Raw genomic sequence first — 57,671 nt, forward strand, 5'->3', positions numbered from 1 at the left:
CCGAGGCTGTATTGACATCGACACCAACCGCATTCACACAGTCCTCAACAATGCCATCGAGTGAACGGGCCAGGCGAGCTTGGTTCACATCATGCTGATACTGACCAACACCTATTGCTTTCGGCTCAATTTTTACCAATTCAGCCAAAGGATCCTGCAATCGTCTGGCAATCGATACAGCACCTCGCAGGCTTACATCCAGATCAGGGAATTCTTTTGCTGCTAATTCAGAGGCTGAATAGACAGATGCTCCTGCTTCACTGACTGTGATTTTAGACAGCTTCAAATCAGGATACATTTTCATTAAATCAGTAACCAAACGCTCGGTATCACGCGAACCGGTGCCATTACCAATACTAAATAAATTGGCCTGGTGCTTAGCGGCTAATTTAGCCAATGAGGCGATCGCTTGATGCCAATCATTTTGCGGTGCGAAGGGAAATACTGTCGTATAGTCAAGCAGCTTACCTGTGATATCAACCACAACAGCCTTAACACCGGTACGAATCCCAGGATCAAGTCCGATAGTAATTTGTTGGCCGGCAGGCGCGGCTAAGAGTAAATCGCGCAGATTACGAGCAAATACATTGATAGCTTCTTCGTCTGCCGATTCACGCAGACGGGTTAATAATTCCAATTCAAGTTTGGTGAATAACTTAACCTTCCAGGTCATACGCACTGTCTCGAGTAGCCAGGAATCAGCTGCTCTCTTTTCATCAGTGATCTTGAAGTAGGAAGCAACTCGCTTCTCACCATAATCAGGCTCATTATCAAGTGTTAGGCTGAGTTGTAAAACATTTTCGCGGCGGCCGCGAAAGAGAGCTAAAGCACGGTGCGAAGGAATCTTTTTTATTGCTTCCGCATAGTCAAAATAATCAGCAAACTTGTTGGCAGCTTTTTTATCTGCACTGCCTGTTGATTTCAGGACCGCATTCTGCCAGAGATATTCACGTAGCTCATTGATAAGCTCAGCATCTTCAGCGAAGAGCTCCATCAAGATCTGGCGCGCACCTTCAAGTGCAGCCTTCTCATCTTCAACACCGGCTTCTGCATTGATAAACTGTTGAGCAAATTGAGCGGGTTCTTGGGTTGGATCCTGCCACAAACCTTGCGCCAAAGGCTCAAGTCCTGCCTCTTTGGCAATCTGTGCTTTGGTACGTCGTTTAGGTCTGTAAGGAAGGTATAAATCTTCCAAGCGGGTTTTGGTATCAGCTGCAAGAATTGCTTGTTCCAGTTCTGCTGTCAATTTCTCTTGCTCGCGGATCGATTGGAGCACAACTTCGCGGCGCTCATTCAATTCCCGTATATAATGCAAACGCTCGGCAAGTTGCCGTAATTGGGTATCATCAAGCCCGTTAGTTGCTTCTTTACGGTAGCGCGCGATAAATGGGACCGTTGCCCCGTCATCCAATAAGCGGATCGCGGTTTCAACCTGCGAAACCTTGACCTTCAGCTCCTGTGCAATAATTATCGCTGACGCCTGTATCTCTTGAGTCATTCACATCCCCGTAAAACATGATAAAAAAAAACGCGGTCATTATATACTGATCACTTTGTATTTTGCGAGCCTACCTTTACTCACACTGCCACTAGGTTAAGAACATTTGTCATTCCCGCGAAGGCGGGAATCTATCCCCCACATTGGTACTATGCTTAGAAATAGTTTCCCGCCTTCGCGGGAATGACAAAAGCCTTCTTAACTTAACAGCCTTAGCCTTTACTCACTCCACCGTGACCGATTTCGCCAGATTTCGTGGCTGATCAACATCAGTTCCCTTGGCAACAGCAACATGATAGGCCAGCAACTGCAGGGGGATGGTATAAATAATCGGGGCAATCCAATGACCACAAGCAGGCACATGGATTAATTGTGCACCGTTATCCGACCAAGCCTGTGAATCATCGACAAAAACGATCAGTTGTCCTTCACGTGCACTTACCTCATGCAGGTTTGACTTCAGTTTATCCAGCAGCTCATCGTTAGGCGCAATCGCCACGATAGGCATATTCTTATCAACCAAGGCGAGTGGGCCATGTTTAAGTTCACCAGCCGGATAAGCTTCCGCATGAATATAGGAAATTTCCTTTAGTTTTAAAGCACCTTCCAGGGCAACAGGATATTGCATACCGCGACCTAAAAAGAGGGCATGAGCCTTATTAACAAACTTAGCGGCCAGAACTTTGATTTCATCATTCATCGTTAGAACACGCTGGCAACTAGCTGGTAGCTCTTTTAATTCTGTTAGAACCTTCGTCGCACGCTCATCCTTACCTAAGGCTGCTGCGAGCATGAGGAAGGCCGCAAGTTGGGTGGTAAAGGCCTTTGTCGAAGCCACACCAATTTCCGTGCCGGCACGAGTTAAAAACACACAGTCTGCTTCGCGGACCAAGGTACTAGTGGCTACATTGCAGATTGCCAAACTTGCCAGATAATTCATGGTCTTCGCTTTACGCAAAGCGGCAAGGGTATCTGCCGTTTCACCAGACTGCGATACGGTAATAAATAAGGTACCTTCATTGACAACAACATCGCGATAACGATACTCACTGGCGATTTCTACAGAGGTAGGTATCGCTGTCAGAGATTCTAGCCAATAACGAGCAACCAAGCCTGCGTGGTAGCTGGTTCCACAAGCGATGATATGAATTTGCTTAACTTGGGGGAAGACTGCTGCAGCGCGTTCACCAAAACTAGCTCGCAAGACGTCTAGACTGGCAATTCGTCCCTCTAAGGTATCGGTCAGAACCTTAGTCTGCTCAAAAATCTCCTTGAGCATAAAATGGCGGTATGGACCTTTGCTAACAGCATGGTTTTCACCATTTAGCGGATGTAATTTACGTTCTACAGCGTGCCGGTTAGCGTCAAATAGGTAAATATCTCCTTCACTAAGAAGAACGCTATCACCTTCTTCGAGATAGATAATTGACTGAGCGAAAGAACGTAAGGCTAGGGCATCAGAGGCTATAAACTGCTCGTCAATTCCTAAGCCAACAACCAAGGGACTACCTTTACGAATAGCAACAACCTCACCTATCCGCTGCTGGTGGAGCACGCCTAAAGCAAAGGCGCCATGCATTTCTTGCGCAGCGTCCTGGACGGCAACTAGTAGATTTTCATGTTGCTGATAATGGTAATGGATCAAGTGGGCTGCAACTTCCGTATCAGTATCTGAAGTAAATTGATAACCCAAGTCAATTAATTTGCGCCTTAGAGCATCATGGTTCTCAATAATACCATTATGTACCAGAGCAATTTCGCCACGTGACATATGAGGATGAGCATTTTGCTCACAGGGTTTGCCATGCGTTGCCCAGCGAGTGTGCGCAATCCCAACCTGACCTGCAATAGCTGTTTCTTGCATCGCCTCAGCCAAAGCCTGAACCTTACCCTGTATTCTTACACGCTTTAAACGCCCTGCCTGGTCGATTACTGCTATACCAGCTGAATCATAGCCGCGGTATTCAAGACGTCTTAATCCCTCCAGTAAAACCTGGGAGATATCACGTCGCGATACAGCTCCGATAATCCCGCACATAATTTACTCCTTGAGTTATTCTTATCGAGTCTCTTATTCATAGTTTAGGATATAAGAGCTGATTTTCGTAAAAATGGCAAATTATGCCACAAGATTTTGCTGAAAATGAAATTTTGCCGATTCGCTGAACTTTGTACGGGAATTCGGGGTGATTAAAGAGAAAGAATTCAAATCAATTACGCTTTTTCATCAAACGCTCTTTATCACGTTGCCAGTCTCTATCCTTAACAGTATCGCGCTTATCATGGGTCTTTTTACCCTTGGCCAGGGCAATTTTTATTTTTACCTTATTGTTTTTCCAATAGAGTGATAAAGGCACTAAGGTATAGCCTTGGCGTTCGACACTGCCTATCAGTTGATTTAATTCGCGGCGATTTAACAATAACTTACGCGTGCGATTAGCTTCCGGGAACAGATGGGCTGCCGCCGTTGGCAAAGGTTGAATCTGTGCACCTAATAAAAAGGCTTCACCGTATTTAACGATCACATGCGCATCCGATATATTGATTTTACCAGCGCGCAAACTTTTCACTTCCCAACCTTGGAGGACTAAACCGGCCTCAAATTCGTTTTCAATGAAATAGTCAAAATGAGCTTTTCTATTGAGCGCGATACTAGCGCTGTGTTTGCTGGACATTAGACCCTGACAATTAGGTTAAAAAAACCTGGATTATACATGAAAGCACAAGCATTGGCGAAACACTCTTTTTTGCTCTAAGATAACTTTCCTTTTGCTCACAGGAAACCCCATGAAACTCGGCGAAAAACTAAGATCTATGGAATTTAGCGCAACAAATGGTTTGCAATCTAATCTTGATTCTTATCAGGGAAAATGGCTTGTTCTCTACTTTTACCCCAAAGACTCAACCCCAGGTTGTACCACTGAGGGTCAGGATTTTCGTGATGCTTATACCAGGATACAAGGGCTCAATGCTGAAGTCTTTGGTATTTCCCGCGACAGCCTGAAATCTCATGAAAACTTTAAGGCTAAACAGCAATTCCCTTTTGAGCTAATTAGCGACAAGGATGAGCAATTCTGCCAACTCTTCGATGTTATAAAAATGAAGTCTATGTATGGCAAGCAGGTACGCGGTATCGAACGCAGTACCTTTATCATCGATCCGCGGGGTGTATTAAAACATGAATGGCGCAAAGTCAGCGTCAAGGATCATGTTGCTGAGGTCATAAAAACCTTGCAAGAACTGCAGACGAATTAAGAAAACTTGACTGAGCACCTAAGCCTCAGCACAATGGGTGCTTTTTTAGCGAAGAGGTCGTGCAAGACATGGATAATGTAAAAGATGAGGTAAAATTGTTTGTATTGGATACAAATATCATGATGCACGATCCTACTGCAATTTACCGCTTTGAAGAGCATGATATTTATTTACCAATGGTCGTGCTGGAAGAGTTGGACAGCCATAAGACAGGGATCTCTGAGGTCGCCCGCAACGTCAGACAAACGAACCGGATGTTAGTCGAACTCATGAGCAATGCCAGTCATAAAGAAGTTGTCGCTGGCTTAGCCATCCCCAGTTTTTTAGCCTCCGATAAGGTAAAGAGTAGCGGGCGATTATTTTTTCAGACTGATGAATTCGAGCTGATTCACCCACATTCATTGCCAGGCCATAAGGCGGATAATACCCTCCTATCCACCGCTTTAGGTTTACAAAAGAAATATCCCGGGCGTCAGGTAGTTATTATTTCCAAAGACATTAATTTACGCATTAAAGCGGGCATCCTCGGTATTCCTGCAGAAGATTATTACAACGACAAGGTCTTGGATGACGTTAACCTTTTGCATAGCGGCTTACATGTTCTCGAAAACGACTTCTGGGATACTCACGCGAAAGATATAGAAGCCTGGAAAGAAAATGGCAAAACCTATTATCGGATTAAAGGCCCTTTAACCAGCGGCTGGAATTATAATGACTGTATCAGTACTAGTGATAACCAGTTCCAGGCAATAGTGAAAGAGCTTAACGAGGGCAGTGCTGTCGTACAGCTCGCTCGTGACTTCACTCAGACAAAACACGCGGTATGGGGAATCAGTGCTCGTAACCGCGAACAAAATTTTGCTTTAAATCTTCTGCTCGATCCTGATATTGATTTTGTTACCCTGCAAGGCTCTGCTGGAACAGGGAAAACCCTGTTAACCATTGCTGCGGGCTTAACCCAGGTTCTGGATCAAAATCGTTATACTGAAATCCTGATGACTCGAGTAACCATTCCGGTAGGGGAGGATATTGGTTTCCTGCCCGGAACTGAAGAAGAAAAAATGACCCCTTGGATGGGAGCCCTCATGGATAACCTCGAGGTACTCCATAGTTCCCAGGAGGGCGGACATTTTGGCCGCGGCGCTACCCAGGATCTTTTACAGAATAAGATTAAAATTCGCTCCCTGAACTTTATGCGCGGACGTACCTTTTTAAATCGCTTCATTATCATCGATGAAGCGCAAAACCTAACCTCCAAACAAATTAAAACCTTGGTGACCCGTGCTGGTCCTGGCTCTAAGATCATCTGCTTGGGGGATATTAAACAGATCGATACACCCTATTTAACTGAAACAACCTCAGGTTTAACCTTTGCTGTAGATCGCTTCAAACACTGGGAACACAGCGCACATATGACACTGACCCGTGGAGAGCGCTCAAGGCTTGCCTATTATGCGGCCGAACATTTGTAGTAAGAATTGGCAATCCCGGCATTATCAAGCTTGCTGGGCTTATCAGCCCAGCCTACGTTAAGGGGTTTTATAACCGTTCGCGCTGAGGAGTGGTACAAACACAGGTCTTGAAGCGCCACAGAGTGCAAGGCTTCGAGACGGCCTAAAGGCCTCCTCAGCCCGAACGGCTTTGACGTACTATCCTTAGCTTAACGCCAGTGCTGCTAAGCCTGAACAGCTCAAAACATCAAATAATGTTCCAGCAAAGGTGGATGTTTTAAACAAAAACTGTATAATACCTGTCCACTTAATAGGCTTTACAATGAGGATTAACAATGAATAACCAAGCCATCACTTTTGATGATGTTCTACTGGTTCCCGCTTACAACCATCATGAATCAAGGCGTGTCGTCAATATTGGCATGACTGACCGCCTCGGTAAGCTGCATCTTGAGTTACCTGTAATGAGTTCCAACATGGATACCATCACAGAAAGCAAGATGGCTAATTTCATGCATTCTAAAGGTGGCATTGGCGTCTTGCATCGCTTTTTAAGCATTGAAGATAACATCAAGGAATTTAAACACTGTGAAGGTCAGACCTTCGTTTCTGTTGGATGCACTGATAGCGAACTGCAACGTGCAGAAGCCTTGCGTGATGCAGGGGCTGATTTCTTCTGTGTTGATGTAGCGCATGCCCATGCAAAATACGTAGGCAAAACCTTAAAAAACCTCAGACAATTGCTTGGTAGCCGTTGCATTATGGCTGGAAACGTCGCGACCTATGCAGGCGCGGATTATCTGGCTTCCTGTGGCGCCGATATTATCAAAGCAGGTATTGGCGGTGGTTCTGTTTGCTCTACTCGGATTAAAACAGGCTTTGGTATTCCCATGCTCACCTGTATCCAGGAATGTGCACGAACCGATCGTTCCATTGTTGCCGATGGTGGAATTCGCACCTCTGGAGACATCGTTAAGGCTCTCGCCTTTGGCGCCGATTTTGTCATGATTGGCGGCATGTTAGCCGGAACAGAACCCACTCCAGGGAAAGTAATTACCAAAGAAGACGGTAAGCAAGTGAAGCGTTATAGAGGTATGGCTTCTCGCGAAGCACAAGAAGAATTCCTAGGCCAAATGCATGAATGGAAGACAGCTGAAGGCGTTGCAACAGAAGTAACCTACCGCAATACCCAAGATGCAATCCTCGCTGATATTATCGGCGGCCTTCGCTCTGGCCTGACCTACGCGGGTGCAGACACAATTAGCGAACTACAACGCAAACTCGACTATGTTATCGCCACCCCAGCCGGCCGCTTAGAAAGCCTGCCACATAAATTGATGGAAGACTAAACCTCAGTTTTATCTTACCCCCAAGCACTTGCTTGGGGGATTTTAACCATCAATTATCATCGTCATCCCTACCACCCGGTCTTGGACTGGTGGAACGGGATTGTCCTTGCTCAAGACCAGGACCTGTCGAGGGGCTAGTACCAGTACGCTGCATACTTTGCTCACGTGCCTGGGTATAAGCATTATCGTCATTGCGGGCATCGTCAAGTTCTCCACTAGGAACTCTACTTCGAGGTTGCACTGACTGCAAAGATTGCGTTGACCCTGTATTACTAGGCGAATCAGAATCGTCACGTGGTTGCTGCGTCGAACCTGGTCTTGGCTGAGGATTGGAACTCTGCTGCTGCTGTTGCTGTTGCTGTTGCTGTTGCTGTTGCTGTTGCTGTTGCTGTTGCTGTTGTCCGCCAGACTGATTTTGAGGCTGTTGCTTATTAGTAGGCGCGGGGTCATCTGACGTAAGCTCTTTGATCTTGTCTATCCCTTTCCCCATAAGTCTGAAGGGCGCCGTTACTGCAACCCACGCTATATCATTCACATGGTCTTGTATTTTTGCACAGGTATTAATTAACTCATCACCATAATCTGTTTTCTTCTTGTCATCCTCATCATCTTCCTTCTTTTTATTCTTATTTGCATTTTGATTAGAATCTTGTGTATTCCCTGACTTGCCCTTTTTAGCAACCTTTTTAGGCTTCGGCGCATCTGGTGACTCCTGTTGCTGATCTCCAGCTTGCTGATTTCCACTGGCCTGCTGCGGATTAGTGCCTCCTGAACCTGTGCTCGGATTCGGATTAGGGCTACCTCCAGAAACTGTTGTGCTCGGATTCGGATTAGGGCTACCTCCAGAAACTGTTGTGCCCGGATTCGGATTAGGGCTACCTCCAGAGACTGTTGTGCCCGGATTCGGATTAGGGCTACCTCCAGAGACTGTTGTGCCCGGATTCGGATCAGGACTGCCTCCAGAGACTGTTGTGCCCGGATTCGGATCAGGACTGCCTCCAGAAACTGTTGTGCCCGGATTCGGATTAGGGCTACCTCCAGAGACTGTTGTGCCCGGATTCGGATTAGGACTGCCTCCAGAGACTGTGGTGCCCGGATTCGGATTAGGACTGCCTCCAGAGACTGTGGTGCCCGGATTCGGATTAGGACTGCCTCCAGAGACTGTGGTGCCCGGATTTGAAGGAGTTGATGTTTGTGTTGATTCTCGATCGTCCATTCCGCTCATTGTTTTCACCTACTTAATCAATGCCTATAATCTTAGAATAGCATAGAGCTTATAACACTCTTGGTCTATATGCTGTATGTTAACTTTATGGCTATTCTATTGGCTAAGTTTCGTTGTATGCTCAGAGTAACAAATTATCTGGCCCAAGGATTCGTTTTCTTAGTTATTTACTTATTTTTTGCAAATTTTTTAACCAGAAGGGGATTAATGAATATTGACGCCTTTCGTTGCATGCGTAGTGGCATCCAACTAAATACCTTGAATCAGCAAGACGCTCCATTGCTAGCGGCAATTGAACAAAGAAATGGTAAAAAACAACGAGCCTTATTGTTAATACATGGTTTTTCTTCATCACCAGCCGTTTATCGCTTATTTCTTCCTATGCTTAGCCAAACCTATGATGCTGTTTTCTGCCCCGTATTAATTGGTCATGCAGAGAGCATTGATTCCTTTGCCAAAGCAACCGCTGATGCATGGCTCGAACAGGTTGAACAAACCTATCAACATTTGGCAACCCAATATACACGAGTAGAGGTCTTGGGACTCTCTCTCGGCGGACTTTTAGCCTGTCATTTAAGCCAACGCTTTGACCTGCCTCATCTTTATTTGCTAGCGCCAGCTATTGACCTCCAACTTTCCCTGAATAATTCAATAAAACTTGCAAAAACCTTAAACTGGCTTGGTTTTAGAAGGATACGTGCAAAGGCAGGTAATCTGTATACTACTGAACGCTGCGAAATTGCCTATCGGCAATTACCTATAACGACTATTATCGAAATGTTAACCCTTGCAAAGCAATTCGAATTTCGCCTTCCCTCATGCCCAACCGACTTATTTCTTGGGCGCTATGATAAGGTCGTTTCCTCCAAGAGAGTAGCAGACCGTTTTGCTGATCATGATCATATTAATATTCACTGGCTTGCCAACTCAGCCCATGTCTTACCGCTGGATGGTGATGTTGATTATATCCTCGAGTGCATAAAGCAGAAGTTGTAGCCATTCTCCCTTCACTTTCGTCATCCTTCGCTACGCTTCCAAAGACGTACGTCATGTCGAACGTAGAGAGACATCTCCTGAGTGTAGCACTGTGCTAATCCCGGAGATCCCTCACTATGTTCGGGATGACGACGTCTTTATTGATGTTTGCCCCAAAGGGGCTGGGGTGCTTAGGATGACGGGCTAATGTGGTTCTTTGTTATAACGATCATAATCCCTTAAATCATCCCGATTCCAATCGCGCATATCGAGAACTGCACCCTGGTAGGCCATGAAATCAGCCTTGGTATTCGGAATTTTGTAGTAATAGATATCACTGGCATCGGTTGCTAAAGTATGTTGATGTTTAATTGCTGTTAATTCGGCAACTGCCTTATCATGCGTTTTTACGAAGGCATTTTTTGCTCTTAGATAACGTCCATTGAAACGCGAATTGCCCCATAATTCAACATCCAGCTTATCAACCACCCCCGCCAATTGGACATTAACCTTGCCTTTCCCACAGAAGGTTAGCTGCGGTGAGTTGATCCAGTACATGCTGAGCATTCCCTCTCCCTTAAGATCCAACTTGGAGATGTTTATAACACCAGCTAGCAAAACCTTGGTTTTTCCAGAGATATCGAGCTGCAGGTATTGGCTTTTAACTCCACTCACTTGCACATTACCACCGCCACTAGCCTTAAGTTTTCGCAAAACAATCGAACCACCTAGCGTGGTTTCTCCTGAGTTATCTATATCAAGATCGAGCAGTCCCGAATGGATATTAGGGCCTCTAATTGTACCAGTACCATCATAGCTGAAGGCATTAAGGTAGTGGCCGCGAATTTCAACCGTTACAGCCCCATAATGCGGTGCCCCCTTGCTTGCAGATACGGTTAGAGTATCTTTATTCACCGCTGTAGTGATCAGAATCAGATCACGGGGATCCCCATGCAGAATAACGGAAGGATGGCGATAACCAGTATGTAAACTTACATTAACAGTCCCGCGCACAGCAACCTTATTAAATTCAGGCATAGGGCGACTTTGCACATTACTCTGCTGTCCGGGAGGAAGAGGTTTTGCGTGATAGCTTGAACAACCAATAAGTAGCAGTACGACAAAAATCAATGAGAAATACCGCGTTAACATAATTCTCGTTCCATATAAACTAATTCCACTACATTAGTGGAAGTTACTACGATTATCAATTAAAACTCAAGTTATTACTTTAAGCATGAATATCCTCTCAAAGACCTACGTCATCCTGAACGTAGTGCTGTATCTTAGTCACATCTTAGATGTCTTGGTGAAAAGTCAGATTTGAGTGCAGGTTGAGTGCACAAGAGACTGAACGTAGCGAGGGATCTCTGGGATTAGCACTATGCCACATTCAGGAGATGTCTCTCTACGTTCGACATGACGTACATATTGAAAGGATATTCAGTTGAAATACCGTTCAGGGGGCATATCAGAATCTCGGTGAAAGTTTGGATTTGAGTGCAGATTTTAAGAAAACGAGATAAAAAAGCGCAGCATACATCAGTATGTGAGCATTTTTTTATCTCGTTTTCTCGAAAGCTGCGCCAAATACAGACTTTCGGTGAATAGGGGTAGAAAGCCTAAACGACTTGGCCGGCCGCCCATCCTGAGGACCATGCCCATTGGAAGTTATAGCCACCCAACCATCCAGTAACATCAAGCACTTCTCCAATGAAATACAGACCGCAAAGGTCTTTAACTTCCATTGTTTGTGATGAAATGGCTGCTGTATCTACTCCGCCAAGAGTCACTTCTGCGGTACGATAACCCTCTGTGCCATTGGGCTTAAGACACCAGTTTTTGAAACTCCTACCAATGTCGGTCAAAACCTTATCGGACAGTTGCTGTAATTCCAGCTCCCAATAGTCCTCTTGCAGAAAGGTGCTTACTACCCGCTTGGGGAAAACTTCCTCCAAACAATGTTTAAGGCGAGTCTTTGGCTCTTTGCGCTTACGGTTGGCTAAGTCATTTGTCCATTCACTATTAGCGTCAAGATCAATAGTCAGGTTATCACCTGGGTGCCAATAGGAGGAAATTTGTAACATTGCAGGCCCACTGATACCCCGGTGGGTAAAAAGCATATCCAAAATGAAATCTTGACCATTACAAGCCACCTGACAGGGCAAGGAAATTCCAGATAGAGCACTAAAGCGTTCCTTATCCTCGGGTTGCAAAGTGAAGGGAACCAGGCCAGCACGTGTCGGCAGTACAGTCAAACCAAATTGGCTAGCGATTTGATAGCCATAGGGTGAAGCACCCATGGTTGGTATAGACAAACCTCCCGTAGCAATCACGAGAGATTGAGAAGATAGTTTTTCTCCAGATGCGAGACTAAGTCTAAAGCCCTTTTCTGTCTTGGCAATTTCCTTAATGCTAGTATTTAAACGGATGCTAACTTTTTCATTTTCACAGTTTGACACCAGCATTCCAACAATATCGGAGGCTTTGTTATCGCAAAATAATTGGCCATGTGACTTTTCATGAAAAGGAATATGGTGTTTTTTGACCAAAGCAATAAAATCGTAGGAGGTATAACGCTTTAGCGCTGATTTACAAAAATGCGGGTTTGCTGACAAATAATTATCAGCCTCAATAAAATAGTTGGTGAAATTACAACGGCCACCACCAGACATAAGGATCTTTTTGCCAACCTTGTTGGCATGGTCAAGAACCAATACACGGCGTCCGCGCTTGCCGGCTTCAATAGCACACATCAACCCGGCCGCGCCTGCGCCGATTACAATAACATCAATATTTTTCATAGAAGAAAAGATCGCCCCCCTTTAATGGCGAATAGAGACCGACAGCAAAGGGGGGAAGATTGGGAGAAACAGCAAGGGATTACACTGCAGTAACGTCTTCCGCTTGTAGGCCTTTAGGTCCTTTAGTAACCATAAATTCTACACGTTGTCCTTCAAGCAATGTTTTACGACCAGCTGTGCTATTGATCGAACGAAAATGAACAAACACATCGTCTTGACCGTTATCACGGCTGATGAAGCCATAACCTTTATCATCATTAAACCACTTAACGTGGCCGGTTTCTTTTGTACCAGACATTTCTACTTTCCAAATTAAATTAAAAACACACTTGTAGTAGTGTCTATTCCGAGATTGAAGCAGAAGTTACTGCGCGATAAATACGCTACTTTAGAAACAACAAAAAGAGGGATTTATACGAGAATAATGTTTCGACCGGAAGACATATGCCACAAGTTTTTCCATTATACCTCAGTGATTAGTAAATAGCGAGAATATCTTGTGAAATATTTATCAAGAATTAGTAGAGGCTTTCCCTAGCTCTAAAACTGGTTGGCTAAAATCATTTAATTTACTCTCTAACTGCAAAGCTAATTCAAAAAGTAATTTATCCTGATTTTTTGCTGCAGCAAATTGCACAGATATCGGTAAATGGCCTGCGTGCATTACCGGAATTGCCATAGCAGGCAAACCAGCCTGGTTAAAAAGGGAGGTAAATGGCGAGAAAGCCTGGTTTTTTCGAAGATATTGCTCAAAATTATCATCGGTTGGCAAACTACCAATCTCTAAGGGTAGTTGGGCTAAGGCCGGTGTCATGATCAGATCCACCTTAGTAAGCAAATCATGTACGGGACGGGTCAATTGGTACAACTTATTTTTCGCAAAGATCAGCTGGGACGCAAGTATTGTCTTGCCTCGCATCATAAAATCCCAGGTAATGGGCTCAAGTTCATTCTTTTGTACTTCGCGCCTGGCTAAACGTTGTTTCTCTTCAATTTCAGCATTGGTATTTGCAGCAATTAGGGTTGTAACAGCTCTACCAATAGCCTTGACATCTAAGGCCAACTTTGGCCGTAGAATTCGATGTCCAAGTGCTTCTAAGAGCTCTATCATTTGGTTCAACGCTTCAAGACAAGGCGGAGCGATTGCAACCTCTGCAAACGTATCTTCGGGGATAGCGATCGTCAACGATCTCAATTTATTACTAAACCTGCTTTGTTTTAAATTGCTCAAGCTTGTTGCCGTTAATAGATCAAACAAAAAAGCAGAATCTCGGACAGTGCGTGTTAAGACATAACCAGTCGCTAAACCAGACCAGGCCTCTCCGACCCAAGGGCCAGTAGAAATTAAACCTGGTGTTGGCTTAAATCCAAAAAGTCCACAGCAGGCGGCAGGAATGCGAATTGAGCCACCACCATCGGTTGCGGTGGCTAGTGGCGCTATGCCAGCAGCCACAGCCGCGGCAGACCCACCCGAAGAACCTCCCGGGGTGCGTGTCAAATCATAGGGGTTGCGACAGGGGCCAAAGAGTACAGATTCAGTCACATAGGACAACCCTAATTCAGGTACATTTGTTTTTGCAAAGGGTAACATGCCTAGAGCAAGCAAACGCTCAATAAAATCGCTGTTTAAAGACGGAATTGTATCCGCAAAAAAACGTGAGCCCGCGGTATAAGGAACGCCGGCCATAGTAAAGCCAAGATCTTTAACTAAGATCGGAACACCATAGAAGGGCTCTTTACCAGTCATTGTTTTAAGTCGAGTCAAAGCCCAATCACTACAATCTCTTACAACCGCATTGAGCAGCGGATTTACTTCATGCATCCGTCTTAAGGCGCAATCCAAAGCCTCTTCCGGGCTGAGTTGTTTCTCTTTGATAAGCTTTGCCAATCCATGTGCATCCTGTTGGCAGTAGTCCCTAAGTTGCACGATTTATATCCTGTGTAATGGTGGTAAAGGATTCGCTTTCTCTTCCGTTGTTCCAGCTGAAGGTTTAAAATCGGCGACGGCTTGCCATAAGTCGCTACCCTGCCATGCGTCTTTAGAGCCACCCTGATACAAGCCATGAGCCAAGTGATTAATCTGTTCTTTTAATGCTGACTCACCAGCCAACTGCTCCAAATCAAATAAATTCAACAAGGTCTCATCTGGCCACTGTAATTGCCCCCATTTGAGCAAGGCATTGCGAGCCTCCTTTGGCTGGTTGTTTGCACAGGCTAGCGACAGTTCCTTCATGATTTGCGCTTTTGACTGGCCAGGCTGAGTCTGCCCTACTCGCTGCCAACGCCAAGCCACAACGGTAAGCAGCCAAGCAAGTGCAAAGACCCCTGCAACCCACCAAGCTAGAGCTGACTGAGGCTTCACTTGCGGAGACGGATTATTAGCTGGACTTTTCTTCTGTGACGGCGGTTTGCTTTGCGATGGTGCTGCAGTTTGCACAACCGGGGCTGGTGTCTTATTCACTTTGCCAGTACCTGCAGCTGCGGTTACATCGATAGCAAATCCAGGCAATGAACTTATCTCTTCTTTACCGGTACTAGTATTAAACCAGGCCAGGCTAAGGGTAGGAATAGTCACCTTTCCTGACTTGTTAAATAAATAAGTTACCTTAACTGTTGATGTTCCAACCAAATCTTGCTGTCTGAATTGGTTGTTAGTTACAGGCTGTTCAGGATAAACACTGAATTGATCCGAATTAGCAAAATCAAGCGTTGGCAGCAGCTGAGCAGGTACAGCCGCGGCTTGTAAAACCACTGTTCTTACTAAAGTAGAGCCCTCCATTAAAGTGGCCGTACTCTTGTCATAACTTTCACTAAGCGTGACTTGTTTAGCAGGTAACCAATTTTTTCCCTTAAATTGTGGTGGAATAGGCTTCACATTAAGAGTCGTCGGTTGCGCTTCTACACTTATACGCTTGGGAGAGAAATCATAGATCAGGGCATTAAAGGAAGGGGGTTTAATCTTTAAATATCCCGTTTTTTGGGGGAATACTGCAAATTGTTGTTCTTCTACCGCGTACATTCGCCCATTCTCAGTAACCTGGTAACGGCGACCAGTTCCCATTGGTACAAACAGCGCATCCTCTACTTCAGGCGGTTGGTAATTAGCATCCAATAAACGACTGCTATTGAATAACCTTACGGTATAAATAATTTGCTGATTAACATAAGGGCTTGGGTTACTTACATCAGTAGTCAACATAATATCCTGTTGCTGCTGCTGTTGCATAACCCGCGGCTGAGCTGGATTCTGCTGAGATTGTGGCGTTGGTGTTGTCGCTGCAGGCGCCTCGTCAGTTACTTCAATTGTTAAAGGCGCTGTCTTTTCATTACCAACTTGTATTGAAGGGATAGACAGCAAACCAGTTCGTTTAGCTGTCATTACTAAGGTCCATTCGCTAATTGAACGAACCTGGCCATTAACAATACTGTAATTAATATTGCTCTCTGAACTATCAATCGAAAAATCTTTTTGCAAGGGCATTAGATCCGGCGCAGCATTAATTTGTGAACCCTCTATAGTGAGGGTTAAGGTAAACGGTTGCCCTAATTGGACTTGGGGTTTATCTACTCTTAATGAAACCTCTGCGAAAGCCAGGCCATAGCAGCAAAGTAAAATTAAACCTAATATAAATCGTTTCATTGATACCACCCCCCTTCTCTGCGTAAGTGATCACGCAAAAATTTCTCTCGCATCAAACCCCCTGGATCATCTGGGATTAAGCGTAGCCATTGATCCTTTGCTTGCTGCTTTTCAAGCTCCTCAGAATTTTTAGCTTCTTCTGCATCCTGACTCTGCTTATCTTGGTTTGTTTGCTCTTTATTCTGCTGGTTTTGATCCTGCTGATCCTTACCCTGTTGGTTTTGATCCTGCTGATCCTTACCCTGTTGGTTTTGATCTTGCTGATCCTTACCCTGTTGGTTTTGATCCTGCTGATCCTTGCCCTGTTGGTTTTGATCCTGCTGATCCTTACCCTGTTGGTTTTGATCCTGCTGATCCTTACCCTGTTGGTTTTGATCCTGCTGATCCTTGCCCTGTTGGTTTTGATCCTGCTGATCCTTACCCTGTTGGTTTTGATTCTGCTGATCCTTACCCTGTTGGTTTTGATTCTGCTGATCCTTACCCTGTTGGTTTTGATTCTGTTGATCCTTACTCTGTTGGTTTTGATCCTGCTGATCCTTGCCCTGTTGGTTTTGATTCTGTTGATCTTTGTCTTGCTGGTTTTGATTCTGCTGATCTTTATTTTGCTGATTTTTATTTAACAATTCTTCCAAGAGCTTACGATTATATAGGGCATCTTTGTTATTAGGATTGAGGGCCAAAGCTTTATTGTAAGCCTTAATTGCCTGCTCATATTGCCCTAAATGAGCCAATGCATTTCCCTGATTGTAATAGGCAGTCTCAGTACTCAAGGTCTGATATTGCGCTGCTGCCTGCTTATAATCACCCGCTCGATAAGCAGCAGCTGCTCGCCAATCAGGCTGCTGAAAGGTCGTTTCTGCCTGTTTAAATTGTCCATCCTTCATCAGTTCCTGTGCCTGTTGATTTTTTGTAAACCAAAGATCGCTCCAACTGAAAGCAAAAATACTGTGGGCAGAGCCTAATAGTAGTAAAAACAAGACTCTTTTCATGAACTAATCCTCTGCAACCATCCTCTCCTGAATACGGGTAATAAAAGGAGCAAAGCAGGGATTAAAAACCAGCGTCCTTCATCGCGCCAGAGGGGAATATCATCATCTTTGCTAAGGGCGAATTTTTCTTCATTGACCGAGGATCGCAGCCATTTATCCAAATCATCTGAGGTATCAGCAAAGGCTACCAATTGCCCTTGCCCAGCGGTTGCCAAATCCTGAAAGGAGGCACTCAATACTTTATTCGCTAGTATTGGCATCACCGAAGTATTAATTCCTTTCGCAGCAAGTGACCTGGCTGCTGAAATTGCTTCCAAACTGGGCGTGTCGCCGGTCATAACCAGGATTTGCCCGGCGTTGAATCCAGCGTTAGTAATTAATTTTCCTGCGTCTTCAAGTGCGCTATTCAACTGTTGACCTTCAACGGGCATGATATCCGGACTCAGCGATGATAAAAGCGCATCAATAGTCTGGGCATCATCAGTCAAGGGTGAAACGACAAAGGGTTCCCCGGTGTAGGCTATCAAGCCAAATTGGCCTACATCACGGCGTTTGAATAAATCATGTAATTTAAATTTTGCGCGGGTTAAGCGGTCAGGCGCAATGTCGTTTTCCAGCATAGCATCGGAAAGATCCAAAACTATGATTCTTGGTTGTATTTGCTTATAAGAGGGTACAGGCAATCGCGACCAGGTTGGACCTGCCAAGCTAATAATCATTGCTAAGGCACTGAAAAAAAGACAGATCAAAGCAAAATGACGCCTTCCCTGCCCCTTTTCTTGCATTAGCTGTTTAAGCAAATGCCCGTCGCAAACCGCAGCCCAGGCTTCTAAACGCGGATGCTGTCGCCAAAGCAACCAGAATAACCAGAGGGTCGGCAAGATGGTTAGTAACCACCAGGAACGGAGAAAGTGAAGATCTGTCATGCCTTGGCAACCTCCTGACGCAAAATATGAGGAAGCAAACCTGCTCTTTGACTGAACCAAAAAAGTAATAGTATGAATGCTGCTGCTAGAGGCCAGGGGTAATAATCATGCTGAGGACGAATGGTTGCCTGATCCTGGCTCACTGTTTCTAATTGGTTAATTGTTTCGTAAATTGCCTGCAGGGACTGGGTATCTGTTGCGCGGAAATAACGGCCACCAGTGATTTTGGCAACCTCTTGTAAGGTTTCTTCATCCAGATCAGAAGAGGGGCTAGGACTAAAAAAAGCACCGCCTAAAGCGCGAGGATCTGATTCTGCGCCTAATCCGATGGTATAGACCTTAATATTATCGAGCTTAGCCAATTCAGCAGCCTTTAGCGGCGGGAGAACGCCGGAGTTATTGGCGCCGTCAGTCAGTAAAATAATCATTCGTCCCTTAGCAGGCACGTCTTGAAGGCGTTTAACCGCTAAGCCAATAGCATCACCAATTGATGTTGTTTGGCCAGCCAAGCCAACAGTCGCATCATCCAGGCGCAATAGTACGGATTGTCGATCGTAGGTGAGTGGCGTTTGCAAATAGGCTCGGGTACCAAAGAGAATTAAACCGATTCGATCACCGACCCGCGCCTGTACAAATTGCTCAGCAGCGGCTTTTACTACAGCTAAGCGACTGACTGGACGGCCATTCATGAGCATATCGGCAAGCTCCATACTCCCAGACAGGTCGAGGGCGAGCATGATGTTGCGCCCTTCTCGTGTCAAAGGCCTTGGCTCACCAACCCAACGAGGCCCTGCCGCAGCGAAAACTAATAAGCACCAGATTAAAAACAGTAGGCCGATTTGCGCCTGTCCAGCCAGAGTGGGCTTCTTTTTATCGACAATCGCAAGCATGGCATTATAAAAAGGCACCTTGAGGGCCGAGGGTAATTGCAGCGCTACCCGTGGGGTTAAAAACCAGATCAACAAGGGTAGCAGCAAGCAGATTAAGGCCCAGGGTGTGGCTAATTCGAACATGGTACCCCTCGCTGTTTGATCCATCGCCTCGCATTATCGAAGAGAGGGCCTAAATCAACCGGCTTTGACGGTTGATAGGGCAGAGCTAATAAATAATTGCTTAGCGTATTAAAGTCTATTCCCTTGGAAGTCTTAGTCAGAAAGTTAAGCCAAGCCTCACCTTGCAAACTGGCAACCTCTTCCCGTGGATAGTAGGCTAAGGCAACTCGCCGTAACAATTCCGACACTTTCATAGAACTTTGCTGACTATTCGCTTCGTCTTGGTATTCCTGTTCATAACCTTGAAGCAAGACCAAAGCCTGCAGTTTAGCTCGTCGATGCTTGTGTGAACGATGTACCCAATAAATGATAAGTCCCAATACTAATAGAGCAATGAGCAGCAAAAGATACCAACCAGGAGCTAAAGGCCACCAGCCGATAAGCTCTGGTAAATGAATATCATGCAGTTTCGCCAATGCTTGTGTTTCAGCCACGCGACCTCCTTGGAAAAGTCTGTCGAACTAACTGCGCCAGATCAGCTTCTGCTGTCACTTGTACATACTGCATTTGCAAACGTTTGAACTGTGTCTGCAAATTTGCTATTCGCTGATCACAATAATTTTGATAGGCCTTAGACACCTGGTCAATTGTCGTATCGAATAGGAGCTCCTGCTTGCCATTGGTAATGGCATAGTGTTGTGGCTTAGGTGGACTAAGCTCTAGAGGATCACAAATGTGATAGGCTAAAACATCATTATTTGAACGTAAACGACTTAGATGTTGCTCACTATCTGCATCCATATTATAAAAATCACTAATCACTACCAGAATACTGCCCGGACGCACAACCCGTCTAACTCGAACCAAAACTTCACTTAAAGGTTTAGACGATTTCAGCTCATTGTTTTGCAGGCCAGCTCTTGTATATTGACTTAAAGAGGCCAGCATCGGTAGAACACCATTTTCACGCCCTCTTGGGGTAAATTCATCGTGACTTTCTGCTGAAAAAAAGACGCCACCAACTCTATCGTCTTGCTTTACGGTGGTCCAGGCTATCATCGCCGCCAAACGGGCGGCAACAACCGATTTAAAGGCTAAGCGCGTGCCGAAGTACATTGAGGGGTTAAAATCGTTAAGAATAATAACCGGGCGCTCGCGTTCTTCCTGATAGAGTTTGACATGCGGCCGTCCAGTACGAGCTGTTACTCGCCACTCCATATGACGTATCTCATCGCCCGCCTGATAATTGCGTACCTCGGCAAAGTCCATCCCGCGGCCACGCAACTTGGATAGATGATTACCAGCACGCACCGCACTGTATTCAGGCTTGTAATTTGTTCGGCGCGCATAGCGCTTAAGTGCGATTAGCTCATTCAGCTCAATACTTAAACCATCAGTCATAGCACACCCTTAGGGTACAGCCACTAAACGTAATAAGGCATCAATAAAATCATCCGAGCTCACGCCTTCTGCTTCAGCCTCAAAACTCAGCAAAATCCGGTGCCGAAGGACATCATGAGCAATAACATGAATGTCTTCTGGAGTCACATAATCACGCCCAGCCAACCAGGCATGTGCTTTAGAACAGCGATCTAGGGCAATAGTCGCTCGTGGGCTTGCACCAAAACGCAACCATCTTGCCAACTCATCGCTATATACAGCAGGATTCCTTGTCGCCACAACTAGTTGCACCAAATAGTTCTCCAGGGCCTCGCTCGTATGGACTTGTAAAACCTGACGTCTCGCATCAAACAAGGTAACTTGGCTTAGGGGCTTAACTGCAGTTCCTTTGCTCCCTTCGATGCCAAAGGCTTCTCGCCTGGCCAGCATAAGAATATCTTTTTCAACCTTGGTATCGGGATAGCCAATTTTGACATACATAAGAAAACGATCTAGCTGGGCCTCAGGCAAGGGATAGGTTCCCTCTTGCTCAATCGGGTTTTGCGTCGCCATAACCAGAAAGAGCTCTGGCAAGGGATAAGTCTTACCACCAATAGTAACCTGGCGTTCCGCCATTGCTTCTAAAAGAGCAGATTGTACCTTTGCTGGTGCTCGGTTAATTTCGTCCGCCAGGATCAAATGATGAAAAATGGGACCAGGTTGAAAAACAAAAGAACCTGTCTCAGGATGATAAACATCTGTCCCGGTTAAATCACCAGGTAAAAGGTCTGGAGTAAATTGAATACGGTGGAAACTACCCTCAACCCCGGAGGATAACTCTTTGACTGCACGAGTTTTTGCCAGACCAGGCGCACCTTCAACTAGCAGGTGTCCATCAGCAAGTAAGGCAATTAATAAACGCGAAACGAGTCCCTGTTGACCAATTATACGTCCATTCAGATAAGTACTTAATTCTACCAGTAGCTGTTGCACTGATTCTGTTGGTTCAAGATCGAGCTGCTCCATTCATCCTACCCTACGCAAAAAAATATTATCCTAGCGTGAAACTTGAGTATTGCCAAGTTACAAACATTTGTGCCCTATTCACCGAAAGTCTATATTTGGTGCATCTTGCAAGAAAAAAGACAAGAAACTACTCACATAGACAGCTATACTGCGCATTTTTTTGTCTTTTTTCTCGCAACCTGCGCTCAAATCCATACTTTTACCAAAATTCTGTATTGCCCCCAGAACGGGTACATATCTTTTAGAGATAGTCCTTATGCAACTCTAAGGGCATTAGCTGCTGCAAGCGCTCATAAAGATCAATAATCTCGGTACAAAAGACCTGTAATTGCTGCCTATCATCCCAAAGTTCATAATCGACGCCCTTACGAAATGCATACTGACGAGATAATTTTTTTAATAATTGAATATCTTGATTTGATAAACCCAGATCTGCACTTAGCTCTAGTAATTCAACTAAATTCTTATACTGATTGTTGGTTTTGAAACCATGGATAAGATAGGCTTTCAAAGTAAGTTCAAAGGCCGCATACATCAGGGAGATAAAGGGCGCTAAAGTATCTGCAACCCCGTGGCCTCTGATAGTGAGCTCCGCATTATCTTGCAATAAGTGTTCAGCGCAATAAGCATGATCTGTTGCTATTTTAATTAATTCTAAAGGTGTTAAGTATTTCTTATCCATCATTAAACCCAAGTGCAAAGATGACTCTTCGCTGTCTCAACAATTCCGGTATAATACAAATAATTTTCATTCTTTTCATCTTGTTTTAATTTTAGCCAAATGTATGACTTTATAAACAGCTCATTTTCCATCGGTTCGCTTGTTTTTGCCAACCGTCTAATCCAGGGTCCTTTGGCTGGCTTTAGCTGCGCCCCCTTTCGCGAGTTATTTTATCAATTCAGACCACCCGCCTATTGTGTCAGTGAAATGATTTCGGCACAGGATGTTGTCCACAAACATAAGCTCGACTCACGCTACTTACATCGTTCTATTACAGAGGACCTCCTTTGTTATCAAATTGCAGGCACTGATCCCGGCATCATGGCGGAAGCAGCTTTAAGACTTGAAAGCTTAGGGGCAGATTTAATTGACATTAATTGTGGCTGTCCTAAAACCAAGATTCGTAAAAAGGGGGCCGGCAGTGCCTTGCTTGAGAAACCAGAGCTATTACTGGCTATTATCGAGGCTGTTCGTAAAACAATTCGCATTCCTCTTAGCGTCAAACTTAGAATTCAAAATAATGATTCTGATATTCATCTAGCAAAAAATCTGGAAAATGCTGGTGCTGATGCACTTATCATACATGGTAGAGCTTGGACTGAAGATTATGATATTCCCACAAACCTCAGCCAAATAGGCAAAATCAAACAACAGGTCAGTATTCCAGTTATTGCTAATGGTGACATTTCTGAACAGAGCAGCTTAGAGGAGGCACTCAATAAAACGCAGTGTGATGCCTTTATGATTTCACGTTCAGGCACAGGCAAACCTTGGTTGTATCAAAGCTTATTGGATAAGCGCGAATTTAGAACCGATATGGAAGAGCAGAAAGCTCTTTTTCTACAACATTTACTTGGCTTAGCTAGTTTAGAAGGTGAATTCAAAGCAGTTTTGCAGTCAAAATCCTTAATACGCTATTATTTTCGCCAGCAGCTTGATAGTAAGCAGATGCAAGAGTTTTATAAGCTTGACCAGTTAAGCGCAATTGAATTTTTTTTAAATTCAATTTTATCTTTCTGATCAGATAGTTATGATTTAAGGCCTAGCCTTGTACAAATTAAGGTGCAGCCTCAATATGTAATAGATCACGTCCCTCCTTGTCTCAGCACTACGCCATCCAGAGTGCAGCGAAGGATCTCCTGAATGTGGCACAGTGCCTGTGTAGTGATAGATTCCCGCCCTCGCGGGAATGACAAATGTCCTTAACTTAAGGCAGTGTCTCTAACTCTCTCCCCAAGGGGAGAGAGGACATATCGTCTTCGAATGTGAGGAATTGCTCCTTGAGTTGGCGCCATTGACGGTTCACGCCCTATTCACAGAGCCTCTATTACGGGGGTCCTGTATTAACGGTTGTCTGTTGAGACGGTTTTGTTGGATTAGCAACCACAAACTGACTACACCAATTTGGATTAGAGGCCGGTGGGGTACAAGACGTAATATTCGCTGTCGATAATGGCGCAACAGAGTTCAGTGTGAATTTGTAAACTCTACTGGTCGAATCCTGTAGCGTGACTTGACAAGGATAATAGGATTGCGGGTATTGAAATGTAATTGCGCTTCCCACCGTGAATTGATTTGGCGCCGTTCCTGAACAATCAGGTGTTTGTCCTGATGATGGGCAGCAGATGCCGAAATTCGTGAAGAAGGGAGCTGTATCTGGCGTCCCAGGGCTAATTACTGTTACAGCACTGTTACTAAACTGTGCTGAGTTTGGCAAGCCCTGTGGTCCTCCGATAGATATATTGAGTCCATTACCTGTAGTGCTGATAAAAGCTACAGAATCATCCACTGAGAAAGCATATCCATTCGCTCCCAGAGTTTTATGTATCAATTGGGTATAGGGATTGAAATTTTGTAAGTAACCTGGGGACATAGTCAGATAATTATATTGCAGGTTAAGATAGGATTGGAAAATAGGATCGTCACTGCTAGGCAGTGTTTGGCCTGGGCAAGCGGACACATAACCATAGATATTTTTCAATGGTACTATGCCAGGGTTGCCACAAGTCGCCCAATTGTTCTGGAACAGGTTATTAACAATCACACAGTCCGGATCAAATGCAGCCAGACAGTTATTCCAATTAGCCGTAAGCAAGTTGGTTACGTCCGTATTGCTGGTTAGAAGCGAATTACCACTCAGAGCAATAAAGGCACCAGGGACCCTTGTATGAGGGGTATTAGTATACTTAGGCCAATTAGTCTCACTTACAAAGTTGTCAAGACTAGCCCTAAATTGTGTCAGAGGCTCCACTGACCCCATGTAACCGACTAGATTAGAACCGAAAGGTTCCATTGCCGCCGAAAAGTATATTTGATCAACATTAGAAATATTGAAATTAACTTCAACTAAATAAGTTGGATAGGGGGGAGTTTTGCTAGTAATTACTGATGCAAAAGTGTATTCCGCCAACTGATAAGGATCGGTATCTGGAATTCCTGTTGTTGCGCTAAAGTAAGATACAGGTGCCGCACAACCACTAAGGCAGGTTGGTCCAGTAGACTCTAAAGTAATAGGAATAGTTCCACCTGTAGACTGCGATGCCACTAAACTGGCTTGTATATCGTATAAATAGATACGCATTGACTTCCACCAATCTACATACTGATCAGGCACACCGCCACCAGATGGAGTAGCAACTAAATTACTATAGAACGGTACATAAACTAAAGTTGTCTGCCCAGGAGCTATTCCAGAGGTTCCATTTACATAAGCCCGGTGTAATAGAGTTGCTTTAAAAACATCGGTATTTATATTAGCACTGCCAACCTTAAATAAGCCTTGCATCCATGCATCAATATCCTGCTTTGGAGATTCAATAACCGGATAAATTGTCTCAGTCGTATTATTATGAAAAGCAATGACTTTAACTGGCACAGGAGAGACTTGAACATTAAATGGCGTCCCAGGAACTGGAGTCGCATCATCTGAGGTTGCTGTTATCTGGATTTGTGTAGTGCCATCCACACCAGCTAAGGTGAAATAGCCTGTTTGACTACCAACAATCACTCCTGGACCTGATAAGATCGCAAAGGTATAAATAACAGTATGCCCCGAACTATCCGTTGCATCCCCAACATATCCCCCAAAGCCATTAGCAGTTGCATCCGCTATTGCAAAGCTATTACCAGAACTAGGCCACGTAATGGTGGGGTTAGTCGGTGGAGGTGGAGTAGAACCTGCCCTTGCCACTACAGGCAATTGCTGAATAGTGTATAAACCAGCACCGACTACTATTTTCACATCCAAAATCGCTGCTTGTTGCAAACTAATGCCAAGTTGAAATTGGCAAAATCCGCCAGGTGCTAGGAGTTGATCAGCGCAACTACCAGTTACTTTCAGGGTTTGAACTGCACCACTTTGAATATTCGCTAATAATCCTAGTTTTACAGCAGGAAACCGTGGGTTATTTGGGTAAGTATTTACACAGGTATAGGTATTTGTATATTCCTTACCCGCCTGTACTTGCTCTCTGAAACTATCAACTGAGAGACTACAGATAATGTGATCGAATGCATAACCTGTCATTGATATCAACAATGAGGCGATAAAAATAAAATAGCGAAAATATTGTGTCACAGTAGATCCTTAATAGTCTTAATCAAAAAAACTCCGACTCCAATCGATACAAAGGGTTACCAGTCGAAGAAATATGTTCCCTGTAAAACTACCGCATTAGAATTAAGTTTGTTTTCTAGACGGTCAGCACTCAACACGCCCTCGCCCTTTCCTGTTCTGACCTTGCCATAATAAGCTAATTCATAACCAAGGCTGACTTGCGCTCTGTCATTGAACTCAAAGTCAAATCCAGCGCCAACAGAGCCTGCAAATTGGGTTCTATTTCCAGAAGTAAACCCATAATTTTTTTCCCAAGTGGTTTCGCCAGGGATAGGGTACTCGGAATAACCATGAACACGATTGATAGCAACACCTGCGCCTCCTGATACATAAGGCATTAACTGTCTCCAACGATAGAGATCCAGTTTAAGTTTCGCCATGATCAGTTGCTGCGAAATATCATACCTATATTTGAAGTTTCTAGTATCTGGCAAATCGTTAACATAAATAAAACCATCAATTCGAGCAGAATCAGTATAGGTATATTGTGCAGCTAAGCTATAAGCAGGTAGCCAGTCAGTAGCCCGGCGCCATTGATAACCAGCAAAGGCTGAATACTGTCCCGCGCTCTTTGAATGATCTGCAGAATAACGATCGTCAGGAAAATCAGGGATCCCAGAAGAAGCAAAACTCGATTCATCAGTTCCGAAGGGGAACATCCAACCCACACCTAGACCAACAAACCATCGATTGGTCGGACCAAGAGGAAAACCGTCCTTATCTTTGTAGACCTTTTGAACAGGTGCCTTTTGTATTGTTTTGCTGACCTGGGGACTATAAGTAGGAGGAGTATGTTTTAGGGCAACAGGCTGAGAATAAGGCGCTCTGCTGGCCGTTTTCAATTTTGTTGTTGCGACATGAGTAAGCGCTGAGCCTGCACCAAGCTTCGCAGCTGTTGTTCTCACCGCTGCTGCCGAATGAATTGGGCCTATTACAACTGTGTAGTAGCCGCTTCTTTCTCTAATCGCTATCGAGCTGTCTGATTTGCGTTGTAAAGCAGATTTTGCCCTCAGCGCATTGGATTTACTTTTAAAGCTAGCAACCTGAATATAAAAATCTCCAGATGAATTTGATCTAAGTTGACTTGCATTTTGTAAACCGTAGATGGTTTGGGCGGCAACAGAAGATAAACTTACCAGTGATAACCCTAGAGCAGTCAGAACTAATTTCGTACAAATTTGCCGCTTCATTTATCATCCTTAATGTGAGGAATTCCAAAATGCTCAGACTCTATCACTAATTTCAAATAGTAATCAAATTTTTTTGTAATCTCTCAATAACTTCCAGCTCGTCATCCTGAACAACGTGAAGGATCTCCTGAATGTGGCTTTGTGCCCGTTTTCGGAGATCTCTCACTACGTTCGAGATGACGGCACTTGAGGCTATTGAAAAATAGCATTAAGCGATAATCAAATACTTCGCCCCCCATCTACCCTCAATACCTGCCCAGTTATAAAAACATTCTCAACCAGCGCCAAAACTGCCTGGGCAATAAACTGAGGTTCTCCATGTCTTTTTAATGGGGTTTGGGCAATTATTTTTTCTTGAATCTGCTTATTCAGAGCATTGTCATTTTCCGGCCAGGCTATTGCCCCTGGCGCAACAGCGTTCACCCGCACTTCTGGTGCAAATTCTCGGGCTAAGGCCTTTGTTTGCATCGTTAAAGCCGCTTTAGTTTGACAGTATTCCGCATAATCCTTTAATGGTGTTTCACTATGAATATCGCTAATGTTAATAATCTGGCCTTGCTGTGCCGCAAGATAAGGACGAGCGGCTAGACTTAGCTCGAAAGGTGCTCTGACATTGGTTGCAAATAAGTTATCCCAATTCTGTTGGTTAAACTCTGCAAAATTTGTCTTTGTAAAAATCGAGGCATTATTGACTAGCAAATCCAAGCGCCCAGCAAAGGCAAGCGCTGCCGCAATAAGCTGCTTAGCCACCTTAGGGACACAGAGATCTTGCTGTAAAACATGTGCACTATCAGGACGTTGTTGATTCAGACTTTGTGCCAAACGCTGCGCCTCTGCAAGCGAATGATGGCAATGAATAACTACTTTAAAGCCGGCTTGATGAAGGTGTTTGGCGATTGCCGCGCCAATCCGCCTTGCTGCTCCGGTAATCAAAGCAACTCTTACAGCTTGTTTGTTCGCTTGATTCAAGGTATGTTCCCCGTTTTATAATTTTTAATCAGTTATGAATCTACAACAATCCATTCGCACTCAACTCGAAAAGCAAACCGATATGCCCTTCGTTGAATTTATGCAACAGGCGCTCTACGCTCCTGGCCTAGGCTATTACAGCGCTGGACTACAAAAATTCGGTGCCGAAGGTGATTTTATAACTGCTCCAGAATTAACGCCATTGTTTGGCCAAACACTTGCCAGCCAATGCCAACAAGTACTCACCTCCTTGTCTGAGCCCTGCCTATTTGAATTTGGTGCGGGTTCAGGCCGCTTATGTGTAGACCTTTTATTAGAACTAGAACAAAGGGCTTGCCTGCCAAAAAGCTATTATATTCTTGAAGTGAGTGCCAATCTTCGGCAAAGGCAGCAGCATTTATTTGAGCAAGAGATTCCTCATTTGCTAAATCGTATTCAATGGCTTGAACGATGGCCAGAACAACCTTTTAACGGCGTTGTTATCGCCAATGAAGTCCTCGATGCCATGCCCGTTCATCGCTTCCTACAAACTGAAGAAGGTCTATTGGAAAGTTTTATAAGTCTTGATGCCAATAAGGAATTTATCGAGATCTTTAAACCCTGTACCAATCCACGCCTGTTACAACAGGTACAACAATGCGTCGATAGTGAATTAAGTCCTTATCTCTCTGAAGTTAACTTATTCATTGAGGATTGGATACAACAATGTTTTGCGATGCTGGCAGAGGGCGCGATCTTTCTTATCGATTATGGCTTCCCAAGACATGAGTATTATCATCCAGATCGTAAGACAGGGACCTTGATGTGCCATTATCGCCATCATGCCCATACTAATCCCCTAGCTCATCCAGGTGAACAAGATATTACTGCCCATGTCGATTTTACCCAGGTCGCAGAAGCAGCACATGCTGCGGGCTTCCATGTTGCGGGTTACTGTAATCAAGCCTCTTTTTTGCTGGCAAACGGTTTGTTAAGCTTATTAGAAAATTCTGATAATGAACGCAGCCGGCTGCAGAAGCAGCAAGCTGTTAAGCAATTGGTTCAACCTAGCGAAATGGGTGAGCTTTTCAAAGTCATCGCTCTCACTAAAAACTGCGAGTTAGCACTGACTGGTTTTCAATTGCTAGATAAGCGAGCGAGTTTGTAATTATGAAAAAATATTTAACCACTGTAGAACTGCAAAAAGAGTCGATGAAGTTTTCTGCGGGACATACCACTATTTTCTCTTCGACCGAGCGGGAGCCGCTACACGGTCATATGTATGGGGTCTATCTGGCGCTGACAACCTGGGTTGAAGAAAATGGAATGACCTTTGATTATCGCTATTATAAAGAACGCATCCATAAACTATGCCGCCACCTCAATCAAACGTTTTTGATGCCGCAGTTTTCTCCTTTTTTGCAATTTGCAGAAGATGACAGTTATTACTATTTCACCTTTAACCATAAAAAAATACCTTTCCTAAAAGAGGATGTGACCCTCATGCCGTTAACCAATATTACTGTCGAAGAGTTATCGCGCTGGTTTGTGGAGGAATTAGTGAAGGATAAAGCTGAGTTAATTCGTCACAGACTTGAAAAAGTTGTAGTCAAGGTATTTTCAGCACCAGGACAATCAGCAAGCCATGAATGGCAACGGTCAGAGTGAATACGGTCTATAGAATCTGCATTCCGCACACTAGCCGCGATTATTTTGACTATCTGGGCGGAGACTTTAAACCCTGTATTGGTGCCCGGGTTTGGGTTCCTTTTCACTCAAAGACTCGCTTAGGTCTGGTTATTGCCAAAGACAGCTCTGAAATCGAGAAGGACAGATTAAAGTCGATCACGGCTGTACTGGATGAGCAGGCGTTATTAGATGAGTCGATGCTCGGTTTATGTCAATGGATCAGCTCCTATTACCAATCCCCTCTTTCAGAGGTCATTCCCCTAGCCTTACCGAAAAAATATCGCAGCGGCGAAGAGGTTTCTCTCCCTGTTGCCGATTTCTACGAATTAGCTCTTGATAAAACTAAGGCAGAAGAGCTGATCCCTGCCAGAGCGAAAAAACAGCGGGCACTCATTGATTTTTTAGCTGAGCAAAAAACAGCAAGCGCGAAGGCTGCGTTAATCGATGCGGGATTCAGTCGTCTACAGATAGAAACCTTGCTAGACCAAGGAATCATTGCTCTATCACAAAAAATACGTCTCCCCAGTTTAGGGCAGCAAGCAACAGATAGCCCCTTAACTTTAAATACTGAACAGGCTGAGGCTGTTAATACAATCTCTGAATCATTAAACCTCTATCAATGTTTTTTATTACATGGAGTAACCGGTAGTGGTAAGACAGAAGTTTATCTGCAGCTGATTGCTAAGGTTCTTGCACAAGGACGGCAAGTTTTGATTTTGGTTCCAGAAATTGGTTTGACTCCGCAGTTATTAGCTCGGTTCAGCGCGCGCTTTAGTGAGCCCATGGCGGTGATCCATTCTAATCTGAATGAAAGCGAGCGCCAGATAGCTTGGCAGCTAGCCAAGGATAAGCTAGTAAAATTAATCATTGGCACAAGAGCAGCTGTTTTCACGCCAATCCCTGATCTGGGGATGATTGTTATTGATGAAGAGCATGATAGTTCACTCAAGCAAATGGATGGGGTTCGCTATTCTGCCCGTGACACAGCGCTTATGCGAGCCTATTTGGCCAAGGTTCCTATCATTTTAGGCTCAGCGACACCTAGTCTTGAGAGCATGCATAATTGTGCACAAAATAAATACCATTTATTACGTCTCAATCAAAAAGCGATATCCAGAACGCCTCTATACTTTCAACTTGTAGATATCCGTAGCATTAATCTACAACAGGGTCTAGCGCCAATCACCTTAGATGCTATTGCTAAACATCTGAGCCAGGGGAATCAAGTATTAGTTTTTATTAATCGTCGCGGCTTTTCCCCCGTTTTACTTTGCCACCATTGCGGTTGGATATCCGATTGCTCAAGTTGTGATTCACATCTTACCTTGCATCGTAAATTGGGTCGTCTTGTTTGCCATCATTGTGGATTGAATAAAGCGATTCCTAGTCACTGTCCCTCTTGTACAAACCAGGAGTTATTGCCCATCGGCGCTGGCACCCAGCGAATCCACGAGTATTTACAAGAGCAATTTCCCAAGACCAGCCTCCTGCGCATCGATCGTGACGAAGTAAGAAAGAAAAATGCCCTTGATACCCAACTAGAGCGAATCAACAAAGGCGAAGCACAATTAATCGTTGGCACACAAATGTTGGCCAAGGGGCATCATTTTCCGCGCCTGACCTTGGTTGTCGTGCTCGATACGGATGCAGGCTTTTACAACCAGGATTTCCGTGCCCTTGAGCGCTTGGGACAATTATTAACCCAGGTTTCCGGCCGCGCTGGGCGGGCAGAACATTCTGGTCAAGTACTTATACAAACCCATCTACCCGATAATCCTTTACTGAATTTACTAATCCAGCATGGCTATGATGCCTTTGCCAAAGCCTTACTAATAATCCGGCAACAAGCCGAGCTGCCTCCTTTTCAATATCTCGCGGTAATCCGCGCCCAGCATAAAACGGCAAGCAAGGTACTGCATTTTTTGCATAAGTCTAAACAGCAATTAGAAAGTGAAGGAATTAGAGTGTTAGGGCCGGCGCCAGCCCCCCTTGCCCGCAAAGCCAACCAACATCGCATGCAATTATTAGTCAAATCCCCTTCGCGTAAAACCTTGCATCAGTCATTGACGAAGTTACGAAGCTGGTTAACAATCAATAAATTAACTAACAATGTCCGCTGGAATGTGGACGTCGACCCAGTAGACCTATCATGACAGACAAAAAAATAGCTGTTCATCAAAAAACCTTCGCCATTGAATGGGGTGATATGGATGCCCTAGGTCATGTCAACAATGGCCGTTATTTCGATTATTTCCAACAAGCGCGCATTGAGTGGCTGGAATCTATGAATTTCACCCTGCAGAAATCAACAGGCCCAGTGGTTATTCATGTTGCTTGTACTTTTCTGAAACCGATCGTTTACCCTGCGACTATCACGCTTAAGAATTCCTTGCATAGCATCGGACGTTCAAGCTTCATTATCGATCATGAGATTTATCAAGAAGAAACCTTGATGACCCAAGGCTTATCCAAGATAGTATGGATTGATTATAAAAAGATGATATCAATTCCTTTGCCAACGGGTATAACCGAGCTTTTTGAAGAGTCTTCAGAATAGCGTAACCCGTCATCCAAACATCGCTCGTCATCCCGAACATAGTGAGGGATCTCCGAGATTAGCACAGTGCTACACTCAGGAGATGTCTCTCTACGTTCGACATGACGTACGTATTTGTACTACGCTACATCATGCAGAGAAAACTTATTCTGATGTTTCTTTCTGTACATCAGCTTTACGAGATAAACCTAATTTTTCCTTCAATCGTGCTACTGCATTGGGATCAAATTGTCTCGTTGTCTTATGTTTAACTACCACGGCTGCGGCGGTTCGTGCAGAGGGAGCCATAACTGGGTTCTGTGCACTAAATGCGGGAGCACGCTCAGGGAATCCAGAGAAAGTATCCTGGGAATTGTGATAGCCTTGCTGAGCAGAAGGTTTAACGTTGTAATGGCTTGGAATCTTGCCGGCAAGGTTTTTACGGGCATTACGCGCGCTCTTCTCAACGCGTTTTCTGATTTTAGTGCTTGCTCGCTCTGCTTCTTCCTCAGTCACCTGAGCAACAGGTTCACCATTGAGATCAACACGAGTTTCTCGCGCCTTCAAACAGGTTAAATAATCGATTCGACGAGTAAAAACTACGACTGCTTCACGTAACTTACTACGTGAAATTCCAGCGTCCTCGGCTTTGTCAGCGTAGGCCAGGATATCATCCATAATACCTACTTTGAGAGGCCTGATTCGCGCTGTATTATCAAATACTTGCGGAAAAGCGGCTGCTAACCATGATAAAGCTTCATTGCGAGCTTTTTTGGATTTATTCTTTTGTGCTTTATTAATCACTGCTGTACGCGGATGAAGCTCTTGTCTTCTCATGCTACTACCCTATTTAGATAACTGATAACACTATAGCAAGGACAACGCCGCTGAAATGCATGGCTGGAAAAAAGTGCGGGATGTAGATTGCTATATTGGAAAATTAATTTCCATTTAAAAATGCGCATACAATGTACAATGATTAAATTGAATTTGCAAGTGTTCAACAGAGAGCTTAGGTCTCACTTCAAAGCCGCTCGGGCAGAGGAGGCCTTTAGGCCGTCTCGAAGCCTTTCACAGTGACGCTCTGAGACATGTGCTCGCACAGAGATATTCGCAAAATTAAAACTATTCGGTGTATACTCTTATTTAGGTTGAACAGAAGGTAATTAGCTTATGATAGTCCGTATGTTGATGTCACTTGTGGCAATCCTTTTTCCCTGGTTAATCTTGTTGCTCGAGGATAATCCTGGCGGTGCTGTTATTGCTTTGATCATGCAGGCCTCTGTGTTTGGCTGGCCTTTTGCAGCTGTCTGGGCACTACGTACACTTAGAGATGCACGTAAGGCTCGCAAAGCTGAGAAAGAAGCTGAGAAAGTTGAACAATATCGTGCTGAAGCAAGAGCGGAGCAACAAGCCCAAGCAAAAGCGCAACAAGAGGTTCAACAAGAAGCTCAGGTAAATCCTGAACAACAGCAAACCCAAATAAAATCTGAGCAATAAAAATACTATAGTCTTAGCCTCACTGCCATTAAGTTAGCGTCAGTTATGGATAGGAGGCTACATCAAAGCCGTTCGGGCTGAGGAGGCCTTTTGGCCGCCTCGAAGCCTTTCGCAGTGACGCTTTGAAAGCGAATATAAAAATCTTTAAGTACCCTGATTGGAGAATCTATGCAAATTCCTGTGATTGTTAATGGTGCTCACGGCAAAATGGGCTCCCTTGCTTGTGAAACCATTAAGAACCACCCTGATTTTTTACTTGTAGCAGGGTTAACAAGACAAGACAACCTAAGACAGGCAATTGCAGAGACCAAAGCAACTATAGTCATCGATCTCACACGAGCAGATTGTGTCTACGAGAATAGTCTAACTATCATCGACAGCGGAGCGCACCCTGTTATAGGTACCAGCGGTTTGCTTGATGATCAAATTAAAACCCTTAAACAATACTGCGACGCCCAAGAATTAGGGGGCATTATAGTTCCCAATTTTTCAATCGGCGCTGTCTTGATGATGCGTTTTGCAGCCCAAGCTGCTCGTTTTCTTACAGAAGTAGAGATAATAGAGACCCACCATCAACAAAAATTGGATGCGCCATCAGGTACTGCAATGAAAACTGCAGAAATGATCGCCAAAGCAAGAAACTCGAGCCCTAACCAATTAGCCTTGCGTGAACTAGTATCTGGCGCCCGAGGCGGCAGTCATCAGGGTGTACCGATTCACTCGCTGCGATTGCCCGGTTTTATCGCTAGCCAGCAAGTTATTTTCGGCTCCCATGGTGAATCCCTGACAATCTCACACAATAGTATCGATCGAGCGTCTTTCATGCCCGGGCTGATTCTTGCCTGCCAAGGTGTTCAAAAACTGAATACGCTTTATTATGGATTAGAGACGATATTGGATAGTTAATAGCATCCAGAACGTCTTTCGGAAAAGCAGTAAAAGTGAACTAGGCTTAGCCCTTCAAGCACCTTCTCCCTAGAAGGGAGAAGGATAAACCCAATGGCACAAACCATCAAACCGACGCAACCATAATGGCTGCACTCGATTCAAAGGCGGTTTTCTTAATCTGCTGAAGATTTTGTAACACATCATCGAACTTAGCCTCCGGATCTGGGGCTTGAAACAAGTCTAGAATCGCATCATAAACATCCTGGGTATGGCCGCTACGTTTAGTGGATGACTCGGGACGCAGCACGATATCACGAAAGATATGAGCCAAAACCGCCGTTGAATCAGTATTAATATCGCTATTTTGTATATGGCTTTTAATCTGGGAAATACCATCCGGTGCAGACTTATAAAAGCTCGCCCAGTAGGAAAGTGCATTCTGCCAAAATTTATCTTCGCCCATTAAAGCCTTAAGTTCAGCGAGCAAGATTAGACGATGTGGCTCCGATAACCTCAGCACTGGGAAAATATAGTTTGAAAAGCCAGGGTTTACCTGGGCAAGCGCATCACCAATTTCTTTCACCACATTATTGCTTGCCAGAATGTCATCATTTCTTAAAGCATTTGGATTGTTAAGCAAGGTTTTAATTGCTTCTGCAATATCCTTTGGCAAATACATATCTGGTGTTTTAATACCGTCCGAATCAGGTGCATTCTGGCCTGCGTAGCGATGGCCATGTTGTGAGATATAAAGCCTTGCAACAATATTGACAAAATTGGTTCTATCAGTTCCAGTATCGCTAAATTTAGGCCAGCGCTTGTAAATCAAACGATAGATATAGGCCGCATTGGTATGGCAGATTTGAATCCATTTTCGATCCTTGTTGGAAACACAGGAACCGCTACTTTGGCCGCCAGCTATGGATACCATTAGATCTTCTTGGGTACTTAAAAAAAGCTCTCTGCCATTGTAGTCAAAGACTGATGCTGAACCTATACCTGAATTCAGTACTGCACGATAATCCTGTGCTAGCTCCGATAGATCCTTTAAACAGGCTTTATGAGCCGAATATCTTTTTTGATTATGCTCTTCTTGATTCACAGTAAAAAGAGAATCAGCAACTGTCTTTTGCCCATTAGGCCATAGTTTCAAAAAATCGGGATTTTTTTTAAAGAAGATCAATAATTCTGTTTTTATTGCAATATTGGCCTCGCCAGCCCGCTCATCGTAATTCTCTAGCCCCCTATCCAAATCAGTAATAACAGCGCTAACCAAATCTTCAATTTGCGCTAACTCCCAGCTACCATGGACTTTAGGCAAACCTTCTAAAGCAGTAAAGGACTCCACTACCTTTAAAATTTCCAGACAATCTGCGTTGTTTGATGCTGTATAGTCAATAATTCGCGCGTAATTATAAGGATGATTGCTTGAAACAATCGTTGCTCCCAATGTTCTGCGAGCCCAGGCAACCGCCATTTTCCGTTGTAGATCCAGATAATAGTCAGGCATATCCGGCCTAAAATAACTAATGGTCGGCTCAGGGCTTATCAGCGTTTGTAATAACAACAGGCGCTGCCCTGTAAACTTAAGAATCCTTAGCAAATTCCTTCGGGTATGCAACTCCGCAATCTGCTCAGGCATTTTGATAACATCCCGCGAAGCCGGATGGCTGAAACGAAGCCTTGCGGCCATTTCATCGCTAATACTTCCTTGGGAATCAAGAACAAACAGTTGATTTTGGCCAAAATTGGATAAGGCCGGTACAGAGCGAAAACCACTAGGTAAAAAAGAAAAAACTTTAGCCAGGTCAGTCACACCTTTTTTACTTGCACGATTTAAATGCTCTTTCAACAAACGCTGATTATAATCGGGCAAGACTAAATACCAATAAGGTAATTGCCGCAATTGCACCGCCTCTGCAGGTAATTGATCTAATTTACGGAGAGCCAATTCCGTAAGTGTGCTTTCTAATTTTTTCATTCGCACTTCAAACTTAGATAAGCTTATATTCGGCGATACTAGGGCACGGATAGTATTTCGATGCACAACACTTAATTGTGTAAACCAACGAGGCAAGGGCTCAGCCCCTGTAGCAATAGCCTGCAGGTCTTGCTCCAGGGTAACCTGGCTATTAGTCTCTTTAATCCCTTGCCAGCTGAGTATCAGGTTATTGGTATCAAATTTGAGGTTAGCAAGAGAAATCTCTTCTTTCTCGATAGTAAGGAAGAACAACTGTTGATAGCTCGTCAGGTCACGAAACCATTGTGGTGTTGTTAGCAGAGAACTCTTGCTAATAACCTCCAGATCAGCAATTGTTTCTGGTGAACAAGGGGGTAATTGCTTATCCCAAAGCAAAACTAAGTCACCCACATTGTGCACATTCATTGGCACCAGCGTAGCAATATTATCGCGCCCCTGCTGCATAGTGAGATAGTGCTCCGCTTTATTTAAAATTTCTGCGGCAAGTTCTTTTCTCTTCTCTTGTTCAACTTGTATATTCTCTTCCGGGTTTGAGGCCTGCACTGGAGAGTTAAACGAAAGTTTTTTCTTTTTCCCTTGCCCTGTGATAGACCAATCACAATGGTCATAAAGCGCACCGATTAACAAGGCAGTATAACGAGATAATGATTTTTGATAGGTTTCGATATCTGCATCGGCAGCAAAAAAGCATTGTGCTCGACACCAGGCAAGATAGGTCTTCAGCTGCCCCTTCAAAACCTCTTTGTCTTGTTCAACTTTTCCCTGGGTTTTCATTGGAAGTGTGTCAATTACCGAGAGAAATGCTTGTTCAAGAGCATCCGCCCTACGCTGATAACTTTTTTGTATGTCAGCAGTATTCGAATAACGTTCAAGAATGAAATTATCTTCGCCCAAAATTTTTCGTAAACTTGCAATGAGCGTCTCATTTAACTCAAGACCCTCAGGTACACGTAAAATCGTTTTTTCTTGTCCCATGTTTACCGTCCTTTGTCCACTTTGGTTATTTATTATTAAATGATTTAGAGGGCGTTGACAATTCCACTTCCACTTAAAAACAATTTTCATTTGCGATTCTGTCAAAAGACCGGTTCGTGCTACACTGTTTTTCCCTTAGCTTCAATGGATGGTAAAAGGATGACTGGAATTACAAAAGGGGATTACACCGGCTACTCTGACCACAGTATCAACGGCGCATTAGAAAATGCCTTAGAACAAGCTGGCGAATATTCTCACTTCGAAATTATAGAAACCCGCGGTTCATCAAACCATGAGAGCAAGCCTCTTTACCAAATTTTAATTAGCGCTTATTTCGAATAGCCTTAAACACATCCCACAAGGAGTAAAGTGATGAGTTACATAGTTCCACACTATATTGCTGGTAAACCAATTAGTACGAGCACAACCCAAGCACATACCATTTATAACCCTGCTCTTGGCGAGGCCATCGGGCAAGTATTTTTTGCCGATAAGGCGCTTTGCGATAAAACGATTGCAACAGCCAAAGAGGCTTGGCCTGCCTGGGCGGAAACAGCTCCTGTTAAGCGAGCGCGCATTTTATTCAAATTCAGAGAGCTGCTGGAGAAATACCAGCTGGATTTAGCACAGATTGTAACCCGTGAGCATGGTAAAACCCTGGATGACGCCAAAGGCTCTGTCGCTCGTGCTATTGAAGTAGTCGAGTTTCATTGCGGTCTTGTCAATCAATTACAAGGCAATTTTTCAGCCGATGTGACCACTCACATTGACTGCCATACTATCCGCCAGCCTTTAGGGGTTTGTGCTGGTGTTTCACCCTTTAATTTCCCGGTTATGGTTCCTGTTTGGATGATGATTCCAGCCATTGCCTGTGGTAATACCTTCATTTTAAAACCATCCGAGCAAGACCCTTCCGCCCCCATTCGCTTACTTGAATTGTTGACTGAAGCAGGTTTGCCTGATGGGGTTGCCAATTGCCTGCAGGGTGATAAAGCAACCGTAGAATACCTCTTGGCTCATCCGGATATCAGTTCTTTTACAGCTGTTGCCTCAACACCTGTAGCGAAAGCAATTTACACGACTGCAACAGCCCATGGCAAACGCGCCCATACCTTCGGCGGCGCCAAGAATCATGCAGTGGTAATGCCCGATGCCGATTTAGATCAGGCAGCAAACGCCATAGTCGGTGCGGCTTTCGGCTCAGCCGGCGAGCGTTGTATGGCTATTTCAGCTCTAGTGACTGTCGGCAAGGATACAGGCGACCGGCTCATTGAAAAATTAAATCCTCTTATCCAAGCAATTCGCATCGATGCCGGCGATGCTGCTGCCTGCGATATGGGACCCTTAATTAGCAGTGCACACCGAGAGCGCGTCTTAAGTGCCATCAACAAGGGCGTAGAAGAAGGCGCGAAATTGCTTATTGATGGCCGTCATTTCAAACACCCCAAACATCCGCTTGGCTATTTTGTCGGCCCTTCCCTTTTTGATGGTGTGACTGAATCCATGTCCATTTATCAAAATGAAATTTTCGGACCTGTCTTGGTTATACTGCGTGTCGATAATTTCGAGCAAGCCTTGTCACTGGTTAACCGCCATCAATTTGGCAATGGCACAGCTATTTTTACCCGTGACGGTTATAGCGCACGTGAATACAGTCAACGAGTACAGGTTGGCATGGTCGGGGTTAATATTCCTATTCCTGTACCTATTGCCAATCATCCTTTTGGTGGTTGGAAAGATTCAGCCTTCGGGGATACGAATATGCATGGACCGGAGAGCATTAATTTTTATACGCGCCGAAAAACCATTACCAGCAAATGGCCGGTTACAGGGCTTGCTGAAAGTGCCTTTATAATGCCGACCCATGAGTAAGGAGATTAGGATGGCACGAATTGGATTTGTAGGCCTTGGGCATATGGGTTTGCCCATGGCAATTAACTTAGTCAAAGCAGGTCATATCGTAACTGGCTTTGACTTAGAGCAGCAGGCAGTTGTACACCTGGCAACAGCAGGCGGCTTAGCGGCCCAATCCTTGAAGGATGCAGCGGTTAATCAGGACGTTATCATTACAATGTTGCAAAGCGGGTCTCAGGTTCAGCAGGTTTGTTTGGACGACCAGGGTTTATTCGCTCATGCAGTTGCGAATAGCCTCTATATCGATTGCTCGTCAATTGATGTACCAAGCAGCCGGGAACTACATCAACAAGCAATGAACCACAATTTACTTGTAGTAGATGCCCCAGTTTCTGGTGGTGTTGCTGGCGCCGCTGCAGCAACTTTAACCTTTATGGTTGGGGGACAGGAGCAATCCTTTGACCAGGCAAAACCAATCCTGACAGCAATGGGTAAAAAAATTATTCATACAGGGCCCGCCGGAAGCGGCCAGGCAGCAAAAATTTGTAACAATATGATTCTGGGTATTTCTATGATTGCAATCTCAGAAGCCTTTATCCTAGCTGAAAACCTTGGCTTATCCGCGCAAAAACTCTTTGAAGTGGTAGGCAACTCTTCCGGCCAATGTTGGGCAATGAGTCAGTATGTCCCTGTTCCAGGAATCTTACCTAATGTGCCAGCCAATAGAGATTATCAACCTGGTTTTACCTCAGCGATGATGCTTAAAGATTTGAAACTGAGCCAAAGTTCTGCCTCTACGGTTGGCATAGAGACCCCCTTGGGTGCACAAGCCACCGCCATATACCAACAGTTTAACGACGAAGGACATAAGCTCTTAGATTTCTCTGCCATTATTAAAGCCCTAGCTCAAGGACAGTATCCCCATGAATAATCCCTTAGAGACTCTTGAACAGTTCTGGGCTAAGACAGCCCTGGACTATGTTGATTGGCTAGTCCCTTGGAAAACAGTTTTAGAAGGGAGTTTCGCTAGCGGCGATATACGCTGGTTTAGTGGGGGCAAACTCAATGTTAGCGCTAATTGCCTGGACAGACATTTACCGCATAAAGCCAACCAAACCGCTATCCTTTGGGAAGGGGACAATGCCAGTCAGCAACTGAGCCTCAGTTTTGCTGAATTACATGCGGAAGTCTGCCGCATGGCCAATGTGCTCAAATCCCTGGGAATTGGCAAGGGAACTAAGGTAGGGATTTATCTACCCATGATTCCTGAAGCAGCGATCGCAATGCTTGCCTGTGCTCGTATCGGCGCAATACACGCCGTCGTTTTTGCTGGCTTTTCCGCCTCTGCATTACGCCAACGCTTACAAGCTGCTGATTGTAAATTACTCATAACTGCTGACGGGTATTACCGTAGCGGGCATTATTTTGCACAAAAACAGCAAGCTGACGAAGCCAGAGAAGGACTTAACATTTCTTGTCTGGTTGTTAAAAACAGTGATAAAGAGGTTGTTTTTGATTCTAAGTACGATCATTGGTGGCATGAATTAAAAGAAGGCGCCAGCGCTGAATGTAAACCCGAACCGATGGACGCAGAAGATCCTCTGTTTATTCTTTATACTTCAGGAAGTACGGGGCAACCAAAAGGCATTGTGCATACAACAGGCGGTTATCTGGTTCAGGCTGCCTTCAGTCATCATCATATTTTTAATTGCGATGAAACCGATGTTTTCTGGTGTACTGCAGACGTCGGTTGGATTACCGGTCACAGTTATATTGTCTATGGACCCTTGTGTAATGGCATTACCACTGTAGTGTTTGCTGGTGTACCAACCTGGCCAACACCAGCCCGTTGTTGGGAAATGATTGATCGATACAAGGTCACTGTTTTCTATACGGCACCAACAGCAATTCGTGCGCTAAAACGTGAGGGTGATGCCTGGTTAGTTACGACAAACAGAAAAACACTTAGGTTATTGGGCACAGTTGGCGAACCAATCAATCCCGAGGTCTGGGAATGGTATAAGCAAGAAGTTGGCCGCAATCGATGTCCTATTGTGGATACCTGGTGGCAAACAGAAACAGGGGCCGTCATGATCTGCCCTCAAGATGAATTCCATAGAGCAAAACCCGGCGCGGCAAGCCAACCCTTGCCTGGTATTTACCCTGCACTGCTTGATGAAGACGGCAAGGAAATAGAAGGTGAAGGTGAAGGTTCGCTAGCCATTAAATACCCTTGGCCTTCAATAGCACGAACTGTCGCTGGAGATCATAAGCGCTATCGAGAAACTTATTTTAACCAAGGTTATTACCTGACGGGCGATGGTGCACGCCGAGATAAGGATGGCGATTATTGGATTACCGGACGAATCGATGATGTATTGAATGTATCTGGACATCGCCTGGGAACCGCAGAAATCGAAAGCGCCCTGGTTGCCCATCCTCATGTTGCAGAAGCGGCTGTAGTTGGAATTCACCACGACCTTAAAGGCCAGGGCATTCACGCCTTTGTCAGCCTGAAGAAAGACTACCAACCCAGCGTCCAATTACATGGAGAGTTAATTGGTGCAGTGAAATCTGCTATCGGCGCCATCGCCAAACCCGATGTTATTCAATGGGTAAGTGATTTACCTAAAACTCGTTCAGGCAAAATCATGCGGCGAATCCTGCGGCTTATTGCCAACAACAAGGTAAGCTCATTAAGTGATCTTGGTGACTTGTCAACTTTAGCAAATCCACAGGTTGTTGATAGTTTGCTTGAAAACCGCAAGGAGTAGGTAATCAGTTCTTTACTCCTCCCTCTCCCCAACCCTCGCCCGCGCAAGGAACTTTAATAATACGATGATATCCTTCGCGGTAGAGGATTGGGGAGAGGGCAGAGCTGAGCGCTCCTCTATATCACAACATTACAAATATGACTTTTCCCCTAACGTTCACGAAGGGCTTCGCGGATACGGTTTAAAGGGGTCAGCAGATAATCCGCAATAGTCTTACTACCCGTATGGATATCTACAGAAGCAATCATCCCTGGAACAATTGGGAATTTGTCACCTGTCTTATTCACCAGATAGTTAGAGTCTGTACGAATATAAACGCGGTAGTAATAAACATCACGTCTGACTTCATCCTGTATGGTATCTGGAGAAACGGTGATAACACGTCCCTTTAATCCGCCATAAATGGAATAATCATAGGCAGTAATTTTAACAAGCGCCTCTTGTTCAGGATGAATGAAGGCGATATCTCGCGGAGCAACCCTTGTTTCCACAACCAAGTTTTTATCTAAGGGCACAATGGTCATTAGCTTCCCATTAGGAGGGATTACACCGCCTATGGTCGTTATTTCCAGATCTTTTACTATCCCATGCACAGGGGAGTTAAAGGTTGAGCGAGCAACTGAATCAAATTTGCCGCGCACCGCAGAGCGTTGCATTTCAATCTCTGCATTCGCCTTAGCAAGTGACTCACGAGCCTGCACCAGATACTGGTTCCGCGTGTCATTTAATTTATTTTGTAAATTATTTTGATCACGCTTAAGTCGTAATATCTGCACTTTAGAGACTGCTCCTTTAGCCACTAAGGGTTCGGTAATTTTTAATTCTTGCTCGACCAAGAACAGGGCTTCCTTATAACCAGCAATGCTCTCCTCAAGATTAGTGCGCCGTGACTTGTATAAGGCGGTCTCCTGGTAAACCAAATCGGCATTTTTTATTACACTCCGGGGAAATTTTAATGGCAAACCACTAACCTCAGCACCCAAACGTGCTGCCGTTGCTTGTGCGGCCTGTAAGCGAGAAGTACCTTCAGCAACTATCGATTCAGCACGAGTCAGATCAAGTTGCGCCAGGGTTTGGCCAGGCGCAACAATGTCGCCCTCTTTTACTTTAATATTCATGAGGATACCGCCATCGAGGGATTGAATAACCTGTTCTTTAGAGGAAGGAACTATTTTTCCTGTTCCCGTCGAGACTTCATCAATTCTAAAATGCCATGCCCAAGCAAAAAAGGTTAAAAAACACAGGGCAAACAATCCTAGAATGATTGACGTTTTAGGCGGTAGTAATTGCTGATTACCGCTCTTTTGTAGTTGTTGATCCTTCATTTGATCTCAATACCTTGAATTGTGGTGTTGTTCAGTGAATAGACTTTGCGTGCACGGCCGGTAACTGAAATATATTTCACTATGTATAGCCACATGTTATAGCGCGCGTTTTCTCGCTCACTAGCGGCAAATTGGATTTCTTGCTCAGCATTTAATAAATCCAGAGCAGTACGGTGCCCTACTTTGTATTGTTCCTCATAAAGCTCTCGGGTTCTAATAATGCTTTGCTCCCTCTCGGCCAGAACCTTTAAGCGTTTTTTTGTTCCCATGATTTGTTCACGATAGTCTTTGATCTTATCTGAAACTTGCAAATAGGCAGAATCTCTTTTTGCTCGCGCCGCCTCAATAGCATAGCTTGCAGCCTGCTCTACCAAAGCCCGAGAACTGCCTTGCCAAGGAGCACTAGAGATTTTCAGCATCACTGTTCGATAGGTTCCACCCTCTAGGTTATTGTAGAAAGTTACACCATTAATCCCCTGATTAATTGCCCCCTCAAGGCTAAGTGTCGGCATCCTATTTGCGTGGGCTAAATCTTTTTGCGCCAAAGCAGCCTGTCGTTCATATTCCGCAGAAATAACTACAGGTAACTGGTTGGGTGCGGGATTTTTATATAGCTTAGCCTGGGCAAACAGTTTCTCTGGCAAAGGCGCTAAATTATAGGGTGGAGGCAATCCAGTTAAAGTATTTAATCTAGCCTCCCAATGTCTTAATAACATTTGAGTATCCAACAATAGCGATTGGGCATTTTCATAACGGCTAATTGCTTGTATAGGATCTGCTTCGCTCGTTAATCCTGCCTTAGCGCGTAATTTGGTAATATCCAAGATATGATTAATCTTGGAAATGTGGCTCTGGACAAGTTTTATCAAAGATTGATAGCGACTAATATTGATCACCGCCTCAGCAGTTTCCAGCGAAACCTCATCAATAGTGTCCAAAATATAGGCTTTTTGCTGATTAGCTACCGCCTTAGAGGTTTTCACATTATTCTTAATTTTGCCAAAGTCGTACAAGGTTTGATTAGCAAAAAGCATGAGCTGCTGCTGATTACCAATTCCCCATTGATACTTTCCACTCGATACACCAGCTTGAAACTGAGGCCAGTATGCACTTTTAGCAAGATCCACTGCGCTATTTTGCTGCGCCAGTGCAGCTGCAGCTGCGCTAACTGTAGGATGGCGATTCAATGCGATCCTAACTGCTTCAAAGAGATCCAGCTCTCCACCAATATTGCTTAGGTTTCGAGTTGCTGTTGGTCGGATATCAGGTGGGAGCACCTCGACGGCTTTAATATCTATATCAAAATTACTAAATTGCGCCCGATCTACCAGGGCTAGATTGTCACTATTTCCAAGAATCTCTGCGGCCAACAAAGGGGAGTGAAATAGCAAAACGATTAGCAATAGATAATTACTACGAGATAGCCAGGCTAAAAAGATTGGCTGTTTAGTTTTATTCATAGAACTCAGAAATCCTTATCTTTATAGAAAATGCTTTTAAATATTAATTTTTAGCTTTGATTTTAATAATTATTGTTATTTGTTGGGAAGTATTTTACTGTATTAGCTCATTTATTTTTTTATAACTTGCAATCCAATGAGTAAAAACACCATTTAATAAACTCAAACAATACTTACTTGCAGTATAGGAGGGAGCCTAAATGACAACGAATGTTACTGTGGTATCGAGAGAAAATGCAGTTATCTTACAAAAAACAACCAGCGCCAAAATTAGCTTAAGCAAATCATCTATTGTCGAAGTGGGTACCTATCGCGATCAGGTTAAAAAAATTGAGCAGGCTGGTAATTCTGTTGTGATAACCTTAAAAAATGGCGAAATTATCAAGATCGATAATTTTTTTGGCCCCCTCCATAACAAGCTTGTGTTTATCGATCACAAAGGTGGTTTTTGGCAGGTTGATTTTATAAATAATCATGGCGTGTTTACTCCTGGTGAATACACCCCGCTAGCATCAATTGACAGCTTATTACTTCCTATTGCTGAACATACCGCAGCCTCTTTGCCCTTGTGGCTCTTAGGCGGTGGTGCGGCCGCAGGACTTGCGGCGCTCGGTATAAGTGCTTCTCAACATGATGATCATTATCATTCCGGACATAATGGCATAGGATTATTTCCGCTAGATACGACTGATACAACTCCACCTTCAGCCCCAGTAGTTAATCCTGTCAATGGAACAAATCCTATTAGCGGTACGGCAGAACCTGGCTCCACAGTAATAATAACCTTCCCAGATGGAACGACAGCTAGTGCTGTTGCTTCACTCGATGGTAGTTGGACAATACCCAACCCAGGAAATTTACCTAACGGCGGTACTATAACGGTAGTCGCTGTTGACCAATCGGGTAATGTATCACCTCCAACCACAGTGATTATTGATTCACTCCCCCCCGCGACACCAATTTTAGCAGGTTTGACTGATGATCAACTCCCTGTGCTAGGTGCCATTACAGCAGGTGGGTCAACGAATGATACAACACCAACGCTTTCAGGTACGGCTGAAGCAGGCGCGACGATCAGCATTTATGACAATGGCATACTATTGGGTACAACTACAGCTGATGCTTCTGGCAATTGGTCATTCACTACAAATTCGCTACCCGAAGGTGCGCACAGCCTGACAATAACGGCAACTGATGCGGTCGGGAATGTAAGCTCACCAACACTACCCTTCAGTTTTACAGTGGATACAACAGCACCTGCTACCCCGATCGCCGATCCAACAGATGGAACAACCTTCAAAGGAACAGCAGAGCCTGGCAGCACGGTTAGCTTGGATTTTAATGGCGATGGCATAATTGATGCGACCGTCATTACAGACAACAATGGTAATTGGCAGTATACCTCGCCTACTCCAATTCCTAATGACTCAGTTGTAAGCGTACAAGCTACAGATGCCGCGGGTAACAGTTCTCCTACTATCACTGTGACAGTAAATAGCAGCCTAGACACCACACCACCAGCTGCTCCAGTAATAACTAACGTAACTGATAATGTGGCCCCAATTACAGGTAACATCGCAGCAGGTAGTTCTAGTAACGACTCGACACCAACCTTATCAGGTACAGCAGAAGCAGGTTCAACTATTCAGATCTACGACAACGGTACGCTGATTGGCTCAGTCCTTACAGATGCCGCAAGTAATTGGACTTTTACCCCAAGCACTCCACTCGCTGATGGCGCGCACAATTTGACAATGACAGCAACTGATGCGGCAGGTAATGTCAGTACGGCAACTTCTTTTGCTTTCACTGTAGACACAACAGCACCTACTGCCCCCACAGTCAATCCAAGCGATGGTACAACCTTTACCGGCACTGCTGAGCCAGGTAGCACAGTAGGCTTAGACCTAGATAATAATGGTACAATCGACGCAACTGTGGTTGCAGATGCCAGTGGCAACTGGAGCTATACCACACCGTCATCCGTCTCGAATGGGCAAACTGTTAACGTCCAATCTATTGATGCTGCCGGCAATATATCACCGCCAGCCTCTGTTATTGTAAATAGCTCATTGGATACAACGCCACCAGCCGCTCCAGTAATTGGTAGCGTGACTGATAATGTAGCTCCCGTCATAGGTACTATTTCCGTCGGCACAGCGACTAATGACTCGACCCCAACCTTAACAGGTACAGCAGAAGCCGGCTCAACCCTCAACGTCTATGACAATGGCACATTGCTCGGTTCGGTCATAACAGATCCATCAGGAAACTGGACTTTTACTCCAAGCACTCCACTCGCTGATGGCACACATAATCTGACAACTACAGCAACCGATAGTGCAGGGAATGTCAGTACACCAACCTCTTTTGCTTTCACAGTAGACACTACTGCACCGGCTGCACCTACAGTTAATCCAAGTGATGGTACAACCTTCACAGGTACTGCTGAACCGGGTAGCACGGTAGGTTTAGATCTAGATAATAATGGGACAATCGATGCAACCGTGGTTGCAAATGCCAGTGGTAACTGGAGTTATACTTCACCGTCCCCCGTAGCGAATGGCCAAACTGTTAACGTTCAAGCTATCGATGCTGCCGGCAATATATCACCGCCAGCCTCTGTAGTTATAAATAACGCGACAGATACAACACCACCAGCGACCCCTGTGATTGGCAGCGTAACGGATAATGTAGCACCGATCATAGGTTCGATTTCCGCAGGTGAATCAACCAATGACTCGACGCCAACATTAACGGGTACAGCTGAAGCGGGTTCAACTGTGCGCATTTACGACAATGGTACATTAATTGGTTCAGTCACTGCAGACTCAACAGGAAACTGGTCCTTTACCCCAAGCACACCGCTCGCGAATGGTGCGCATAGCTTGACAGTAACAGCAACAGATGCGGCTGGCAATGTGAGTACGCCAACTGCTGCTTTTGGCTTCACCGTTGATACGACAGCACCAGCGATACCAATTATTGCGGGCTTAACTGATAATGTAGCACCTGTAACCGGATTAATTTCACCCGGCGGTTCAACCAATGACTCAACACCAACCCTGATGGGAACCGCTGAGCCTGGAACGCTTATTAGTGTGTATGATGGTAATACCTTACTAGGAACAACAACTACAGATTCAATAGGCAATTGGTCTTTTACCCCAACTCTCGCAGATGGATCACACAGCCTGACTGTAACCGCAACTGATGCAGCAGGTAATGTAAGTTCGCCAACTGCAACGCTTGCTTTCACTGTGGATACATCTGCCCCAGCAGCGCCAGTTATTACAGCAGTGACAGATAATGCCCTTCTAATAACAGGTGCGATTACAGCCGGTGGCACTACTAATGATTCAACACCAACCCTGACAGGAACAGCTGAAGCTAACGCAACCATTAAAATTTTTGATGGTCAGGTAGAGCTTGGTACTACCATCGCAGATAGCTCAGGTAACTGGTCTTTTACACCATCATCATCATTGCTGGAAGGTTCACATAGCCTAAGAGCTACGGCAACTGATGCTGCTGGGAATGTCAGCCCATCAACCCCCCCCTTCAGTTTCACAATAGATCTGACCGCACCAATAGTCACAGTGAATGGATTAGTTACTAACGATAATACTCCTGCAATGGTAGGTACAATTAATGATCCTACTTCAGCTATTGTGGTAACTATTAATCATGTTGATTACACAGCGACTAACAATGGTAATGGGACCTGGACGCTTGCTGACAATACAGTGACTACTTTAGCTGATGGCTCATACACAGTAACTGTTACTGCAATTGACCCAGCAGGTAACGTTGGAACTGCTATAAATACCTTAACAGTAAATACAGCGGCACCATCAGCTCCAATGATTGTCGCAGTGACAGATAACGTCGCACCAGTAATAGGCCCCATTTTAGCGGGCGGATCTACCAATGACCAAACGCCAACTGTTACAGGTGCCGCAGCGGCTGGCTCAACCATTAGTGTTTATGATGGCGGCACACTGCTTGGCACAACGACAGCAAATAGCTCAGGTAGCTGGTCTTTTACTCCAGCATCACTACCTGCTGGGTCGCATAGCATAACGGTTACAGCCACTGACGGGTTAGGAAATGTAAGTGCACCAACAGCACCCTTCGCATTCACTGTAGATGTAACCTCACCAGCAGTGACAGTAGATGGATTATTAACTAACGACAGTACCCCTGCCCTGACAGGTACGGTTGATGATCCGAGTGCAATTGTTATTGTAACTGTTAATGGTATTAATTACCCAGCGACAAACAATGGTAATGGAACGTGGACGCTTGCTGATAATACAGTACCAGCCTTGGCTGATGGTTCATACACCATCGCTGTCAGCGCAACTGATGCTGCAGGTAACACCGGTAATGCAACAAATACTTTGACCATAGATACCACAGCACCGGCCGCGCCTATTATTAGCTCTGTGACCGATAATGTATCACCAATAACAGGTTCTATTGCAGTTGGCGGCACTACCAATGACTCAGCACCGACCTTAGCAGGTACAGCTGAACCAAATGCAACGATTAAGGTTTTTGATGGTAGCACGTTGCTTGGCACCACGACGGCTGATGGCTCAGGCAATTGGACCTTCACTCCAAGCCCATTATTCGATGGAGTACATAGTTTGTCAGTGACAGCAACTGATGCCATAGGCAATGTCAGTGCACCAACAACCTTTGGTTTCACAGTGGACACTATTGCACCAGCAACGCCAGTAATTGCTAGCATAACTGACAATGTAGCACCAGTCACAGGAGCTATTTCAGCAGGCGGCTCGACTAATGACACTACGCCAACACTAACAGGTACAGCTGAGGCCGGCACAACCATTAGCATTTTTGATGGCGGCATACAGATTGGTTCTACCACTGCGAATGGTTTAGGCGCTTGGTCTTTCACACCAAGTACCCCGCTCTCTAATGGCGCACACAGCTTGACAGTGACAGCAACAGATACGGCAGGCAATGTCAGTACGCCAACTGCAGCATTTAGTTTCACAGTCGACACTGTTACGCCTGTAGTTCCGGTGCTCACTAGTGTAACTGATGACGTAGCACCTATTACTGGTGCTATTTTAGCTGGTGGCACCACCAATGATTCAAGACCAACCCTAACAGGCACTGCTGAGGCAGGTACAACCATTAGCATTCTTGATGGCAGTACACTGCTTGGCACAACCATTGTCGATGGTTCTGGTAACTGGTCTTTTACACCAAATCCGTTATTTGATGGTACACACAGCCTGACAGCAACAGCAACCGATGCAGCTGGAAATGTCAGCATTCCAACTGCAGCCTTTAACTTTACGGTAGACACGGTTGCCCCCCTGGCACCAGCAATTACCAGTCTGATTGATGACGTAGTACCTGACACAGGTATCGTTTCAGCAGGTGGCTCAACCAATGACACCACGCCCACCCTAACAGGTACAGCAGAAGCTGGTACAACCATTAATATCTTTGATGGTGCCACCCTAATTGGTACAACTACTGCAAATGGCTTAGGGACATGGACCTTAACACCAAGTAGCCCACTTTCTAATGGCGCGCACAGCCTAACAGCAACAGCAACTGATGCTGCCGGTAATGTGAGCCCATCCTCGGCATCGTTTAGCTTTACAGTAGACACTATTGCACCCGCGGTACCAGTGATTACAACTGTTACTGATGACGTGGCTCCCATCACTGGTGCCATTTTAGCCGGTGGCACCACCAATGACTCCACACCAACCCTGGCAGGTACAGCGGAAGCCGGTACAACCATTAGCATTTTTGATGGCGGCGCTCTGATTGGTTCTACCACTGCGAATGGTTTAGGCGCTTGGTCTTTCACACCAAGTACCCCGCTTGCTAATGGCGCACACAGCCTTACAGCAACAGCAACTGACGCAGCTGGGAATGTGAGCCCGCCAACTGCAGCTTTTGGCTTTACAGTGGATACCGTTGCGCCGATCGCCCCAGTGATTACCACTGTAGCAGATGACGTAGCACCTATAACCGGTGCGATTGTAGCTGGTGGCACGACTAATGACACCACACCCACTCTAACAGGTACAGCAGAAGCCGGTACAACCATTAGTGTTTATGACGGCGGTGTATTGATTGGTACCACCACCACAAACGGCTTAGGTACTTGGTCCTTCACACCAAGTACGCCACTCTCAAATGGCGCACACAGCCTCACAGCAACAGCAACTGATGCTGCAGGTAATATAAGCGTACCAACAGCAGCTTTTGGCTTCACAATAGATACAACGCCACCAACATTAACTGTATTTGGTTATGAAGATCAGGTCGGTAACATTCAAGGTAATGTATATTCTGGAGGACAATCAGATGATGCAAATGGAACTCTCTACGGAACAACAGATCCAGGCACTACAATAGCCATTTTTGACGGCGCGACTAATCTTGGTAATGCGACTGTAGATTCTGCAGGTAAATGGAGTTTCCATTTCAACAATCTATCTGTCGGGACACATAATATTACCGTAATAGCCACCGATGCCGCAGGGAATTCGACAAATAATGCATTTACGTTAACCGAATATGCTCAGGTAAGGCCTGTTGAAGCGTTAAGTAACGGTGCTCTACTGGGTATAGTGGGTGCCGATCTTGCAGGTCTGATAGATTTAACCCAACAACCCTTAGCAGTTGTCGATCAGAATGGGGATTTAACGAGTGTAACCTTGGATTTACACTCAATTTTATCGGTAAACGCAGGCCAATCCTGGGCTTATGATACAAATCTTGCCAGTGCCCTGGGACTAAACGTTTCAGTATCATCGATGCCGGTGCTAGTAACCCCCCTGAATCCAGGCGACATGACTTTAACCATAACCTCATCAACTCCTGGTGGCATAATTAGTAACCAAGCTATCCTGGAATTACTTGGTACAGTACACACCTCATCATCATTAATTTCTTTGGGCGTATTAGATACACTAACACTATCGGGTACCGATACAGTTGGTACTACTTCGACTAACTTGGGTAGCCTGCTTAACGCTGGTTTATTAACCTCTCTCTTAGGTTCAGGAGCACCAAGCTATCTTCATGAAACAACAACCTCAGGGGCGTCAGTGAATAGAAGTGCCGATACTACTAATGATCGTATCTATGGTTTTGGCGGTAACAACTCTCTGACAGGCGGATCTGGAAATGACATCCTGCGCACCACTGGTGGTGGTAACAATACGTTGAATGGTGGTGCTGGGAATGATTGGATGGACGGTGGAGCAGGGACTAATAGCTACACCGGTGGAACGGGTCAAGATACCGTATGCTATGATCTCTTGAGTAATAACGCCCTCGGCGGACATAGTGGTAATGACCTATGGACAGATTTCCATCTGGGTAGTGTCACCTCTGATAGCAATGCGGACTTATTGGATATTACCGCTCTGATTGGTTCGGGAGCTAATGCTGGCAATATTGATAACTACGTTCAGATTAACTACGACTCAACCACGCAAACAGCCAGCCTGAGCATTGACCGGAATGGTACATCGAATTATCAGCAATTAATTCAATTGCATTTGGATGCCCCCCATAGCGGTACACTAACTGTTCAGGATCTGATGAAAAACCAGCAGTTACTATTCTAATGAAGAAGGCGCGAGTCGCCTTCTTTTATCGCTTTAAGGAGTAGAAGCAAACCTAATGGAAACGCCTATTTATACGCCCTGGCTCAGCGCTTTTCTCACAGTAGCAAAGCACTATCGTATTGCTGCCTCTGCTGAAAATATCCGGGTTAATTTGGACTGGGAACGGGGTGCCTCTCTGGATGACTTATTAGGTCTCATTTCTCGGCAACTTGGATTAAGTCTACGTGAGGTCAGGTTTTCCGATGCTTTGCTCGATCCCTGGTGTTTACCAGTCATTATTGAATTTAAATCGGGGCTAGTCGCGGTGATTGAAAAAATTGATCGCGCCGGCAAGGTCAGTGTACAGTTTAGTAGCGATGAGGGCTTAGCGAGCGCTTTAACCGTAGAAGACCTTGCGCAAAATTACCGACGAGTGCTTGTGTTGCGCCCAGAGAATCTGGTATCTGATGTACGGGTCGACGAATACGTCCGTCCCTATCAGGCGAATTGGTTCTGGGGCATAGTACTCAAAGACTGGAAACATTATGTGGATATTGTCATCGCCTCGCTAGCCGCGAATGTTCTTGCTCTGGCTGCTATGTTGTTTTCCATGCAAGTCTATGACAGGGTAATTCCTGCGCAGTCAACGCCTACCTTATGGGTGCTCGCTGGTGGAGTCGGCATTGCCTTCATTTTTGAATATGTTTTACGCATTATGCGGGTTCATATTTCTGATTTAATTGGTAAAAAAGCTGATCTGCAAATTTCTGATCGCGTCTTTGGACATGCCTTACGTATAAAAAATATTCATAGACCTAAATCCACAGGCAGTTTTATTTCACAGATTCGCGAATTGGAGCAAGTCCGTGAAATGTTGACATCAACCACCTTGTCAGCGCTATCTGATTTACCTTTTTACTTTCTATTCCTAGCAATCTTCTGGCTTATTGGTGGGCAAGAGATCTGGATTCCTTTGGCAGCCCTACCACTAATTTTTATTCCCGGCCTGTTAGCACAAATCCCTCTTGCCAAGCTATCGGTAGAAGGAATGAGGGAATCCTCTATCCGCAATGCCCTGCTTGTAGAAGCAGTACAGGGTATTGATGATATTAAAATGCTGCGCGCTGAACCTCGTTTCCAGAATCAATGGAATCATGTCAATAACGTATCCGCTGAGATTTCAAAGAAACAGCGTTTTATTAGCAATCAGTTAATGACCTGGTCCTATCTGGTACAAAACTTGGTCTATGTCTTGGTGATTTTAGTGGGTTCTTTTTCAGTGATAAATGGCGAAATGACCACTGGCGCCTTAGTCGCTTGCTCTATTCTTGCTTCGCGTATGGTTGGGCCCTTGTCCAATATCACAGGGCTCTTTGTCCGCCTCCAACAAGCTAAGGTCGCACAGACTGGTTTGAACGAGTTGATGCAACGCCCAGTGGATCAGGCAGAGGATGTATCCTTACTCCATCGACCAGTACTACACGGTCATTATCAGTTACAACAGGTGTTATTTAAGTACAGCGACGAGGATATTCACCCTGTATTAGCCATTAAACATCTGCAAATAAACGCCGGTGAACGAATCGCTATTCTAGGGAAGAATGGTGCCGGAAAAAGCACCTTGCTGCAGCTACTCTCTGGTATACACCAAGCTCAGGCTGGTCAAGTAATATTGGATAATTTGGATATCAGTTTAATTGATCCCTCTGATGTACGCCGCGATGTAGGTATGCTCAGCCAGCAGGGGCGGCTATTTTTTGGCAGCATTCGTGAAAATCTAACCCTGGGAATGCCCCTTGCCTCTGAACAAACTATTCTACATGCCCTGCAAGTAGTTGGGCTATTAGGCTATGTGCAGTCGCGTAAAGAGGGGCTGGATTATCTTATTCTGGAAGGCGGAGATGGTTTGTCAGGAGGGCAAAAACAGGCCCTGCTGCTTGCACGTACCTTGATTCGTGAACCTAACATCCTGCTGTTGGATGAACCAACTGCCTGGTTAGATGAGGTTGGTGAAAAACGCCTGATTGATCATTTCAAAACTTGGCTGGGACATCGTACCTTTATCGTAGCAACCCACCGCATGGCCATGTTGTCGATCGTCGATCGCATTATTGTGGTTAATGAAGGTCAAATAATCATGGATGGCCCTAAAGAGAAAATTCTGGCGCAGGCGATAAACAAGCCAGCTCAGGTTGCCAGTGAACAAATGGCATGAATAGTCATTTCAAGACAAGCCTACACTGGACTTCCCTGATGGTCTGGAGCATTGCCCTAGGGCTGGCTGTCTTCCTGATTTGGGCTTGGCAATTTAATCTGGATGAAGTGTCATCAGGAGGCGGAACGGTAGTCCCCTCTTCCAAAGAGCAGCTCATTCAATCACTCTACGGCGGGGTTGTAACCAACATTAAGGTCAGTGAAGGTGATATTGTCGAAAAAAATCAGGTGCTAGCCCAATTAGACCTGACTCGTGCCCAATCAACAGTGGAAGAAAGCGCAGCTCGTCTTCGTGCAGCCCAGGCTAGCGCAGCACGATTGAATGCCGAAGTTAATGCCCTGCCCTTAAAATTTCCGCCGAATGTGCTGAAAGATCCCGACTTAGTAAGCCACGAAATGGCTCTGTATCATTCACGACAGCTTAATCTCAATGAGTCAGTAAAGGGATTTAAACAGGCACTATCGCTGGTTCACCAGGAACTAAGGATGACAGAACCACTAGTCGCTAAGGGCGCGGCTAGTGAAGTGGAGGTATTGCGCCTAAAACGGGAATTCAATGATCTGCAAAATAAATTAAACGAACTGCGAAACCAATACTTAGTACAAGCCCGGGAAGATCTCGCTAAGGCCAATGCTGAGGCAGAGGCTCAGCTCTCCGTAGTTCGCGGCAAATCTGACATGGTTGATCGTGCAACCTTTCGCACCCCTATGCGAGGAATTGTAAAAGAACTTGCTGTAACCACCGTGGGCGGCGTTATTCCACCCAATGGGAAGCTCATGTCCATCGTCCCCTTAGATGAGCAGCTGGTGATTGAAGCCCATATTTCGCCACGCGATGTTGCCTTTATTCATCCTAATCAACGGGCAACAGTTAAAATTAGCGCCTATGACTACACCATTTATGGTGGATTAGAGGGTAGGGTCACCATGATTTCACCGGATACGATTCAAGATGAGGTGAAGCGCGATGTTTATTACTATAGAGTCTATGTTCGCACTGACTCTAATCACCTAAGTCATAGGAATGGTGAGAAACTGCCTATTGTTCCGGGCATGATCACCACTGTTGATATTCACACCGGCAATAAAACCATACTAGACTATTTGCTCAAACCATTAAACAAAGCGAAGGAAGCAACAAGAGAACGTCTATGAATTTTATTTCACCAAGTGATCTGGTTATCAACCATAGGCTGAATACCAAACTAGCCATCGACTATCAAAAAGAATGGGCAAAGGCGATTAAAACTACGGATACAAATCAAGCAATAACCACTGTTGCCGGAGTTGATATCGCCTATGACTTTGCCTCGAACCGAGCCTTTGCTATTGCTGTCGTACTGGATGCTGAATCACTCGCTATTATCGAAGTGAAAAAAGCAATGACTGATATCAGCGTACCCTATCGCTCTGGCTTTCTCTCCTTTCGCGAAGTCCCTAGCATTGCCCTCGCTATTGAACAATTGCAAACCAAACCCGATTTAATTGTCTGCGATGGCCAGGGCATCGCGCATCCTAGGCGCTTCGGCTTAGCCTGTCACCTCGGCCTGGTTTTCGACATTCCTACCATCGGTTGTGGCAAAAGCAGGCTCTATGGTAAGGCCGAAGAGCCGGGCGCTAAGCGCGGTGATTTTTCTAATCTTTATGATAAAGATGAAAAAATAATTGGCGCGGTCCTACGCACACGTTCAGGGGTCAAACCCTTATACATCTCAGTGGGGCACAAAATATCCCTGACAAGAGCTCGCGAACTTATTTTGCAGCTAGCACCGAAATACCGTCTGCCAGAAACAACTCGCTTGGCGGATCGTTTGGCTGCTGAATTTAAACTTCGTAGTTGTTCAGAGGGGGATGCTTGAATCGTTAGGTCAACCTTCTGCCCGTCATCCAGAGCGCAGCTCAGGATCTCCTGAATGTGGCACCGTGCTAATCCCGGAGATCCTTCGCTGCGCTCTGGATGACGTAATGCAGAGGAACCTGACCTTGAATCTTCCTATTAAATCTCAAACCATTCATTCAATTTAAGAATCAACTCATCAACGCCTTCTTTCTTTGGAGAAGAAAAGCTTTGCACTGTGATGAGCCCATCTAACAAAGAATAATGTTTACGAATTTTCAAAACCGTATTTTTTACCTCACTGCGGCTTAACTTATCGGCCTTGGTGAGTAGAATATGCACAGGTAATTCACGGTTCAGACACCAATCCACCATCATCTGATCAAGCTCTTTGAGCGGATGGCGGCAATCCATCAGAAGGATCAAGCCGCGCAAACATTGGCGCACCTCAAGATAATGCGCCAGATTTTTCTGCCAATCCTGTTTCACTTGCAAGGCTACTTTGGCATAGCCATAACCAGGCAAATCGACCAGACGGCGTGACTCATCCAGTTTAAAAAGGTTAATCAGTTGTGTACGCCCTGGTGTTTTACTCGTTCGCGCTAATTGTTTAATGTTCGTCAGGCAATTTAGGGCACTTGACTTGCCTGCATTGGAGCGACCGGCAAAAGCCACCTCAAAACCTTCATCAGCAGGTAATTGGTCAACGCGGGCAGCACTTTGGAGAAAACTAGCTTGGGTATATGGATTTATAGGCATTTTTTCAATTTCATTTTGGGATTTTTGCGCAAGCAGTGTACCATTAAACGAGTTAAATTCTCGGAAAAAAGATGAAAAACTTTCTGATTGCCTTGTTGCTATTAGGCTTTCTAACCTCTTCAACTGCAGGAACTCCCGCAAAAACAGCACTTTGTGCAGCCTGTCATGGACAGCAAGGTCAAAGTACCAATCCAGAATGGCCCAGTCTTGCAGGTCAACATGCCAGTTATCTGATCAAACAATTACAGGATTTTCAGCAGGCAAAGACTAGAAATGCGCTG

The 57,671-nt window shown here is 44.9% G+C and carries 44 protein-coding genes (2 of these 44 cut by a window edge); 20 read left to right on the forward strand and 24 right to left on the reverse strand.

All coding sequences use genetic code 11. From position 1 onward, the window contains the following. The 3 genes from BN1094_RS01245 to smpB form a co-directional block, all read right to left on the reverse strand. Positions 1-1,498, reverse strand: the 5' portion of a protein-coding gene (locus tag BN1094_RS01245) for a Tex family protein (protein ID WP_043872609.1). 857 nt of this gene lie to the left of the window's left edge; only the first 1,498 of its 2,355 coding nucleotides appear in the window; the start codon lies at positions 1,496-1,498; its stop codon lies off the left edge, out of view. A gap of 223 nt (positions 1,499-1,721) precedes the next feature. Then, on the reverse strand, positions 1,722-3,536 hold the full coding sequence (gene glmS, locus BN1094_RS01250; protein WP_043872610.1) for a glutamine--fructose-6-phosphate transaminase (isomerizing): 1,815 nt from the start codon (positions 3,534-3,536) through the stop codon (positions 1,722-1,724). Positions 3,537-3,708: 172 nt separating this feature from the next. Further along, positions 3,709-4,173, reverse strand: a complete 465-nt coding sequence (gene smpB / locus BN1094_RS01255) for an SsrA-binding protein SmpB (protein ID WP_043872611.1) — start codon at positions 4,171-4,173, stop codon at positions 3,709-3,711. 112 nt (positions 4,174-4,285) lie between these two features. On the opposite strand from smpB, the gene BN1094_RS01260 reads away from it, so the two are divergent. From BN1094_RS01260 to BN1094_RS01270, 3 genes are all read left to right on the forward strand, one after another. Then, a complete protein-coding gene (locus tag BN1094_RS01260; protein WP_043872612.1) occupies positions 4,286-4,753 on the forward strand; it encodes a peroxiredoxin in 468 nt (155 codons plus the stop codon). A 68-nt stretch (positions 4,754-4,821) separates the two neighbouring features. Beyond that, a complete protein-coding gene (locus tag BN1094_RS01265) occupies positions 4,822-6,225 on the forward strand; it encodes a PhoH family protein (RefSeq protein WP_043872613.1) in 1,404 nt (467 codons plus the stop codon). A gap of 314 nt (positions 6,226-6,539) precedes the next feature. After that, a complete protein-coding gene (locus tag BN1094_RS01270; protein ID WP_043872614.1) occupies positions 6,540-7,553 on the forward strand; it encodes a guanosine monophosphate reductase in 1,014 nt (337 codons plus the stop codon). Between the two features lie 49 nt (positions 7,554-7,602). Here BN1094_RS01270 and BN1094_RS19735 read toward each other — a convergent pair whose 3' ends face one another. Continuing rightward, positions 7,603-8,778 (reverse strand): hypothetical protein, encoded by a 1,176-nt coding sequence (locus BN1094_RS19735; RefSeq protein WP_043872615.1) that lies wholly within the window; start codon positions 8,776-8,778, stop codon positions 7,603-7,605. 207 nt (positions 8,779-8,985) lie between these two features. On the opposite strand from BN1094_RS19735, the gene BN1094_RS01280 reads away from it, so the two are divergent. Continuing rightward, complete coding sequence (locus BN1094_RS01280) at positions 8,986-9,774, forward strand: alpha/beta hydrolase (protein WP_043873637.1); 789 nt, start codon at positions 8,986-8,988, stop codon at positions 9,772-9,774. 183 nt (positions 9,775-9,957) lie between these two features. Here BN1094_RS01280 and BN1094_RS01285 read toward each other — a convergent pair whose 3' ends face one another. From BN1094_RS01285 to BN1094_RS01340, 12 genes are all read right to left on the reverse strand, one after another. Beyond that, positions 9,958-10,905, reverse strand: coding sequence for a GIN domain-containing protein (locus tag BN1094_RS01285; protein WP_043872616.1), 948 nt, complete (start codon positions 10,903-10,905; stop codon positions 9,958-9,960). A gap of 470 nt (positions 10,906-11,375) precedes the next feature. Next, on the reverse strand, positions 11,376-12,557 hold the full coding sequence (locus BN1094_RS01290) for a BaiN/RdsA family NAD(P)/FAD-dependent oxidoreductase (protein WP_043872617.1): 1,182 nt from the start codon (positions 12,555-12,557) through the stop codon (positions 11,376-11,378). Positions 12,558-12,636: 79 nt separating this feature from the next. Continuing rightward, positions 12,637-12,855 (reverse strand): cold-shock protein, encoded by a 219-nt coding sequence (locus BN1094_RS01295; RefSeq protein ID WP_043872618.1) that lies wholly within the window; start codon positions 12,853-12,855, stop codon positions 12,637-12,639. A 213-nt stretch (positions 12,856-13,068) separates the two neighbouring features. Continuing rightward, positions 13,069-14,484, reverse strand: coding sequence for an amidase (locus tag BN1094_RS01300; protein WP_043872619.1), 1,416 nt, complete (start codon positions 14,482-14,484; stop codon positions 13,069-13,071). Between the two features lie 3 nt (positions 14,485-14,487). Beyond that, positions 14,488-16,197, reverse strand: coding sequence for a BatD family protein (locus BN1094_RS01305; protein ID WP_043872620.1), 1,710 nt, complete (start codon positions 16,195-16,197; stop codon positions 14,488-14,490). Then, positions 16,194-17,186: a tetratricopeptide repeat protein gene (locus tag BN1094_RS01310; RefSeq protein ID WP_043872621.1), complete on the reverse strand. Its 993-nt coding sequence runs from the start codon at positions 17,184-17,186 to the stop codon at positions 16,194-16,196. Before BN1094_RS01310 ends, BN1094_RS01305 begins: the two co-directional genes overlap by 4 nt. Continuing rightward, the gene (locus BN1094_RS01315; protein WP_043872622.1) at positions 17,183-18,112 is read right to left on the reverse strand and encodes a vWA domain-containing protein; all 930 of its coding nucleotides are present in this window, start codon (positions 18,110-18,112) and stop codon (positions 17,183-17,185) included. The genes BN1094_RS01310 and BN1094_RS01315 overlap by 4 nt, the downstream gene beginning before the upstream one ends. Beyond that, positions 18,109-19,125 (reverse strand): vWA domain-containing protein, encoded by a 1,017-nt coding sequence (locus tag BN1094_RS01320; protein ID WP_043872623.1) that lies wholly within the window; start codon positions 19,123-19,125, stop codon positions 18,109-18,111. Before BN1094_RS01320 ends, BN1094_RS01315 begins: the two co-directional genes overlap by 4 nt. Continuing rightward, positions 19,113-19,598 (reverse strand): DUF4381 domain-containing protein, encoded by a 486-nt coding sequence (locus tag BN1094_RS01325; RefSeq protein WP_043872624.1) that lies wholly within the window; start codon positions 19,596-19,598, stop codon positions 19,113-19,115. The genes BN1094_RS01320 and BN1094_RS01325 overlap by 13 nt, the downstream gene beginning before the upstream one ends. Further along, the gene (locus tag BN1094_RS01330; RefSeq protein ID WP_043872625.1) at positions 19,591-20,505 is read right to left on the reverse strand and encodes a DUF58 domain-containing protein; all 915 of its coding nucleotides are present in this window, start codon (positions 20,503-20,505) and stop codon (positions 19,591-19,593) included. Before BN1094_RS01330 ends, BN1094_RS01325 begins: the two co-directional genes overlap by 8 nt. Before the next feature lie 9 nt (positions 20,506-20,514). Continuing rightward, positions 20,515-21,510, reverse strand: a complete 996-nt coding sequence (locus tag BN1094_RS01335; RefSeq protein ID WP_043872626.1) for an AAA family ATPase — start codon at positions 21,508-21,510, stop codon at positions 20,515-20,517. Between the two features lie 241 nt (positions 21,511-21,751). Beyond that, positions 21,752-22,210, reverse strand: a complete 459-nt coding sequence (locus BN1094_RS01340) for a hypothetical protein (RefSeq protein WP_342666451.1) — start codon at positions 22,208-22,210, stop codon at positions 21,752-21,754. Positions 22,211-22,291: 81 nt separating this feature from the next. Here BN1094_RS01340 and BN1094_RS01345 point away from each other — a divergent pair, with 81 nt between their 5' ends. Next, positions 22,292-23,251, forward strand: a complete 960-nt coding sequence (locus BN1094_RS01345) for a tRNA dihydrouridine synthase (RefSeq protein WP_043872628.1) — start codon at positions 22,292-22,294, stop codon at positions 23,249-23,251. A gap of 307 nt (positions 23,252-23,558) precedes the next feature. Here BN1094_RS01345 and BN1094_RS01350 read toward each other — a convergent pair whose 3' ends face one another. The 3 genes from BN1094_RS01350 to BN1094_RS01360 form a co-directional block, all read right to left on the reverse strand. Then, a complete protein-coding gene (locus BN1094_RS01350; protein WP_043872629.1) occupies positions 23,559-25,808 on the reverse strand; it encodes a hypothetical protein in 2,250 nt (749 codons plus the stop codon). A 56-nt stretch (positions 25,809-25,864) separates the two neighbouring features. After that, positions 25,865-27,037, reverse strand: a complete 1,173-nt coding sequence (locus BN1094_RS01355; RefSeq protein WP_043872630.1) for an SPOR domain-containing protein — start codon at positions 27,035-27,037, stop codon at positions 25,865-25,867. 219 nt (positions 27,038-27,256) lie between these two features. Further along, positions 27,257-28,006: a pteridine reductase gene (locus BN1094_RS01360; protein WP_043872631.1), complete on the reverse strand. Its 750-nt coding sequence runs from the start codon at positions 28,004-28,006 to the stop codon at positions 27,257-27,259. A gap of 34 nt (positions 28,007-28,040) precedes the next feature. Here BN1094_RS01360 and BN1094_RS01365 point away from each other — a divergent pair, with 34 nt between their 5' ends. The 4 genes from BN1094_RS01365 to BN1094_RS01380 are packed head-to-tail and all read left to right on the forward strand — an operon-like array spanning position 28,041 to position 32,231. Beyond that, the gene (locus BN1094_RS01365) at positions 28,041-29,153 is read left to right on the forward strand and encodes a class I SAM-dependent methyltransferase (protein ID WP_043872632.1); all 1,113 of its coding nucleotides are present in this window, start codon (positions 28,041-28,043) and stop codon (positions 29,151-29,153) included. A gap of 2 nt (positions 29,154-29,155) precedes the next feature. Further along, complete coding sequence (locus BN1094_RS01370) at positions 29,156-29,653, forward strand: 6-pyruvoyl trahydropterin synthase family protein (protein ID WP_043872633.1); 498 nt, start codon at positions 29,156-29,158, stop codon at positions 29,651-29,653. Beyond that, on the forward strand, positions 29,650-31,827 hold the full coding sequence (locus BN1094_RS01375; RefSeq protein ID WP_043873638.1) for a primosomal protein N': 2,178 nt from the start codon (positions 29,650-29,652) through the stop codon (positions 31,825-31,827). The genes BN1094_RS01370 and BN1094_RS01375 overlap by 4 nt, the downstream gene beginning before the upstream one ends. Then, entirely contained in the window at positions 31,824-32,231 is a 408-nt protein-coding gene (locus BN1094_RS01380; RefSeq protein WP_043872634.1) for an acyl-CoA thioesterase, read from the forward strand. Before BN1094_RS01375 ends, BN1094_RS01380 begins: the two co-directional genes overlap by 4 nt. Before the next feature lie 144 nt (positions 32,232-32,375). Here BN1094_RS01380 and BN1094_RS01385 read toward each other — a convergent pair whose 3' ends face one another. Beyond that, on the reverse strand, positions 32,376-33,047 hold the full coding sequence (locus BN1094_RS01385) for a ProQ/FinO family protein (RefSeq protein ID WP_043872635.1): 672 nt from the start codon (positions 33,045-33,047) through the stop codon (positions 32,376-32,378). 336 nt (positions 33,048-33,383) lie between these two features. Between BN1094_RS01385 and BN1094_RS18645 the strand changes: the two genes are divergently transcribed. Both BN1094_RS18645 and dapB read left to right on the forward strand, forming a co-directional pair. Beyond that, a complete protein-coding gene (locus BN1094_RS18645; protein ID WP_052403067.1) occupies positions 33,384-33,710 on the forward strand; it encodes a hypothetical protein in 327 nt (108 codons plus the stop codon). A gap of 168 nt (positions 33,711-33,878) precedes the next feature. Next, positions 33,879-34,616 carry a 4-hydroxy-tetrahydrodipicolinate reductase gene (gene dapB / locus BN1094_RS01395; RefSeq protein ID WP_043872636.1) on the forward strand — a complete coding sequence of 246 codons (738 nt, stop codon included), beginning with the start codon at positions 33,879-33,881 and terminating at the stop codon, positions 34,614-34,616. 106 nt (positions 34,617-34,722) lie between these two features. Here the strand turns inward: dapB and sidP are convergent, their stop codons facing one another. Then, on the reverse strand, positions 34,723-37,554 hold the full coding sequence (sidP, locus tag BN1094_RS01400; RefSeq protein ID WP_043872637.1) for a Dot/Icm T4SS effector PI-3-phosphatase SidP: 2,832 nt from the start codon (positions 37,552-37,554) through the stop codon (positions 34,723-34,725). A 159-nt stretch (positions 37,555-37,713) separates the two neighbouring features. Here sidP and BN1094_RS01405 point away from each other — a divergent pair, with 159 nt between their 5' ends. From BN1094_RS01405 to acs, 4 genes are read left to right on the forward strand one after another with little or no spacing between them, the layout of a single operon-like run. Further along, positions 37,714-37,896 carry a hypothetical protein gene (locus tag BN1094_RS01405; protein ID WP_043872638.1) on the forward strand — a complete coding sequence of 61 codons (183 nt, stop codon included), beginning with the start codon at positions 37,714-37,716 and terminating at the stop codon, positions 37,894-37,896. A gap of 30 nt (positions 37,897-37,926) precedes the next feature. Then, the gene (locus BN1094_RS01410) at positions 37,927-39,426 is read left to right on the forward strand and encodes a CoA-acylating methylmalonate-semialdehyde dehydrogenase (protein ID WP_043872639.1); all 1,500 of its coding nucleotides are present in this window, start codon (positions 37,927-37,929) and stop codon (positions 39,424-39,426) included. 10 nt (positions 39,427-39,436) lie between these two features. Further along, positions 39,437-40,339 (forward strand): 3-hydroxyisobutyrate dehydrogenase, encoded by a 903-nt coding sequence (gene mmsB, locus BN1094_RS01415; protein ID WP_043872640.1) that lies wholly within the window; start codon positions 39,437-39,439, stop codon positions 40,337-40,339. Continuing rightward, positions 40,332-42,182, forward strand: a complete 1,851-nt coding sequence (acs, locus tag BN1094_RS01420; RefSeq protein WP_043872641.1) for an acetate--CoA ligase — start codon at positions 40,332-40,334, stop codon at positions 42,180-42,182. Before mmsB ends, acs begins: the two co-directional genes overlap by 8 nt. 149 nt (positions 42,183-42,331) lie before the next feature. On the opposite strand, the gene BN1094_RS01425 is transcribed toward acs, so the two are convergent. Continuing rightward, positions 42,332-43,507, reverse strand: a complete 1,176-nt coding sequence (locus BN1094_RS01425) for a beta-barrel domain-containing protein (RefSeq protein ID WP_043872642.1) — start codon at positions 43,505-43,507, stop codon at positions 42,332-42,334. After that, positions 43,504-44,967 (reverse strand): TolC family protein, encoded by a 1,464-nt coding sequence (locus BN1094_RS01430; RefSeq protein ID WP_052403068.1) that lies wholly within the window; start codon positions 44,965-44,967, stop codon positions 43,504-43,506. Before BN1094_RS01430 ends, BN1094_RS01425 begins: the two co-directional genes overlap by 4 nt. A 200-nt stretch (positions 44,968-45,167) precedes the next feature. Between BN1094_RS01430 and BN1094_RS19585 the strand changes: the two genes are divergently transcribed. Genes BN1094_RS19585 through nfi form a run of 4 tightly spaced genes read left to right on the forward strand, consistent with a single transcriptional unit; the run spans position 45,168 to position 56,653 of the window. Then, complete coding sequence (locus tag BN1094_RS19585; protein WP_052403069.1) at positions 45,168-52,601, forward strand: Ig-like domain repeat protein; 7,434 nt, start codon at positions 45,168-45,170, stop codon at positions 52,599-52,601. A gap of 55 nt (positions 52,602-52,656) precedes the next feature. Continuing rightward, a complete protein-coding gene (locus tag BN1094_RS01440) occupies positions 52,657-54,795 on the forward strand; it encodes a type I secretion system permease/ATPase (protein ID WP_043872643.1) in 2,139 nt (712 codons plus the stop codon). Next, on the forward strand, positions 54,792-55,949 hold the full coding sequence (locus tag BN1094_RS01445; RefSeq protein WP_043872644.1) for a beta-barrel domain-containing protein: 1,158 nt from the start codon (positions 54,792-54,794) through the stop codon (positions 55,947-55,949). Before BN1094_RS01440 ends, BN1094_RS01445 begins: the two co-directional genes overlap by 4 nt. Continuing rightward, positions 55,946-56,653: a deoxyribonuclease V gene (gene nfi / locus BN1094_RS01450; protein ID WP_043872645.1), complete on the forward strand. Its 708-nt coding sequence runs from the start codon at positions 55,946-55,948 to the stop codon at positions 56,651-56,653. The genes BN1094_RS01445 and nfi overlap by 4 nt, the downstream gene beginning before the upstream one ends. A gap of 137 nt (positions 56,654-56,790) precedes the next feature. Here the strand turns inward: nfi and yihA are convergent, their stop codons facing one another. After that, positions 56,791-57,390 carry a ribosome biogenesis GTP-binding protein YihA/YsxC gene (gene yihA, locus BN1094_RS01455; protein WP_043872646.1) on the reverse strand — a complete coding sequence of 200 codons (600 nt, stop codon included), beginning with the start codon at positions 57,388-57,390 and terminating at the stop codon, positions 56,791-56,793. A gap of 71 nt (positions 57,391-57,461) precedes the next feature. On the opposite strand from yihA, the gene BN1094_RS01460 reads away from it, so the two are divergent. Next, positions 57,462-57,671, forward strand: the beginning of a protein-coding gene (locus tag BN1094_RS01460) for a c-type cytochrome (RefSeq protein ID WP_043872647.1). It continues 378 nt past the right edge of the window; only the first 210 of its 588 coding nucleotides appear in the window; the start codon lies at positions 57,462-57,464; its stop codon lies off the right edge, out of view.

Source organism: Legionella massiliensis (genome assembly GCF_000756815.1).
Lineage (GTDB): Bacteria > Pseudomonadota > Gammaproteobacteria > Legionellales > Legionellaceae > Tatlockia > Tatlockia massiliensis.

Excerpts from the sequence above, each read along its gene's own strand:
- glmS (WP_043872610.1), bottom strand. The coding sequence starts at position 3,536 with ATGTGCGGGATTATCGGAGCTGTATCGCGACGTGATATCTCCCAGGTT.
- smpB (WP_043872611.1), bottom strand. The coding sequence starts at position 4,173 with ATGTCCAGCAAACACAGCGCTAGTATCGCGCTCAATAGAAAAGCTCAT.
- BN1094_RS01260 (WP_043872612.1), top strand. The coding sequence starts at position 4,286 with ATGAAACTCGGCGAAAAACTAAGATCTATGGAATTTAGCGCAACAAAT.
- BN1094_RS01265 (WP_043872613.1), top strand. The coding sequence starts at position 4,822 with ATGGATAATGTAAAAGATGAGGTAAAATTGTTTGTATTGGATACAAAT.
- BN1094_RS01270 (WP_043872614.1), top strand. The coding sequence starts at position 6,540 with ATGAATAACCAAGCCATCACTTTTGATGATGTTCTACTGGTTCCCGCT.
- BN1094_RS19735 (WP_043872615.1), bottom strand. The coding sequence starts at position 8,778 with ATGAGCGGAATGGACGATCGAGAATCAACACAAACATCAACTCCTTCA.
- BN1094_RS01280 (WP_043873637.1), top strand. The coding sequence starts at position 8,986 with ATGAATATTGACGCCTTTCGTTGCATGCGTAGTGGCATCCAACTAAAT.
- BN1094_RS01285 (WP_043872616.1), bottom strand. The coding sequence starts at position 10,905 with ATGTTAACGCGGTATTTCTCATTGATTTTTGTCGTACTGCTACTTATT.
- BN1094_RS01290 (WP_043872617.1), bottom strand. The coding sequence starts at position 12,557 with ATGAAAAATATTGATGTTATTGTAATCGGCGCAGGCGCGGCCGGGTTG.
- BN1094_RS01295 (WP_043872618.1), bottom strand. The coding sequence starts at position 12,855 with ATGTCTGGTACAAAAGAAACCGGCCACGTTAAGTGGTTTAATGATGAT.
- BN1094_RS01305 (WP_043872620.1), bottom strand. The coding sequence starts at position 16,197 with ATGAAACGATTTATATTAGGTTTAATTTTACTTTGCTGCTATGGCCTG.
- BN1094_RS01310 (WP_043872621.1), bottom strand. The coding sequence starts at position 17,186 with ATGAAAAGAGTCTTGTTTTTACTACTATTAGGCTCTGCCCACAGTATT.
- BN1094_RS01315 (WP_043872622.1), bottom strand. The coding sequence starts at position 18,112 with ATGACAGATCTTCACTTTCTCCGTTCCTGGTGGTTACTAACCATCTTG.
- BN1094_RS01320 (WP_043872623.1), bottom strand. The coding sequence starts at position 19,125 with ATGTTCGAATTAGCCACACCCTGGGCCTTAATCTGCTTGCTGCTACCC.
- BN1094_RS01330 (WP_043872625.1), bottom strand. The coding sequence starts at position 20,505 with ATGACTGATGGTTTAAGTATTGAGCTGAATGAGCTAATCGCACTTAAG.
- BN1094_RS01335 (WP_043872626.1), bottom strand. The coding sequence starts at position 21,510 with ATGGAGCAGCTCGATCTTGAACCAACAGAATCAGTGCAACAGCTACTG.
- BN1094_RS01345 (WP_043872628.1), top strand. The coding sequence starts at position 22,292 with ATGTATGACTTTATAAACAGCTCATTTTCCATCGGTTCGCTTGTTTTT.
- BN1094_RS01355 (WP_043872630.1), bottom strand. The coding sequence starts at position 27,037 with ATGAAGCGGCAAATTTGTACGAAATTAGTTCTGACTGCTCTAGGGTTA.
- BN1094_RS01365 (WP_043872632.1), top strand. The coding sequence starts at position 28,041 with ATGAATCTACAACAATCCATTCGCACTCAACTCGAAAAGCAAACCGAT.
- BN1094_RS01370 (WP_043872633.1), top strand. The coding sequence starts at position 29,156 with ATGAAAAAATATTTAACCACTGTAGAACTGCAAAAAGAGTCGATGAAG.
- BN1094_RS01380 (WP_043872634.1), top strand. The coding sequence starts at position 31,824 with ATGACAGACAAAAAAATAGCTGTTCATCAAAAAACCTTCGCCATTGAA.
- BN1094_RS01385 (WP_043872635.1), bottom strand. The coding sequence starts at position 33,047 with ATGAGAAGACAAGAGCTTCATCCGCGTACAGCAGTGATTAATAAAGCA.
- BN1094_RS18645 (WP_052403067.1), top strand. The coding sequence starts at position 33,384 with ATGATAGTCCGTATGTTGATGTCACTTGTGGCAATCCTTTTTCCCTGG.
- dapB (WP_043872636.1), top strand. The coding sequence starts at position 33,879 with ATGCAAATTCCTGTGATTGTTAATGGTGCTCACGGCAAAATGGGCTCC.
- sidP (WP_043872637.1), bottom strand. The coding sequence starts at position 37,554 with ATGGGACAAGAAAAAACGATTTTACGTGTACCTGAGGGTCTTGAGTTA.
- BN1094_RS01405 (WP_043872638.1), top strand. The coding sequence starts at position 37,714 with ATGACTGGAATTACAAAAGGGGATTACACCGGCTACTCTGACCACAGT.
- BN1094_RS01410 (WP_043872639.1), top strand. The coding sequence starts at position 37,927 with ATGAGTTACATAGTTCCACACTATATTGCTGGTAAACCAATTAGTACG.
- mmsB (WP_043872640.1), top strand. The coding sequence starts at position 39,437 with ATGGCACGAATTGGATTTGTAGGCCTTGGGCATATGGGTTTGCCCATG.
- acs (WP_043872641.1), top strand. The coding sequence starts at position 40,332 with ATGAATAATCCCTTAGAGACTCTTGAACAGTTCTGGGCTAAGACAGCC.
- BN1094_RS01425 (WP_043872642.1), bottom strand. The coding sequence starts at position 43,507 with ATGAAGGATCAACAACTACAAAAGAGCGGTAATCAGCAATTACTACCG.
- BN1094_RS01430 (WP_052403068.1), bottom strand. The coding sequence starts at position 44,967 with ATGAATAAAACTAAACAGCCAATCTTTTTAGCCTGGCTATCTCGTAGT.
- BN1094_RS19585 (WP_052403069.1), top strand. The coding sequence starts at position 45,168 with ATGACAACGAATGTTACTGTGGTATCGAGAGAAAATGCAGTTATCTTA.
- BN1094_RS01440 (WP_043872643.1), top strand. The coding sequence starts at position 52,657 with ATGGAAACGCCTATTTATACGCCCTGGCTCAGCGCTTTTCTCACAGTA.
- BN1094_RS01445 (WP_043872644.1), top strand. The coding sequence starts at position 54,792 with ATGAATAGTCATTTCAAGACAAGCCTACACTGGACTTCCCTGATGGTC.
- nfi (WP_043872645.1), top strand. The coding sequence starts at position 55,946 with ATGAATTTTATTTCACCAAGTGATCTGGTTATCAACCATAGGCTGAAT.
- yihA (WP_043872646.1), bottom strand. The coding sequence starts at position 57,390 with ATGCCTATAAATCCATATACCCAAGCTAGTTTTCTCCAAAGTGCTGCC.